This is a genomic window from Micromonospora sp. NPDC049049 (assembly GCF_040649115.1).
In the GTDB taxonomy this organism is placed as follows: domain Bacteria; phylum Actinomycetota; class Actinomycetes; order Mycobacteriales; family Micromonosporaceae; genus Micromonospora.
Genome location: NZ_JBEZEX010000003.1, coordinates 316,945 through 362,768, shown reverse-complemented (window position 1 = coordinate 362,768; position 45,824 = coordinate 316,945). Strand labels below are relative to the sequence as shown.

Sequence of the window (45,824 nt, the reverse complement as noted above, 5' to 3'; positions counted from 1 at the left end):
CTGGCTTTACAAGCACCCTGTTGAGTTCTCAAAGAACAACCACACACCGATCAAAGCACCACACTCAGTGGAACCCATCACGGGGCTTTTACCGCATCGCGCCCCGCGCTTTCAGCGCCAGGCACTTTTACTACGTTACCCGCTCGTTTCCGCTGTGTCAAACCGATATTTCGCGGTTCGTCATGCTTCATCCGGTGATGCGGATAGTCTTGCTTGCTCGAGTCCACGATGACGCACGTCGTTACCGACGTTCGTTTCTGTCGTGGGAAACCGCAGACCGGCCGATCGCCGCTTTGCGGCTCTCCGCCCGGCTCCTGCCGGCTTCGAAACTCTACCCGGTCGGCTTCGCGTTCGCAACCCCGTTTCCGGAGTGTTCCGCACCGCCCGATCCTCAGTCCCGCTCGGCGTTCCCGCCACGAGCCTGGCGCCCGTTCTCGGCCGGTTTGTCCGGCCTCCCCCGTGCAGAGAGAAAGTTACGCGGACGGCCCGGAGAAGGCAAATCAGGGTTCATCACTGGTTCGGACGAAGAGCACCCGCCGGTTCCTGGCGCCGCCGAGCTGCCAGCAACCTCGACTCCCCGGCACAGCCGAGGACGCGGGCCGCCTCGACGTGCCAGAGTGTCAATCATGGATGAGTCCGGGCACGGCACCAGGGTGTTCGCCGAGCAGGCGCTGCTCGGCCTCATCGGGCCGTTCTGGCAGGTGGTGATCGGCGCGGTCGTGCTGGTCGTGCTTGTGCTCTCGGTGGGACGGCTGGCCCGACGTGGCAGGTCCCGGATGACCACGGCGCTGCTGGTCACCGCCGCCGTCATCGCCGGGTTCGCGGTGATCGGCGTCCTGCTTGAGGGTTGAGGTTCAGAGCCGGTGGTTGGCCCGCCGCACACCTCAAAGCCTCAAAGCCGCGGTTGGCCCGCCCCACACCTCAAAGCCGAGGTTGGCCAGGCTGAGCCTCAGAGCCGGCGGTTGGCCAGGCTGGGCAGCTCGGCGCGGATCGTGTCGAGCCGCTCCAGGTCCAGGTCGACGACGGAGACCCCCGGGCCGTCCGGCACCTGGCCGATGACCGTTCCCCACGGGTCGACCACCATGCTGCGCCCGAAGCAGGTGCGACCTGGCTCGTGGTCGCCGGTCTGACCGGCCGCCGCCACGAAACACTGGTTCTCGATCGCCCTGGCCCGCAGCAGGACCTCCCAGTGGTCCCGGCCGGTGTGCATCATGAACGCTGCCGGAACCACGAGCAGCTGCGCGCCGCCATCGGACGCGAGCAGCCGGTAGAGCTCCGGGAAGCGCAGGTCGTAGCAGATCGACAGGCCGACCCGTAGCCCTTCGACGTCGACCACCACGGGTTGGGCCCCGGGCGCGACACTCGTCGACTCCCGATAGGAGACCCGACCGGGGATCTCCACGTCGTACAGGTGGATCTTGCGATAGCTCGCGGCCAGGCTGCCGGAACGGTCGAAGACCAGCGAGGTGTTCCAGGTGTGGTCCGGGTCCGGACCCGCCTCATGGAACGAACCGGCCACCACCCAGATCCCGAGCCGACTGGCGACCCCGGCGAAGAAGCTGCCGACCTCCCCGTCGACCGGCTCCGGTTCGGGCAGCCCACCGGCAGGACCCAGGTAGTCGACGTACTCCGGAAGGACGGCAAGATCCGCGCCGCCGGCCGCGGCGCGCTCCAGCAGGGCCTCGGCGGCCGCCAGATTCGCCTTACGGTCGTCCCGGGCGTTCAGCTGGCAGACGGCGACACGCATGAGCCCAGGGTACGGCTGGAGACCCGTTCACGGACAGCGCCACGGCCTGACCGGCACGGGCGGTGGTCACTGGCGAACGGCGCCGAACACGATCACGCCGGCCGCTCAGGATCGAACGGCCGGCGCGACACGGAAAGGATCAGGCGGACTTGTCTTCGCGGTCGCGCCGAGCCCGGCGCCCGGTGAACTCACGCGGCACGATGGTCGGGTTGACGTTCTCCAGGACAACCTCGCGGGTGATCAGCACGCGGGCGGCGTCGGGGTTGCTCGGCACCTCGTACATCGCGGAGAGCAGAACCTCCTCGATGATGGCCCGTAGACCACGGGCACCGGTGCCCCGGAGCATCGCCTGATCGGCGATGGCTTCCAGCGCCGGCTCGTCGAACTCGAGCTCGACACCGTCCAGCTCGAACAGACGCTGGTATTGCCGGACCAGGGCGTTTCGCGGCTCGGTGAGGATCCGAACGAGGGCGCTGCGGTCCAGGCTGCGAACGTTGGTGATGACCGGTAGCCGGCCGACGAACTCGGGGATCAACCCGAACTTGAGCATGTCTTCCGGCATGACCTGGCTGAAGATGTCGTCGGTCGACCGCTCGGAGACCGACCGGAGCCGGGCGCCGAACCCGGTGCCGCCCTGCCCGGTGCGGGACTCGATGATCTGGTCGAGGCCGGCGAACGCCCCACCACAGATGAACAGCACGTTCGTGGTGTCGATCTGGATGAACTCCTGGTGTGGGTGCTTACGGCCACCCTGCGGCGGCACGTTGGCCACCGTGCCCTCGAGCATCTTGAGCAGCGCCTGCTGCACGCCCTCACCGGAGACGTCCCGGGTGATCGACGGATTCTCCGACTTGCGGGCGATCTTGTCGACCTCGTCGATGTAGATGATGCCGGTCTCGGCGCGCTTGATGTCGTAGTCGGCGGCCTGGATCAGCTTGAGGAGGATGTTCTCCACGTCCTCGCCCACGTAGCCCGCCTCGGTCAGCGCGGTGGCGTCGGCGATGGCGAACGGGACGTTCAACATCCGGGCGAGGGTCTGCGCCAGGTGCGTCTTGCCGCACCCCGTCGGGCCGAGCAGCAGGATGTTGGACTTGGCCAGCTCGACGGCGTCACTGCCGGAGCCCGGCGCGCCAGCCGCCTCGGCCTGGATCCGCTTGTAGTGGTTGTAGACCGCTACGGCGAGCGCCTTCTTGGCCTGATCCTGACCCACGACGTAGGTGTCGAGGAACTGGCAGATCTCCATCGGCTTGGGAAGCTCTTCCCACTTCACCTCGCCGGACTCGGCCAGCTCCTCTTCGATGATCTCGTTGCAGAGATCGATGCACTCGTCGCAGATGTAGACCCCAGGGCCCGCGATGAGCTTCTTGACCTGCTTCTGCGACTTGCCGCAGAAGGAGCATTTCAGTAGGTCGCCGCCGTCACCGATCCGTGCCACCTACGTTCTCCCTGCACTCATCGGCCGGAGACCCGGCCCTGACCTGCGGACGTTGCACGCCGCCCGGTTTGGTTCGCGCCGCCAGCCCAGCCGGCGAAGCGGTACGGACCCGACGTTACCCGCTGGCGGGGCATTCTCCGACCCCCAAAACGGGTGTGTCAGAGGTCGGCCGGGAACGAAAGCCCCGGCCAACCTCTGACCCGGTACGGCTCAGCGGGCGGCGTTGGCCGCCAGCAAACCCTTCTTGCGGCTGGTCAGAATCGTGTCGACCAGCCCGTACTCCTTGGACTCCTCGGCCGTCATGATCTTGTCACGGTCGATGTCCTTGCGAACCTGCTCGATCGGGCGGTTGCAGTGGCGGGACAGCATGTCCTCCAGCTGCGTACGCATCCGCAGGATCTCCCGGGCCTGGATCTCGATGTCCGAGCCCTGCCCGTAGCCGCCCTCGGTGGCCGGCTGGTGGATGATGATCCGCGAGTTCGGCAGGGCCATCCGCTTACCCGGAGTGCCCGCCGAGAGCAGCACCGCCGCCGCGCTCGCCGCCTGCCCGAGGCAGACCGTCGAGATGTCCGGACGGACGTACTGCATGGTGTCGTAGATCGCCGTCATGGCGGTGAACGAACCGCCCGGCGAGTTGATGTACATGATGATGTCGCGGTCCGGGTCGGTGCCCTCGAGCGTCAGCAGCTGGGCCATCACGTCGTTGGCCGACGCGTCGTCCACCTGGACGCCGAGGAAGATGATCCGGTCCTCGAAGAGCTTGTTGTACGGGTTCGACTCCTTGACCCCGTACGACGTGCGCTCGACGAACGACGGCAGCACGTAGCGGTTGTGCACGGCCGCGAACTGGGGCGGCAGGCTCAGATCGGTCATCGTCAGCTCCTCAGCTCAGGGTCCCGGCGCCATCCGGAACCTGTGCGGCCCCGATGATCACCTTGTCGATGAAGCCGTAGTCCATGGCCTCCTGGGCGGTGAACCAACGGTCCCGGTCCGAGTCGGCCTCAATTTGCGACTGGCTCTGGCCGGTGTGGTGCGCGACCCGCTCCTGGAACATCCGCTTCGTGTAGAGCATCTGCTCCGCCTGGATGGCGATGTCGGACGCCGTGCCGCCCAGACCACCGGACGGCTGGTGCATCATGATCCGTGCGTGAGGCAGGGCGTACCGCTTGCCCTTGGTGCCCGCGCAGAGCAGCAGCTGACCCATCGAGGCAGCCATGCCCATCGCCACGGTCGACACGTCGTTGTCGATGAACTGCATGGTGTCGTAGATCGCCATGCCGGAGTAGACCGAGCCACCCGGCGAGTTGATCCACAGGTTGATGTCGCGGTCCGGGTCCTCCGCGGCGAGCAGCAGCAGCTGCGCGCAGATGCGGTTGGCGACCTGGTCGGTCACCTCACTGCCCAGGAAGATGATGCGTTCCTTGAGCAACCGGTTGTAGACCGAGTCGTCGAGGTTGCCAATGGAGTCGCCACCGCGCGCGTCAATCGCCCGGAGCGACTTCTTGGGGATGTGCATGTCGGTCATGGCAGCCCTTCGCTCTCCGTACCGTCTTTCCCGACACTAACCGCTGTACGGGGCGGCAGAGTCCCGGTCGGGGCAGTGTTCGCTCTCAGCGCAGCTGTGTCGGGCGTACCCGCGGCGCGGGCTTCCGGGCGTACCCGGCAGTGCTTGCTGCCCGGGCGGACCCGGGAGGGAAACGGCCGCCGTCCGCCGCTGAGCGGTGGACGGCGGCCGCACCCGACGATCAGTGGTCGTGGTTGTGCTCCGCCTCGTTGGCGGCGCGCAGCGCGTCGAGGGTGATCCCGTTGCCGGCCGAGTCCTTGATCGTGATCTTCTCCATGACGGCCGCGAGCGCCTTGCCCCGCCGCACGTCGCCGAAGACCGCGGCGGCCGCGCCGGAGCGCACCAGCTGGTCGTAGTACTGCTGCGGGGCCATCCCGGCACGCTGCGCCCGGTGCACGATCTCGTGCCCGAACTCGTCGTCGGAGACCTGAACGTCCTCCGCGTCGGCCAGCGTGTCCAGCAGGAGCTGGACCTTGACGCCCTCGGTCGCCGCCTCGGTCAGCTCGGCGTCGATCTGCTCCTCGGTCTTGTCCTCGGCCGCGAGGTACTCCTCCATCGAGGCGCCGATCCGCTCCAGCTGGTCGACCATCGCCTGCTTGCGGCTGTCGACCTCCTCGCGGACGACACCCTCCGGGGCCGGGATGTCGGCGGCCTCGACGAGCTGAGCCAGGGCCTTGTCCCGAGCGGCGTAGATCTGCTCGACCTGCTTGCCCTGGGTTACCCGGTTGCGCAGGTCGCCGCGCAGCTCCTCGATCGTGTCGAACTCGCTCGCCATCTGGGCGAACTCGTCGTTCAGCTCCGGCAGCTCCTTCTCCTTGACCGTGCGCACGGTCACCGCCACGTCGGCGTCCCGGCCGGCGAAGTCGCCGCCGACCAGCTGGGTGGTGAAGGTGGTGTCGTCACCGGCGGCGAGGCCGACCACGGCCTCGTCCAGGCCCGGCAGGAGCTGCTTGCTGCCCACCTCGTGGGAGATGTTGCTCGCCTGACCGCCCGGCACGTCCTCGCCGTCGACGGTGGCGTTCAGGTCGATCTGGACGTAGTCGCCTTCAGCGGCGGCCCGCTCGACGGTCTTGAGGGTCGCGAAACGCTCCCGCAGGTTCTTCACCTGCTCGTCGATCTCGCTCTCGTCGATCTGCAGCTCGTCGACGGTCACCTCGATGGTGCTCGCGTCCGGGATGGTGATCTCCGGGCGGACGTCGACCTCGGCCGTGAAGTTGAGCGAGTCACCGTCGTTGAACTCGGTGATCTCGACCTCCGGGCGCCCCAGCGTCTTCAGGTCGTGCTCGCGCACCGCGGCGAGGATGTTCTCCGGGATGGCCTCCTGGACCGCCTCGTTGAGGACGGTGCCCCGGCCCACCCGCTGGTCGATCACCGCGGTCGGCACCTTGCCCCGGCGGAAGCCCGGAACCTGGACCTGCGAACCGATCTCCCGGTACGCCTTCTTGAGGCTCGGCTCGAGCTCGACGAACGGCACCTCGATGGCGAGCCGCACGCGCGTCGGGCTCAGAGTCTCGACGGTGCTCTTCACAGGCGTACTCCTTGACGGATCTCAGTTGAGTCTGGGCGTGATTCAGCCCATCGAGTGTAGGCGAGCCGGCCTGACGCTCCGGCATCGCCCGGGAGCCGCACTGGGCGGCACCCGGGGCGGCCCGGCCGCGGACGACAGTCGGGGTGGCGGGATTTGAACCCACGGCCCCTCGCTCCCAAAGCGAGTGCGCTACCAAGCTGCGCCACACCCCGTGGCGACGTGCAGTCTATGCCGTCGCCACGCCTCAGTCGGTGCCGGGGCATCCCCCACCCGGACACATCACCCGAAAATTACCATTAGCCCCCACTCCCGTACCGCCAAGATCCGCACAACTTCACGGATGTGGTGGTCTCCGCGCGCGGCGAGGCCACTACATCCCGGATGTTGCGCGGATCTTGGGTCGCGGTGCCGCCGGGTCGCGGACGACGCGACGCCGCGGGGCGGTGACGCGGTTACGCGTCGGGCAACAGGATTGGGTACGCTAGGGGCGCGTCCCGTTTCGGCGGGATGCACGCGGGCGTAGCTCAATGGTAGAGCTTCAGTCTTCCAAACTGACTACGCGAGTTCGATTCTCGTCGCCCGCTCCACGCACGAAGGCCCAGGTGGCCCGCACGGGGGCGGCACCTGGGCCCACTCGGCGAGGCCGAGTCGCCGTGTCACTTCAGGTGGAACCGCTCGTCTGCCGCGAGGGCAGCCAACTGCGGCACGGAGAACGGCAGCTTCGTCAACCCCGGCCGGCTCTCGTCCAGCCGCGCGGCCTGCGCCACGAAGACCACCACGCCGTCCGGGTGCCGGTACGCCGACCACTGGTCGAGCCGATCGTCGTCGGTCGGTCGGACCACCACGCCGACCCGCATGGCGCCGACGGTCTCGACCTGGCACTCGCCCCGCATGCTCCAGAACTTCTGGGCCAGGTCGCACGGCTCGGTCGGCAGCGGGTTGCCGGCAGCGTGCACCTCGACGATCACGCGCCCGGTGCCCTCACCCTGGGCCACTGCCACCGAGGACGAATAGCTCCACACGTCGACGCCGTCCACCTTGTCCTCGAACTGCGCCTGGTGGGTCCGCAGCGTCCGCTCCTCGGCGGACTGGTTCGGCGGGTCCTCCGGCGTGCTGTAGCCGGAGGGTATGACCGAGACAGCTTCGGTGAGCAGGTGAACCCCCTGGTCGTACTTGGACCCGGCCCGCGCGGTCCGGTCCTCCTGCGGTTGCCCGTCCGGCCCGGTCGGCCACGGTTCCTTGGTGTCCGGAGAAGCCAGTGGGCCCTGGCCCGCCGGCTGGTAGACGTGGCCGTCCGGGGTGGCGACGGCCGCGAAGCCGGTGACGGCCAGCACGACAGCCGCCGAACCGAGGGACGCCAACAGCGCCCGTCGGCGGAAGTGCGTCCGCCGTGCCGCGCCGAGCGCGGCTGTCGTACTCAATGGTGGTGGCGGGGTTGTCTCCGCCATCTCGCTGCGCAGCCCCTCGCGCAACTCCTGCTCGTTCATCGCTCCCCCATCTCGATCCCGCTGTAGGTGGGTGCCAGGAGGCCGCGCAAGGTCTCGAGCCCGCGTGCCGCCTGGCTCTTCACCGTCCCCGGAGAACACTCCAGCAACGCCGCGACGTCCTCGATCGACAGGTCCTCCCAGTACCGGAGAACCAGCACGGCCCGCTGACGCGGTGCCACCCGGGCCAGCGCCTGCAGCAGCACCAGTCGGCTCTCCGGCGAGTCGGACGGGGCCACCTGCTCGGCGTCCTCGCCACCCACCCGTTCACGCCGCCACCAGCCGCGGCGGCGCTCGTCGAGGAAGGTCCGGATCAGGATCTGGCGCACATAGCTGTCGAGCACCTCGTGCCGCGAGATCCGGTTCCAGACCCGGTAGAGCTTGACGAACGTGGTCTGGACCAGGTCTTCGGCACGGTGCCAGTCGCCGCACAGCAGGTACGCGGTGCCGCGCATGGCACCGGACCTTGCCGTGAAGTACTCGGCGAACGCCTCGTCGCGATCGCTCATTCAGGCCTCCGATCCCCGTTTCGAGTTAGTCACGCGGGGTCAGGCTCAGAGGGTTGCTCCGGAACTCGCGCAGATGTCACGGGGATCAACGCCGAACGACGCCCGAGGGCTACAAGCGTGGGCAACGATCACGACGTGCGAGAACAAGCGGGACACCTCACCCGAGGCCGAACGCGCTGAGGTCCGGTCACCCTCGCCGCAGGGGCGAGGCACCGCCCTTCTTGACAGGTGTCGATCTGTGCACTGGTGTAAGGACCAGACACATCGACGTCCGTCACAGGAGGGCACATGATCGTCCGACGACGGTGGACAGCTGCCGCCACCACAGTGATCCTGTTCAGCGCAGTGTTGTCCCATCCGGCTTCCGGCGCGGCCGCACCCGCCGCCCCGGCCGCCCCGATCTCCCTGAGCGCAACCGAAACCGCAGTGGTCCGGGTTCAGCTCCGCGATCAGGCCCAGCTGGACCGGCTCGTCGCCACCGGCGCGGACCTGGCCAACCGGCCCCGGACGCGGGACGGCCGGATCATCGCCGACCTGGTGCTCAGCGGTACGCAGCTCGGCGAACTGACCGCGCAGGGCGCGACGGCCGTGCAGGTCGTGCAGCGCGCCGGGGACGGCAACCGGCACTACACCGACAGCGTCCGCGCGGCTCAGGCCCGCACCGCCGCCGGGCTGCGCGCTCCGGCCGCGGGTCAGCGGTCCACCGCCAGCGCCACTGCCGTGGACACCCTCCAGGTGCAGCAGGCGTACTGGTGGACCACGACCGGACAGACCTTCCTTCAGGCCCAGGTGGCCACCACCGCCACCGACGACCCGGACGTGGAGATCACCGTCAGTTGGCGTACGGCGGACGGTGCCACCGGCTCGTTCCCGCTGTACCGGTTCGAGGACTCCGGCGAGTACCAGTACCACTACGCGCTCCCCCAGCCGGTGCCGAGCCGGCCGGTTCAGCTGAGCGCCACCTCCAGCCTCGGCGGGGTCAGCAGGGCGATCACCCCGACGCTCTGGCCGAACGCGTCCCCGCCGCCGCTGCCGGACGGCTACCAGAAGGACTTCATCGACGCGTACCTGACGCCGGTGGACATCCAGGCGCGGATCAAGCGGCTGGCCCGCCAGTACCGGGACCTGGTGGACGTGATCGACCTGCCGAACAAGACCCAGGGATACCGACGCAACGCGGCCGGCTACCTGGGCGACACTGCGGTGGCCGCCCTGGTCGTCGAGTCGGTCCGCTTCGGCGACCAGAACATGAACGGCGTACAGGTGCGGACTGTCGACCCGGGCCGGGCGAACCGCCCACTGACCGTCGGCTACCGCGACCGCGTCCTCACCGTGTCACTGGCCACCGACACCGCGGGCAAGACGGTGAGCACCACCGACGAGGTCGCGGCGGCGATCAACGCCCGTCAGCCGGATCGGTTCCGGGCCACCGTCGAGGACGGCTCGGCGGGGCTGCCGATGCCCGTCGCCGGCCCCACCCGACTCGACGACGGCCTCCAGGGCACCGAGGTGCCGGCACGGCCGTGGACGGTGCAGGCGCTGCGCCTCGGCGTGCATCGGGACGGCTCCCGGGTCGGGGTGCTGGCGTACTCCCAGGAACACGCGCGGGAGTGGGCCACCCCGCTGGTGACGCTGGAGTTCGCCGAGCGGATGCTGGCCAACGCCCGGACCGACCCGGCCACCCGTGAGCTGCTGGAGCAGGTCGACATCTTCGTCATCCCGGTGGTCAACCCGGACGGCGCGAACTACTCGTTCAACGACTACAACTTCCAGCGCAAGAACCTGGTCAACCACTGCGAGGGATCGGCACGGGACCCGAAGTACCGCACCTCGTGGGGCGTCGACGTCAACCGCAACTACACCGTCGGGTCGTACTTCGACGGCTACGTGGGCGCCAGCGCGAACTGCCTCTCCGGCAACTACGCCGGCACGGCGGAGCTGTCCGAGGCGGAGAGCGGCAACGTCATCGCGCTCGCCCAGGACCACCCGAACATCAAGTTCGCGATGAACGTGCACTCCTACGGCGGGTACTTCATGTGGCCGCCGGGGGCGTACCGGGCCGACGGCAGGGTCACCCTGCCTCGACCGTCGATCGACGAGTCGACGCTGTTCCTCAACAGCGCCCGGCGGATCGTCGGCGCCATCGCCCAGGAGCGCGGCACCGTCACCTGGCCGTCACAGACCGGACCGGTCGCCGACGTGCTCTACTCCGCAGCCGGCAACTCGGCCGACCAGCTCTACTACGAGCTGGGCATCTTCGCCTGGGACTTCGAGGTCGGCAACGACCTGTGGAACCCGGCGACCAACCAGTGGGAGGGCGTCGGCTTCCAGCCGCCGTTCGACGAGGCGCACGGCGAATCCCAGGAGTACGCCCACGGGCTGGTGGAGATGGTCCGGGTGGCCCGCGACTACGCCGCCGCCGAGGCCGCCGCCGGCTGACCCGCGGGTCCCGTACCGCCGCCGGCAGCAGCCGGCGGCGGTACGGCCCATGACGCGACCCGCGGTGACGGACGGTAAGCCGATGGTGATCACAGACGTTGACGTGTTTTCATGTCAGCACGCCTGCGCCGACCCGGGACATCGATGACTGAGCAACCCGCACCTGATCACCTCGTTGTGGTCGACGTGTTGACGCAGGGTCTGAGCCACCTGCTACGCGACGAGGATCCGGAACTGGCCCGATGGATCGAGGAACTGGTCGCGACACTGAAGAGTCCCCGGCAGACGACGCTGACCGGCTGGAACAGCTTCCTCGACCCCGGCGCCGACTCCAGCTGACCCGCTCGGAGTTCACCCGCCTGGCCGACGGTGGGGCTGGCCCGGCTGCCGTCCGCGCTCTGCGGCGCGCGCAACGCAACCGAACGATGCTCGTCCTCAAGAGCCTCGCCGACACCGACGACGCCTTGGCGGCGTCGGCGCACCTGCTCGGCCACGCCCACCGCCTCGACCCCACCGCCGCGAACGTGCTGCTCGACCACCCGTGGCTGGCCGTCTGGGCGATCGATCGGGTCCGGCACGGCGCCACCGGCCGACCCGACTACCTTCCGTTCGCGGCGCTCGCGGCGGCCGCCCTCAGCGGACTGTCGGACGCGGCGGTGCAGGTCACGCCGCGTGCGGGCCTGGTGCCGGTGCCGGGCCTCGGGGTGCTGCGTCGACACGGTGGCAGCACGACGGTGACGCCGGCCGACCTGAACGGGCGCCGGTGGACGCCCACCCGCTGGTGGCGCTTCACCGACCATTCGGTCACCCTCGACCTCCGCGTCGACGACCTGGACCCCTACCGCGACTGTTTCGGGCTGCCGGTCGCCGCCCGGCTCTCCGCAGCGCAGGCCGCGGAGCTGGAACGGTCCGTCGGGCACGCCTGGCACCTGCTCGTCGGGTACGCCCCGACGCACGCCGCCGAGGTGGCCGCCGGGATCAGCACCTTCGTACCGTTGGCCGACGGCACCGAGCGTGGGCACAGTGTCACGCACGCCGACGCCTTCGGGGCGTTGGCCGCCGACGCCAACCTCGACCCGGTGGATCTGGCCGTGACGATGGTGCACGAGCTGCAACACAGCAAACTCAACGCTGTCCTCGGCCTGGTCCGGCTGCACGAACCCGCCGACCCGGAGCGGTACTTCGCGCCCTGGCGTCCTGACCCACGTCCGATCGGCGGGCTGCTGCACGGCACCTACGCGTTCACCGCCGTCGCCGAGGTGTGGGCCGCGCTGCGCGCCCATCCGGAGCTGACGGCCCAGGCCACCGCGCGGTTCGCTGTGGTACGCGCACAGTTGGAGCGCGCCCTGGTCGAGCTCGCCCGGGCCGGAAGTCTCACCTCGGCCGGGCGGCTCTGGGCAGATCGCCTGGCCGAACGGATCGACCGACTGGCCGCCGTGCCGGTCCCGGCGTCCGCCGACGCCGCCGGGCGGTGGGAGGTGGCAGAAGCCGAGCGCACCCGCCGACCGACGATCCCCACCGGATGAACGGCCGCCACCGGTGGGTGAGGCGTCAGGTCAGCCCGACGGTCTCGATGTCGCACTCGATGCGCCGTTGACCGCGCGCGGCGTCCACCTCCGGGTGGTCCGGCCCGAACAACGCCTCCAGCGCCGCGGCAGCCTCGTCGAGCAGCTCGCGGCCCCGAGCCTCCTCGCCCACCTCGATCAGGTCGACCGCCGCGTTGACCGCACAGTAGAGCGTGTACGGATGCCCCGACCCACGCAGGCGACGTGAATCCTCGAGGATCGCCTCGGAGAGCGCCTGCGCCTGCTCCAGCCGGTGTGACCGGACCAGGTTGATCGCCTGCGCGGAGCGCGCGCTCAGCAGGTACGGATGGGTGGGCGGCAACGATTCGCCCATCGCCTGCAAGGTGGCCGCACCCAACTCCCGCGCCTCCCGGTCGAAGTTGCGAGCCCGCAGGATCACCCCGAGATTGACAGCAGCGCAGAGCGTGACCGGATGCCGCTCCCCGAAGACGGCTCGGAAGGTGGCGTGCCCCTGGGCGGCCAGGGCGTACGCCTGGGTCGCGTCGCCCGCCGCGCGCATGGCGTTGGCGCAGGTCATGCCCGCCTCCGCGGCCAGCACGTGATCGGTCCCGAATCGGCGGGTCACCAGCCGGTAGTTGGCCGCGCCCTCGGCCACGGCGGCGTCGAGCCGCCCGGTCTTGCGCAGGCAGGCGATGTGGATGCAGGTGGCGCGCAGCACGGTGAGGTGCTCCGCGCCCAGCAGCGACCGCTGCACCGGCAGGGAGCTGTCCAGCAGTTCCAGGGCGTCGGAGTACCGGCCCAGGAGGTAGAGGTCGCGGGCCTGGGCCTCCTGCGCCAGCACCAGTGAATAGGTGCCGTCCTCCGCGGCCGCACCGGCGTGCCGCGCCACTTCGAGGTTGAGTTCGTACGCCCCTTCGAAGTCACCGCTCAGGCGAAGGTTGATCGCCATCGAGTTCATCACCCGCAGCGTGCTCGGATGCCCGTCGCCGAGCACCCGGCGGTGCACGTCGAGGTTGCGCCCGTCCAGGTCGGCCGCCGCCGCGAAGTCGCCGAGGCGCCGCAGGTCCGCGCCGACGCTGTTCGCCGCGCCCAGCGTGTACTCGTGTTCCTCACCGAGGCTCGTCCGCATCCGTTCCAGCGCTTCGAGGCCGAACGTGGCCGCGCGCGGGTCGGCGAGCAGCCGCAGGGCGTCCGCGTACCGTCGCATCGCCAGCAGGGTCAGCGGATCGCCGCTGCGCTGGCCGTCCGGACCGGGCTGGTCCCAGGCGGCCAGGATCTCCTCCGCGAAGTCCCGACAGCCTTCGAAGTCACCCAGGTTGTAGATGTAGCGCAGCTGGTCCATCGCCGTCCGGCGGGCGTCGATGTCACCGTGGATCAGACCGGCGACACGGACGTGCGGCGCGATGTCGGCATGGCGGGGCCAGGTGCTGCGGTCGTCGGGAAAGCCCGGGTTGGCGGCGGCGAGCAGCCGGCGGGCGTTCGTCAGCGGGCTGTCGTCGCCCTGCTCGGCGAGCCCTTCCCGGATGACCGCCTGCACCAGTCGGTGCACCTGTACGTGCCGGCTGGCATTGTCCGCCTTGGCGAGCCCGAGCGACGCCAGTTGCCGGATGGCCCGGGCTATGTCGTTGCGCTCCTGGAGGCTGGTGCGCAACGGTTCGTCCAACCCGGCGCGGCGCCCCTCCCAGAGCAGGCGCATCGGAACCGGGTCGGGGCTGAGGAAGGCGAGCAGCTGGATCAGCTGCGCGGCGGCCGGGTTCTGCTCGCGTACCGCGGCGAGCGCCATCGACACCACGGTCAGCACGGTGCCCCGGTACTGCCGGGGTTGCCCCTCGCCCAGCAGCTCCCGAGCGTGTTCCTTGAGGTCGACGAGGTATTCGTCGACCGACGACAGCATGGTGAGCAACCAACTGACGGCTTGTTCCAGGGCGAGTGGCAGGTCGCCGAGCTCGGCGGCGAGCCGGCGGGCGTCGTCGGGGCTGGTCGCGGGACGCCGCTTGAGCAGCAGTTCCACGCTCTCGGCTCGGGTGAACACGTCGACGTCCAGGGTCAGGGCGCTCGCCGACCAGGCCATGTTCCGTGACGTGACGAGGACGTGGCCGCGTTCGCCGACGAGGTTCGACGAGGGCATGAGCGGGGCCAACTCGTGCGGGTCGTCGGCGTTGTCGTAGACCAGCAGCCAACTGAGCGAACTCGTCGACAGCGAGTCGAGGACCGTTCGCACGGTCTGCTCCAGGCTGGCGCTCGCGGCCAGGCCGAGCCGCTCGCCGAGGGCCGCGATCGAGGTACGCAGCGCAGTGAGATCCTCCGCGGCCATCCACCAGATGAGCTGGTAACGGTCCGCGTACCGGTAGGCGAACTCGACAGCGAGCTGGGTCTTGCCGACCCCACCGACACCGCGCAGCGCCGCTTCCGGCAGCACCGAGGCCCGGTGCTGTGACGACAGCAGCTCGTCGAGCGCGACGAGCTGCTTCTCCCGGCCGGTGAAGTACAGGTTGCGCGGTGGGACGCCGCCCCGGATGAGAGTTCGGGATCGCTGGGGCGTCGTCTCCTCGATGATGATCGTCCTGCGCATGTCGGATTCAGGTTCCTCTCCACCGGCCTCGGCCGGTGCCGCCTGGTGCGGGGATCGTAGCGACGTCCAGTGCGTCTTCGCAGCCACGCGCAGATCGTCGAGGTCGGCGGTGGTGAGCCGAAGGACCGCTGCCGCCTCCCGCAACCACTGCTCGAGCGGCTTGCTGTCCGACTCGATGCCGGCGAGGACCAGGCCCGCCAGCGCCACGACGGCCGGGACCTGCCAGTCACCCACCGGTTGCCAGCCGACGGCCTCCACCAGGTCGGGCAGGTCCTCCGCTGACAGCGGATGATCCGCGACTGCCGTGACGGCGTCGGTCAGCACCTCGGGCGGGACGTCCGCGAGCAACTGCGCGAGGAGCCAGGAGAGGTGGATCTGCTGGGCGGAGGTGACCGCGCTGGCTCCCGGATGGAAGTTGGCGATGACCTGCAACAGCATCGACACGCCCCGGGGTTCCTGAGCGCAGGCGCGCACGATGCGGTAGACGTCGTACCGGACCTCGGAGTGCCGGGGCACCGACAGTCGCTTGCGCAGCTCCCCCTCGACCTCGTCGAGGTAGAGCGAACGGGTGTTCCCGTCATTGATCGAACTCATCGAGAGCAGTGCGTCGCAGATGGCCTGCACCTGGGCGCTCGGCATCCGGGGCGTCGTCACCGATTGTCCTCCGTACCCGTCAGCAGACCGAGGCTCTCGGCAAGGTCACGGAAGGCCCGCAGTGGCGTACTCGCCGGCCCTTCCGTCAACAGCAGAACGCGATAGAGAGCCGCGATCCCGTCCTCGTATTCTAAGCCCGTCCGAATCAGGCCGAACATGTCGAGACCCAACGGCCCGAATGGTCTCACCATCCGACCGATGTGCGGCGGCAGCGACTGAATGACCAATTGACGACTGTCGGGGTGCCGGAGTATTGGGATTTCCTCCAGCAGTCGGGCCAGCGCCATCTTCTGCGCGAATGAGAGCGGCGTGGGCGCCGGTCGAGGCGTCGCCCGGGTGTCGGCCGCCAGCGGGCCGAGCGGCAGCAGGGCAGGCGGCAACAGGCCGGGCGGCAGCAGGGTGCGCCACTGCCCGACGGGCGACATCCAGCCGACCAGCTGCTGGCCGACGCTCGCGCGGGCCAGCACCATGCCCACCACGGCGCCATCCGACGCGTACACCCCGGAACCGCTGAACCCCCTGTCGATTCCGGCCGTGGCAGGGGAAAGTCGGTCGAGTTGACGCCATCCGGTGCCGACGTCGACCGGACCGACGGCCCGCGCCAGCACCATGACGGACGCCGGGGTGTTGGCCGGAAAGCCCACGATCCGCACATCGAACTCGTCGTCGCCACGATCGGCCAGGGTGGCGGGGGCGGACGGCAGCGGTGTGGTGCAACGCAGGACCGCCAGGTCGCCGTCGCCGGCCGGGCCGACGCCCCGGGACCAGGTCACCTCGGCGGCGACCCGGGTGCCGGGGTGGCTCGGTGTGTCGACGAGCACCTCGGGCGGGCCGGTCCCGGTGCCGTCATCGACCACATGCCAGCAGGTCAGCACCAGGTCAGTGGTCAACTGGATGCCCGCGCCGACGACCGACGAGGACTGGCCACCGAGTATCCGCACCCGGCCGGCGAGCGACCGGGTGCCGGTCATCCGTGCTCCGCCAACGCCAACCACTCGGCCGGGGCGGCCGGAGGGCGGAGGCCGACGTTGCGCTCAGTCATGCGCGGCGTTCTCCTGCGCGTCGGGCCCGTCCTCATCCGGCGACGGCAGTGCGGGGACGGGCGAGGTCCAGATCAGCTTGACCTTGAGGTGGCCCTGTGCGCTGGTGCGAGCGACGACGGCACCAGCCTCCGCGGTGAGGGTGACGCCGATCTCGACCTCCACCTGATCGGGGCGCACCGCCACCCCGCGGACCACGCCCAGCGCCGCGTCGAGCGCGGGTTTGATGTGGGCCAGTGCCGTTTCCAGCGTCTCCCGGGCGGGGCGGATCCGGTCGAGCAGACCAACCCGTTCCAGATCGGTGCCAGCGTGTTCCTCGACGAGGAGAACGCCCTGATCAGTTTCGAAACGAAGGAGATCCGCCACGTGACAAATTCTCACCGAAAGATCGTTCGGAATTGGTGTCAGATCACTGACAGGAGTCATTGCATGCACCCTGCGCCGACACGGGACACATCCGCTTGCCATCACCACTGCCGCCTGTCAGCCTGACGCAATGCAGGACACGGCGACCTTCCAGGATCTGCTCCGAGAAGGCGTCGACGCGTCCGTGGACGGTTGGGACTTCTCCTGGTTCGACGGCCGCGCGACAGAACAGCGGCCGTCCTGGGGATATCTGAAACTCATGACAGCCCAGATGAGGGTTGCCCGCGCCGCGCTGGACATCCAGACCGGCGGCGGCGAGGTGCTCTCCGAGGTGCCGGCATTCCCCCCGTTGACAGTGGCCACCGAACACTGGCCGCCCAACCTCCAACTGGCCCGACGCGCGCTCGAACCGCGCGGCGTGCGGGTGGTCGACGTTGCCGAGGACGCTCCGCTCCCGTTTCCCGACGAGACGTTCGACCTGGTGGTGAGCCGGCATCCCAATGTCGTGCTCTGGGACGAGATCGCACGGGTGCTCACTCCCGGCGGGCGGTACCTGGCCCAGCAGATCGGCCCCGGGTCCAACCGGGAGCTGGCCCAGTTCCTCACCGGTCCCCGCGAGATCAGTGACGAACGCAGCCCGGCCCGCGCCGCCGCCGACGCGCGAGCCGCCGGCCTGGTCATCGACGAGCTGCGGCACGAGGCGCTGCCGACCACCTTCAACGACGTGGCAGCGGTGGTGCACTTCCTCCGCAAAGTCATCTGGACGGTGCCGGACTTCACCGTGGACCGTTACCGGGCCCGGCTCGCCGATCTGCACGACCACATCCGTCGCCACGGGCCGTTCGTGGCCCACGCCCAACGCATCCTGGTCCGGGCGCACAAACCCCGGCACTGAGCGAACGGCTCCACGACATCGGGATCACGCAAGCCCACGAAGGAGTACCGGTCGGACCGGCCGGCCACGGATGAACCGCGGCCGGCCGGGTAAGCAGCGACCTTGCCTGGTGGGGAGACGACCGGGTGCACGGGTGGGCGGTCCTGGACCGGCCCGCCCGTGCACGCCCGGTCAGTTCGAGGAAATCCAGTTCCAGGCCGAGACGACCCACTCGGTCTGCTGGAGCCACGCCACCCCGAGGCCGACGAGGAACACCGCCGTCGCCAGGTGCGCACCTCTGGCGCTGCGCCGGACCCGGCCCAGCTGCCGCTCCAGCACCACCCGGCCGACCAGCCGGAACAGGGCGAACAGGCCGGCAGCCACCAGCAGGCTGAGCACCAGCACCAACAGCGGGCCGCTCAGGTCACCCTGGCCGGACAGCGCCCAGATCCCCCAACACACGAACGCGAAGAGGCCTGCCGCAGCGCTCCACTCACCGCCGCGCCGCAGCTGCGCCATCCGCGAGCTGAGCGAGCGGCGGGGCACCGATCCACCGGGCCAACCGGTGCCGGTCGGCTCCTGCTCGACCACCGGGAACGGCTCCGTGCGCGGGGTGCGTCGCTCGCCCACCGGAGCGACCCCCCGGCGGAACCCGTCACGCTGCGGCGGCACCCCGACGCCGGCCTGCGGTGGCACCTCCACGGTCCGCTCCGCCCACGGCTGCGTCTGGTCTGCCATCTCGTCCTCCCCCTGACCGACGGCAACAGCACCGCCTTGATTCGAGGGTAGCCAGCCGGCAAATCGGTCGCCGACCCCGGCCGGGGCGCGCGGCCTCGCGACGGTGCAGGATCCAACCGGGCCAGGGTACGGTCGGCTGATGGGTGACCCCGACCGACGACGGCGACGGCTGCGCCACCACGCCGACACCGAAACGGCCAGACCGGGTGCGGACGGCCCGACGGTCAGCACGCCGGGCGTGCACGACGGTGACGAGCCGCCGCCGCGACGCAGGAGCACGGGCGGCGACGAGCGCGACGGTGAGCGGGGGCTGCGCGGGTTGGTCGGTTCCGGCTCGTCCCAGGTGGGACTCAGCGCCGCGCTACGGGCCCGGGACGCGGCCCGCCCCACCGACGACGACCTGGCCGAGGCGGAAGCCCGGGTGGTGGTCGTCCGGCGAAACTGGGTGCCCCGCGAGGAGCTGCCCCGCTCGCAGCGCTGAGCGCCGCACGGTCAGGGCAGGTCGGGCAGCTTCCGGGTCCGCTCGTACTCGGCCACCTGGGTGATCCGACGAGCGTGCCGCTCGTTGCCGGAGAACGGCGTGTTCAGGAACGCCTCGACGATGGCGGTCGCCTCGTCCAGCGTGTGCTGGCGGGCACCGATGGCGACCACGTTGGCGTCGTTGTGCTGGCGGGCCAGCTGAGCTGTCTCGACGCTCCAGGCCAGCGCGGCGCGGACCCCGGCGACCTTGTTCGCGGCGATCTGCTCACCGTTGCCGGAGCCACCGATGACCACTCCGAGGCCCGTCTCGTCGGCCACCACCTGGTCGCCCGTGTGCAGGCAGAACGTGGGGTAGTCGTCGTCCGGGTCGTAGCTGTGCGGGCCGACGTCGACCACGTCGTAGCCCTGCATGGCCAGGTGGCTGGCCAGGTGCACCTTCAACTCGAAACCGGCGTGATCGGATCCCAGGTAGACGCGCATACCGGGCAGTCTGTCAGGCCGCGCTCGGGGACGTCACACGGGCGGCGTCCCCGAGCCGGGTTCGTCACACGGTCGTGGGGATGACGCTCAACGCGGCAGCTCGGCGACGACCAGGCCGCCGCGCGCCTTCGGGGTGAACCAGGTGCTCTTGCGGGGCATCTTCTCCCTGGCCAGGTTGACAGCGACGAAATCCGCCACTGTCACCGGCGCGATCAGGATGGCCAACTCGGCCCGGCCGGCGTCGACCTCACCGGTGAGCCAGCTCGCCGGGTAGTCGCCGCCGACGTAGGTGATTCGCTTGTCGCCCGGGTCCAGACCGAGCGCGTCACGCAGCACCAGCCGCTCGACCAGAGCGTGGTCCAGGTTTTCCAGGCGGGCGGAGGCGGTGGCGGGAAGGCGTACCGCGTACCCCTGACCGTCGAGGCGGAGGTGCACGGTGCCGCCGGCCGCCGGGACCTCGACAGGGCCGTTGATCGGCTCGACCTCGGCGCCCGCGGCCCGCAGCCGGTCGAGCAGCTCGGCCGGAGTGGTGGTCAGCTCGCTGACCAGCCGGTTGTACGGCTGGATGGCCACCGACGCGGGGGTGGTGACCACGGCCAGGAAGCGCGGCAGCCCACCGGTCTGGGCGGCCAGGCTGCGGTGGTTGCCGTCCGCGACGACCAGGTCCCCGCCACCGGCGAGAGCCGTGAGCGTGGCCTGCTCCGGGCCGGGGCCGAGCAGCCAGATGGCGTGCGTGCGCCCCGCCTGGTCGGTGTCCGTCGCGGCGGGCGCGCCGGCCGAGTCGGTCGCCGCCGCGAGCGCGGCGTGCAGTTCGTCGCCACGACCGGTCTGGAGCAGGAGTACGGGTGAGAGCAGGTGCCCCAGCGCGTCGGCCAGCGCCACTCGCTCGCGCACCTTTGCGATGAAGACGTCCTCGTTGCGGATGACCAGGCCCGGCTCGTCTGCCCGGGTGGAGATCTGGTCGGTGTCCACCATCGCGAACAGCCCGTACGCCGGCTCCTCGCCGGGCGCGCTGATCCGGTAGAGCACCACCACCTGCTCGGCGGGGGTGTAACTGCCGTCGGCCTTGGCCTCGGCGAGGCGGGCCACCGCGTCCGGCAGCGCGTCGAGGAACGACTTGCCCAGGCTCTGCGGGGCGCGATGCGGCATTTCGATGCCGAGAGCGCTGTGCGGGTTCGACCCGATGATCGCGGTGATCTCCGCGTCGTCGGCGAACTCGTCGTAGTTCTGCGCGCCGGTGCCGCCAGTGGTGACCCAGGCCCGGGTGATCGGATGCACGACCGTCATGCCCACTGACGCTACCGGCGACGGTGTCGCCACCGACGGGGACCCGCGGTGCGTCCACCAGATGAAAGCGCCCGGAAGGGCCCGGCTGGTCAGCCGGCGCGGTCGGAGGTGCCCCGGCGGTGCCTACCCGCGCTCACCGGCCCGCCGTTGCCACGCCGACCGGTCCCGATCGGCCCGCTGTTCAGGGCGCGGCGGGGCGACGCGGGCGGCCCCGGCACGGGACGGTCGGGAGGAGGCGTCGGAACGGGCCGAGGGTTCAGCGGCGGCGTCGGCACCGGGCGCGGAGGAGCCGGCGCCGGCGGCGGAGGAGCCGGTTCGGCCGGTGCCGCCCCCGACGGCACCAGCGCCGGCGCACTGGTCGGCACCGCGTCGACTGACGACGGCAGTGGATCGACCGCCCTGGGCGGGGTGAGCCGGGAGGTCACCGGCACCCGCGCCACGCCCACCACGATGGGCGGCGCGAGGAGATCCACCAGGTGGGCGGGCAGGTCCGGGCGGACCGTCGGCCAGCGGGAGTAGTCAACGGACCAGTAATCCGCGCCGGGAGTCTCGATCACCCCCTGCCGGGTCAGCTGATCGTCACCTGACGCACGGTGCTTGGCCATCGGGATTTGCCTCCACGAACTGCGGCGTGCGGCCCTTCGGGTCGCTGCGGCGGACACCGAGGGAAACGACGCCGCCCGCCTCCCGGTGACGCCACGACCCACCGCCGACCTCGGCGGAGGACGAGAAACGCCCCCGACCGCGCGACTGACGAAGCACGGACGGGGGCGCGGTGGTCGTCGCTCAGTCGAAGATCGGGCTCTGCTCGCGGGTGCGCTTGAGCTCGTAGAAGCCCGGGGTGCCGGCGACCAGCAGCACGCCGTCCCACAGCCGGCCGGCGGCCTCCCCCTTCGGAGCCGGGGTGATCACCGGGCCGAAGAACGCGACCGGGACGCCGTCCGGGCCGGGCGCGTGCACGACGGGAGTGCCCACGTCCTGCCCGACCGGGCGCATGCCCGCCTCGTGGCTGGCCCGCAGTGCCTCGTCGTAGTCGGTGCTGTCGGCGGCCGCGGCCAGCGCCGGGTCGAGGCCGGCCTCGGTGAGGGCGGCCACGTACAGCTCTGGACCGCGCTCCTGCTTCTGCAGGTGGATCCGCGTGCCGAGCGCGGTGTAGAGCGGGCGCAGCACGTCGTTGCCGTGCAGTTGCTCGGCGGCGATGCAGACCCGCACCGGGCCCCACGCGGTCTTCAGGAACTCCTTGTAGTCCTCGGGCAGCTCGTCCCGGCCGTCGTTGAGCACGGCCAGGCTCATCACGTGGAAGCGGATGTCCACATCCCGGATCTGCTCGACCTCGAGCAGCCAGCGAGAGGTGATCCAGGCCCACGGGCAGGCCGGGTCGAACCACATGTCGGCGGTGACACGTTCGGTCACTGTGAGATCCCTTCGCGACGGGTGGCGCCGACAGGTCGGCGTCTCAGGAGAATCTTCACCCCGCAGCACATCGACCGGCACCCGAATGAGAGCGTGACCTCGGCCACCGCGGGCTGCCCGTACATGGAAGACTCGAATCGGGCCAGCCGTCACGAGCGGTAGGCGAACGGGCGCCGCCGGGCGTACGGCGACATGTGGGATGGAGACGAACAGTGCCGGGAGTGCGCAACCTGACGCAGGTCGAGGCGACCGAGCGGGCACGCCTGCTCAACGTGACGGGGTATGACATCAGTCTGGACCTGTCCAGCGCCGTGCTGGCGGCCGACGGCCGCACGTTCCGGTCGACGACCGAGGTCCGGTTCCGCTGCTCCGAACCGGGTGCGAGCACCTTCATCGAGCTGGCCGCCGAGTCGGTGCGGTCCGCGACGCTGAACGGCACGCCCGTCGACCTGTCCGACTGGTCCGCCGAGAAGGGCCTGACCCTGTCCGGGTTGGACAGCGACAACGTCCTGGTGGTCGACGCCGACTTCGGTTACTCGAACAGTGGTCAGGGTCTGCACCGGACGGTCGACCCGGTGGACGGCGAGACGTACCTCTACAGCCAGTTCGAGACGGCCGACGCCCAGCGGGTGTACGCCTGCTTCGACCAGCCCGACCTGAAGAGCGTCTACACCTGGCACGTCACAGTGCCGGCGCACTGGCGGGCGGTCTCCAACATGCCGGTGCAGCGGGAGGAGCCGGCCGGTAAGGCGCTCAAGACGCTGCACTTCACCGAGTCGCCCCGGATGAGCACCTACATCACGGCGATGTGCGCCGGGCCGTACCACGAGGTGCGCGACACGCACGACGGCATCGACCTGGGGGTCTTCTGCCGGGCGTCGATGGCCCAGTACCTGGACTCCGACGACCTGTTCCTGATCACCAAGCAGGGCTTCGACTTCTTCCACGAGAAGTTCGACGTGCGCTACCCGCTGCCGAAGTACGACCAGCTCTGGGTGCCCGACTTCAACGCCGGCGCGATGGAGAACTTCGGCTGTGTGACGCACGCCGAGTCGCACTACCTGTTCCGCTCGCAGGTCACCGACTTCGAGTACGAGCAGCGGGCCAACACGATCCTGCACGAGCTGGCCCACATGTGGTTCGGTGACCTGGTCACCATGCGCTGGTGGAACGACCTGTGGCTGAACGAGTCGTTCGCCGAGTGGGCCAGCCACTGGTGCAACACGAACGCGACCCGGTTCAGCGAGGCGTGGACGACCTTCCTGTCGATCCGGAAGAACTGGGGCTACCGGCAGGACCAGCTCTCCTCCACCCACCCGGTCTACACCGAGATGCCGGACATGGAGGCCGTCGAGGTCAACTTCGACGGCATCACCTACGCCAAGGGCGCGAGCGTGCTCAAGCAGCTCGTCGCGTACGTGGGTGAGGAGCCGTTCGTGGCCGGGCTGCGGGCCTACTTCGGCAAGCACGCCTGGGGCAACGCCACCTTCGACGACCTGCTCACCGAGCTGGAGACCGCATCCGGGCGGGAGCTGCGCAAGTTCGCCGCGCAGTGGTTGGAGACCGCGCAGGTCAACACGCTGCGTCCGGAGGTGACCATCGGGGCCGACGGCACGTACGAGCAGGTGCTGGTGCGCCAGGAGGCCCCGGCGGCGTATCCGACGCTGCGGACCCACCGGATCGGTGTGGGCCTGTACGACCTGGCCGACGGGCGGTTGGTCCGTCGGGAGCGGTACGAGGTGGACGTGAGCGGCGAGCACACGGATCTCGCCGCGCTGCGTGGCGTCCGGGCCGCCGACGTGTTGCTGCTCAACGACGACGACCTCAGCTACACCAAGCTGCGCCTCGACGAGCGCTCGATGGCGACAGTGGTGCAGCACATCGGTGGCTTCGACTCGTCGCTGGCCCGCGCGCTCTGCTGGACCGCCGCGTGGGACATGATCCGCGACGCCGAACTGTCCGCCCGCGACTACGTGGCGCTGACGCTGAGCGGGCTGCCCGCGGAGACCGACATCAACCTGGTCACCGCCACCCTGCGGCAGGCGACCACCGCGCTCACCCTGTACGCCGACCCGGCCTGGGCGCCGACCGGCTGGGCCGACCTGGCCCGTACCGCCCGCGACGCACTCGCTGCCGCCGAGCCCGGCAGCGGGTTCCAGTTGGCCTGGGCCCGTGCGTTCACCTCGGCGGTCCGCTCCGAGGAAGACCTGGCCACGCTGCGCGGTTGGCTGGACGGCACCGGCATGCCGGCCGGGCTGACCGTCGACACCGAGCTGCGCTGGTCGGTCCTCGCCGCGCTGGTGGCCAACGGTGCCGCCGGCACCGCCGAGATCGAGGCGGAGCTGAGCAGCGACCGCACGGCCAGCGGCGAGCGGGAAGCCGCGTACGCGCACGCGTTGATGCCGACGGCCGAGAACAAGGCCGCCGTGTGGGCCCTGCTCACCGGCCCGGACGCGCTGCCCAACTGGCGGCACCGGGCGCTGTTGCAGGGGTTCGCCCACCCGGCGCAGGTGGAGCTGGTAGCCCCGTACCGGGAGCGGTACTTCGCGGCGGTCGGGCAGGTGTGGGCCACCCGGGACAGCGAGCCGGCGCAGGAGTTCGCCCAGCTGGCGTACCCGACCTACCTGGTGGAGGACGACACGGTCGCGGCCACCGACGCGTGGCTGGCCGGTGACGGGCACCCCTCCCCGCTGCGTCGGCTGGTGGCCGAGGGCCGCGACGGTGTGGTGCGGGCGCTGAAGGCCCGCGCGAAGGACGCCCAGAGCGCCTGAGCATCGAATACGCGGCCCCGGGGCCGGCGTGGGTGTGACTCCGCGCCGGCCTCGGGCGTTATCGTGACAGGAGGAGGTGGACGTGATGGCACCGCCGACCTACGAGTGGCGGACACCCGCGCGCGCGTGGCGCGAGCAGGACCTATCCGACCTGCCTGAGGATGGGAACCGCTACGAGATCATCGACGGGAGCCTGCACGTGACACCGCCCCCGGGTTACGGGCATCAAGAGCTGGCGGATGAACTACGGGCCGCCCTTCGAGCGGCGGTGCCCGCTGGATGGCGGGTCATCCGGGAGGCAGGGCTTCGAATGGCCGGGGGAAACCTCATCCCCGACGTCACGGTGCTGAAGCCGACAGCCCCCGCCGACGGCACCTGGGTCGAAGCAGAGGATGTGGCGCTCGTCGTCGAGGTGGAATCACCGGGTAGCCGTCGGCATGACCGGTTCACCAAGCCAGCGCTCTACGCCGAGACCGGCATCCCCGCCTACTGGCGCGTAGAACGTGGCGATTTCGGTCCGGTGATCTACCGGTACGAGTTGGTGAAGGGGGTGCACTACAACCTGCTCGGCACGGTCGGCCCCGACGATGTAGTGCAGATCGACGAGCCGTGGCCGATGCGCCTCGATCCCTCGGCCTGGCCCCGCTGAAGCAAGCCCAGACACACCGAAGCCCGGCACGCTGCGAGCGGGCCGGGCTTCGTCGTACGAGGAAGGGCTCAGCCCTTGCCGGCGTGGCTGGCGAGCTGGTCGAGGCCGTTGATGATGCCGCCGGCCAGGTCACCGCCGCTGAACGCGCCGACCATGGAGAGCGCGGCCAGCTTGGCGTACGTGTCGGGGATGCGCTTGCGGGCGTACCGCCCGGTGATGATCTCCAGCTGGCGCTGGTTGGGCGACACGGCGATCAGCACCGACTTGTCGGGCTCGGCGAGCTGACGGTGCAGCCGCTGGGCGTGCTCACGGATCGGCTCGTCGAGACCACCGACGAAGACCGAGAAGACCAGACCGGTGCCCCTGTCGGCCAGGCGCAACGCCTCGTCGATGCGCAGCAGCTGGCGGGTCGAGAACGGCCCGTCGAGCACCTCGGGCGGATTTTCCGACCCGGCCTGCTTTTCACCAACGGTCACTTGCGCCTCCGGTTCCACCGGCCGGCGCCTCGACGCTGGCCTGCTCAAGCTTGTGGCTGGTCAGCGCGGGCGCCTGCGCCCCCGCCGTCAGCGCGGTGCCGGCCGAGTCGGCCAGCTGCTCCGGACGGCCCAGGAACCAGACCGGAGTGAAGTCGAAGGGCCGGCCCGGACGGTAGCGCTTGGCACCACCGCCACCGCCGGTGGCACCACCGTGGCTACCGGCGTACGACAGGCCGGCGATGACCAGCACCGCAGCCAACGGGATGCCGACGAAGACCAGCAACGTCTCGGTAACAGACAATCCCAACGCCCCCAGGCGGAAGAAGGACGACAGTGGAAAACCGGGTCGGATGGACGATCACTCTGCCGACCGCCCGACTCCGTCACCATTCACGTTAGCGGAGTCGACGGCCCGCCAGATTGCGGGGTGCCGATCCCATCCGTCACTACAGTTCTCCAGTTGCGCAGCGGTAGCAATGAGCCGCGCGTCGTCGCCGTACCGGCCGGTGAGCAGCACCCCGACGGGCAGTCCGTCGGTCGTGGTACCCAGTGGCAGGGATACGGAGGGATCGCCGGTGACGTTGAAGATGGCGCAGTAGGGCGAGAACCGGCGTTGCCGGTCGAAGTCGGCGGCCGGGTCCGCGTCGGCGGTGAACCAGCCGACGGGTGCCTGCGGGGTGGCCAGGGTGGGACACAGGAGCAGGTCACAACCGGCGGTGCGGCGGGCACCGAGGCGCACCTGCGCCTGCAACTCCCCGAGGGTGGCGGTCAGGGTCCCGGCGGAGATTTCCGCGCCCCGGGCCCGGAGCAGCCGGGTCAACGGCAGCAGCTCCGCCTCCCGCTGCGGTGGCACCGGGGCGAGCGCCAACACGTACCAGAGAGTCTCGAACAGCGGCCACACCGCCGGCCCGAGCGGCGGCGGCACCTCGACCACCTCGTGGCCGGCCGCCGTGAGCAGCGCGGCGGCCCGGTCCACGGCGGCCACGCAGTCGGGATGCACAGGTTCTTCGGCGAGCATCGGCGTGGTGAACCGGCCGATCCGCAGCGGGCCGGGCTCGGCCCGGCGCGCGACGGCCAGGTAACCGCCGGGCGGCGCGGGCGGCGGCAGGTACGGCTCGCCGGGGACCGGAACGGCCATGACGTCGAGCAGTGCGGCGACGTCGGTGACCGTCCGCCCGAGCGGGCCGGCGGTGGGCAGGCCGAACGCGCCGGAGCCGATCGGCCCGCCGGAAACGAGGCCCCGACTGGGCTTGTAGCCGACCAGGCCGCAGAGCGACGCCGGGATGCGCAGCGACCCACCGCCGTCGGATCCCTGGGCGACCGGGACCAGCCCGGCCGCGACCGCCGCCGCCGAGCCGCCGCTGGAACCGCCCGCCGTGTACGCCAACTGCCACGGGTTGCGGGCCGGCGGCGCGACCCGGCCCTCGGAGTAGAGCGAACAGCCCAGCTCGGAGGTGGTCGTCTTGCCCAGGCTGACCAGACCGGCGGCCTTGATGAAGCGGACCACGTCGGCGTCGACCGGCGGGACGAAGTCGACGAAGGCGGCCGAACCGAAGGTGGTGCGAACCCCGGCGGTGAGCGTCAGGTCCTTGATCGCGGTCGGCACGCCGTGCAGTGGGCCGCGCTCCTCGTGGGGCACCGCGTCGGCGGCGCGCGCGGCCTGCCGGGCGAGGTCCGGTGTGACGGTGACGAACGCGCCCACGGTGTCCCCGAGCGCCGCGACCCGGCGCAGGGAATGCTCGACCAGGTCGACGCTGGACAGCTCGCCGCGGGTGATCGCGGCGGCCTGTTCCAACGCGGTCAGGTCGTGCGGCTCGGCCATTACGCCATCCTGCCGGCAGTCGGCCCTTCGCGCAGCCGACACGCGCCGGAGACCGGAAACGGACCAACCGGATGCCCACCGCACCCTTGACGTGTCGAGCCGCGCTCAGCCGTGCAGGAAGCGCAGGGCGTTGGTGGACAGGAGCTTGTCGCGTTGGTCCTCGCTGAGGAAGTCGGCCACGTGAACCACCGCGCCGGCCGGCCGTTCACCCAGCGGGTACGGGTAGTCGCTGCCGACCAGCACCCGATCCTCTCCCAGGGTGTCGACCAGCAGCCGCAGGGCGGGCGGCGCGAAGACCACCGAGTCGACGCTGAACCGGTCGAGGTAGCTGCTGGGCGGACCGGCGGAAGCGCCCCGGACCAGGTCGCCGCGGCGGTGCCAGGCGTTGTCGGCGCGGCCGAGCCAGAACGGGAAACTGCCGCCGCCGTGCGCGAAACAGATTCGCAGCGTCTCGGGCACCCGGTCGAAGACACCGCCGAGGATCATCGCCAGCACCGACAGGTGCGTCTCGGCGGGCATCCCGGTGAGCCAGCGGGCCATCCAGCGGTCCAGTCGTGGCCCACCCGGCATGTCCCACGGGTGGACGAAGACGGGTGCTCCCACCTCGGCGCAGTGCTGGAGGAAGGTGACCACACCGGCGTCGTCCAGGTCCCGGTCGCCGACGTGGTTGCCGATCTCCACGCCCACGTGCCCGGCGGCGAGGCTGCGGTCCAGCTCGGCACAGGCGGCGTCCGGGTCCTGGAGCGGCACCTGGCAGAACGGCACCAGTCGGTCACCCCCGGCCGCGGTGACCTCCAGGGTCAGGTCGTTGAAGATCCGGGCGACCTTCACCGCCTGGTCGGCCGGACGGTCGTAGCTGAAGAAGACCGGGGTGGGCGAGACCACCTGCACGGCCACGCCGTCGGCGTCCATGTCGGCCAGTCGGCGCGACGCGTCCCAGCACTCCGCGCCGACCGGGCGGAACTCCGTCTCCCCCACCATGATCATGGCGGCGCGCTCGGAGTCGACCCGCAACCACGGCCAGTCGGACCCGCCGCACGCCGCGCCCAGGTCCGGCCAACCCTTCGGTACGACGTGCGTGTGCACGTCGACCACGCCTGCGGGCATCAGCCCTTGCCCGGGTGCAGGGTGCCGCAGTTGGCGCAGGTGCGGGCCGACTCGTCGGCGTAGAACGCCTGGAACACCGGCGGAAGATCGGCGGCGATGTCGCGGACCTGCAACTCGACCTCGTGCACCTTGTCGCCGCACTCCGGGCAGTACCACTGGAACGTCTCCAGGGTGCCCTCCTCACGGACCCGCTCGACGACCATGCCGATCGAGCCGGCCTCCGGCCGCTGCGGCGAGTGCGGGGTGTTTCGCGGCAACATCCACATCTGCCCCTCGCGCACGTGCACGGTGCGCGGCCCTTCCGGGGTGACCAGGTTGATGTGCATGTTGCCCTTGACCTGGTAGAAGAACTCCTCGTACGGGTCCACGTGGAAATCGGTGCGCTGGTTGGGCCCACCCACCACCATCACGATGAAGTCGTCCCCGCCGGGGAACATCTCCTTGTTGCCCACCGGGGGCTTCAACAGGTGCTGGTTGTCGGCGATCCAGCCCGGAAAGCTGAACGGCTCGGCGATCTCACTCACGACTGACCTCCCGAGGGAAGAAGGGCCACGGCCTGGATTTCGATCAGCAGGTGCGGGTGCGGCAACTGGTGTACCGCCACCGTCGTACGGGTCGGTCCGGAGGCGTCGAAGAACTCGGCCCACACCTCGTTGTAACCACCGAAGTCGTTCATGTTGACCAGGTACGCCGTCACCTGCACCAGGTCGGTGAGGTCCGCGCCGACCGAACGCAGCAGATCCCGCACGTTCTCGATGACGGCCCGCGTCTGCACCCGGATGTCGAGGTTGGTGGTGCCGAACCCGTCCACCTCGACGCCGGCGAAGGTGTTGTCCGCGCGCCGCGACGACGTACCGGAGACGAAGACGAAGCCACCGGCGACCTTGACGTGCGGAAAAGCCCCTCGCGGGACGGCCTTCCCGGCCACCACCCGGGCGGTCACGACGACGCCCGCAGCGAGGCAGTGCCGAGCTTCTCGACGACGGCGCGGACGTGGGCGCCGGGACGCAACGGAACAGCGGCGGTGGCGGCACCGGCCAGGAACACCCAGCCGGACTCCAGCCGCACCCCGTGCCGGCCCGCCAACCGGATGCCCTCGTCGAGCGCCCGGCGCGGATCACCGAGGATCGCCGCCGTCGAACCGACCTGCGCCACCCGCCCGTCGATCTCCAGCAGCACGCCCAGGTTGTCCAGCCCTGCCGGCACCGGCGACCACGGCCCGATCACGAAGGCGGCGGCCGAGGTGTTGTCCGCGACCACGTCGGGCAACGAGAAACGGAAGTCCGCGTACCGGGAGTCGATCAATTCGATGGCCGGGGCGACCGCGCGGACCGCCGTGGCGAAGTCGCCGACCGGCTCGCCCGGCTCGGGCAGCCGGTCCAGCAGGAACGCCACCTCCGGCTCGACCCGGGGATGGATGTACGCGGCCGGGTCCACGGCGCCGCCGTCGGGCACCCGCATCGCGTTGGTGAGTTGCCCCCAGATCACCTCGTCCACGCCGACCTGGGCCATCTTCGCCCTGCTGGTCAGCCCCATCTTCAACCCGACCAACCGCTCACCGGCGTTCAGCCGGCGTTGCAGCAGCGCGGCCTGCACGGCGTACGCGGTGTCCACGTCGAGGCCGGTCTCGGCGGCGAGTTGCGGGATGGCGGTGGCCGAGTCGGCCGCCGTGCCCAGCTTCTCGGCGATCCCGACGATGTCCACGCCGATCATGAATGCTCCTCCTTGTCGGCCAGGTCGAGGGCCACGTCCACGATCATGTCCTCCTGGCCGCCGACCATCCGGCGGCGGCCCAGCTCGACCAGGATCGACCGGACGTCCACGCCGTACTTCGCGGAGGCGCGCTCGGCGTGCCGCAGGAAGCTGGAGTAGACACCCGCGTACCCCAGGGAGAGCGTCTCCCGGTCCACCTGGACCGGCCGGTCCTGCAACGGGCGGACGATGTCGTCGGCGGCGTCCATCAGCGCGAACACGTCACAGCCGTGCTTCCAGCCGTGCAGCTCGGCGACCGCGACGAAGACCTCCAGCGGCGCGTTTCCGGCGCCCGCGCCCATGCCGGCGAGGGAGGCGTCGACGCGGACGGTCCGACCGTGCACCGCGTCGGGGCCGACCGGCCCGGACCCGGTGATCCGACCGTGCTCGACGGCGAGCACGCTGTTGGCGACCCCGAGCGACAGGTTGTGGTGCGCGTGGATGCCGATCTGCGTCTCCGGGGCGAGGACCTGCCGGTACGCGTCGACCCGCTGCGCCACGTCGGACATCAGCAGCCGACCGCCGGAGTCGGTGACGTAGACGCAGTGCGCCCCGTACGACTCCATCAGCTTGGCCTGCCCGGCCAACCCGGCCGGATCGTTCATGTGCGACATCATCAGGAACCCGGCGACGTCCATGCCGTTCTCCCGGGCCCACGAGATGTGCTGGGCGGAGATGTCCGCCTCCGTGCAGTGGGTGGCGATGCGCACGCTGGTCACCCCGAGCGCCTTCGCCGCCTTCAGGTCGGCGATGGTGCCGATCCCGGGCAGCAGAAGCGTGGTCAGCTTCGCCGTGTTCAGCACCTCGGCGGCGGCGGAGATCCATTCGGCATCGCTGGCCGCGCCGTGGCCGTAGTTGACGCTGGAACCGGCGAGCCCGTCACCGTGCGCCACCTCGATGGCGGCCACCCCGGCGGCGTCCAGCGCGGCGGCGATGGTGCGTACCTGGTCGACTGTGTACTGGTGGGCGATGGCGTGCATGCCGTCGCGCAGCGTCACGTCCTGGATGTAAAGGTCGGTCATGGCGCGGCCACCTCCGAGGAACGCAGGGCGACCAGCCGCTCCGCGGTGCGCAGCGCGGCGGAGGTCATGATGTCCAGGTTCCCGGCGTACGCGGGCAGGTAGTGCCCGGCTCCGGAGACCTCCAGGAAGACCGACACCTGAAGAGCGGTGAGCCGCCGCCCGAGCGTCGGCAGGTACGCCTCGACCCGGTCGAACTGCACGTCCTGCTTGAGCCGGTAACCGGGGACGTACTCCTGCACGGTCGCCACCATGTCCGCCACCGAGGCGGCGATCGCGTCGGTGTCCGCGTCGGCGTCCGGGCAGAGGCAGTAGACGGTGTCCCGCATCAGCAGCGGCGGGTCCGCCGGGTTCAGCACGATGATCGCCTTGCCCCGCTCGGCACCGCCCACCACCTCGATGGCGCGGGCCGTGGTCTCGGTGAACTCGTCGATGTTGGCGCGGGTTCCCGGCCCGGCGGACTTCGACGCGATCGAGGCGACGATCTCCCCGTACGCCACCGGGGTGACCCGGCGTACCGCGGCGACGATCGGCACTGTCGCCTGTCCGCCACAGGTCACCATGTTGACGTTGGGCTGGTGCAGGTGCTCGTCGAGGTTGACCGGCGGCACCACGTACGGGCCGATCGCGGCCGGGGTCAGGTCGACCACAGTCCGGCCGAGGGCTCGCAGCACCTCGTCGTGGCGTCGGTGCGCGCCGGCCGAGGTGGCGTCGAACACCAACTCGACGTCGGCGAACTCAGGCAGCGCGACGAGCCCGTCCACGCCGTCGGCGGTGGTGGCGACGCCGAGCCGACGAGCACGCGCCAGGCCGTCGGAGGCCGGGTCGATGCCTGCCATCGCCACCATGCGCAGGCTGTCGCTCAGCCGCAACACCTTGATCATCAGGTCGGTGCCGATGTTCCCGGAACCAAGCACAGCTATACCGGTGGTCACGCGGAAGTCTCCTTGCTGAAGCAGGTGCGCACCGAACCCAGCCCGGAGATCCGGGCCTCGTACGCGGCGCCCGGGGTGACCGGCACCATCGGGCCGAGCGCCCCGGAGAGCACCACGTCCCCGGCACGCAGCGGGTCACCGGCGCGGGCGAGGGTGCCAGCCAGCCACAGCAGGGCGTGCAGCGGGTTGCCCAGGCAGGCGGCGCCCGCACCCACCGACACCGGCTCGCCGGCGTGCTCCAGCACCATCCCGCACAGTCGCAGGTCCACGTCGGCGAGCCGGCGCGGCGTGGTGCCGAGCACGAAGAGCCCGCTGGAGGCGTTGTCGGCGACGGTGTCCACGATGGAGATGTCCCAGGCGGCGATCCGGGAGTCGACGATCTCGATCGCCGGCAGCACGTGGTCGACCGCGCGAATCAGGTCGACGGTGGTGAGCTGCGGGTTCGGGAGATCCTTGTCGAGCACGAACGCGATCTCCGCCTCGACCCGAGGCTGAAGCAGTCGGTCGATGGGCACCTCGACCCCGTCGCCGACCGCCATGGCGTCGGTCAGCATGCCGAAGTCCGGTTGGAACACCCCGAAGGTCTCCTGCACCGCCCGGGAGGTCAGCCCGATCTTCGCGCCGACCCGGCGTTCGCCGCGGCCCTGCCAGGCCCGCGCCTGGAGTTGCTGCACCCGGTACGCGGCCTCGACGTCGCCCTCGGGCAGCAGCCGGCCCCGAAGCGGCGCGCACGGCTTGCCGGTGCTGCGGGCGTCGGCCAGCTCCCGGTTGGCGGCCTCGATGTCAGCTTCCATGCCCGCTCCCTCGCTACGGCTCACGACAGGTCCACGCAGACGTTCGTGAGTTCGGAGTAGAAGTTCAGCGAGTGCACGCCGCCTTCGCGACCGATCCCGGACGCCTTCACCCCGCCGAACGGGGTACGCAGGTCCCGCAGGAACCAGGTGTTGACCCAGACGATGCCGGCGTCGAGCCGGGCGCCGGCCCGGTGCGCGACGCCCACGTCCCGGGTCCACACGGTCGCCGCCAGGCCGTACTCGGTGCCGTTGGCGAGGGCGTACGCCTCGTCCTCGGTGTCGAACGGCGCGACGTGCACCACCGGGCCGAAGATCTCCTCGCGGTTGGTGCGGGCGTCCGGGCCGAGCCCGGTGAGCACCGTCGGCTGCACGTACGACCCGCCGTCGCGGGTGTCGCCGAAGGTGGGCGTACCGCCGCCGGTGAGCACCTCGGCGCCCTCGGACCGGGCCAGCTCGTACGCCCCGAGCACCTTCGCCCGGTGCTGGTGGGAGATCAGCGGCATGGTGGCGGTCGCCTCATCGGTCGGCCAGCCGTACGCCAGCTCGCCCGCCCGCTTCGCCAGCCGGGCGGTGAACTCCTCGAAGACTGGCCGCTGCACGTAGATGCGCTCGGTGCAGAGACACACCTGACCGCCGTTGGTGAAGCTGGACCGCACCGAGCCGGCCACCGCGGCGTCCAGGTCGGCGTCGGCGAAGACCAGGCCGGCGTTCTTGCCGCCGAGTTCGAAGCTCACCGCCTTCACGCCATCGGCGGCGGCCCGCATGATCGCGCCGCCGGTGGCCGACTCGCCAGTGAAGGTGATCGCGTCGACGCCCGGGTGGCGGGTGAGGAACTCGCCCGCCGAGTCCGGCCCGAAGCCGTGCACCAGGTTGAACACACCGGCCGGTACGCCAGCGGCGGCCATCACCTCGGCGAGCACCGTCGCCGAGGCGGGAGTCTCCTCGCTGGGCTTGACCACGACGGCGTTGCCGCAGGCCAGCGCCGGAGCAACCTTCCAGGTGAGCAGCAGCAACGGCAGGTTCCACGGCACGATGACCGCGACCACGCCGACCGGCTTACGCAGCGCGTAGTTGAGTGCCCGACCGCCGGTCGGGGTGACGGTGGTGAACGACTCGGTGGGTGTGGTCGCCACGATCTCCGCGAACGCGCGGAAGTTCGCGGCGCCGCGCGGGATGTCCAGGGTGCGGGCCTGGGCGATGGATTTGCCGGTGTCGGCGACCTCGGCGGTGACCAGGTCGTCGAAGCGGCGCTCCAGCTCGTCGGCGACGCGGCGCAGCACCTCGGCGCGCTCGCGCTCCCCCATCCGGCCCCACGGCCCCCGCAGCGCCGCCCGGGCGGCGGCCACCGCATCGTCCACCGTCGACCGCGAAGCCTCGTCGACCTCGAAGACCTGCTCCCCGGTGACCGGGCTGGCCTTAGCGAACGTGTTCCCGCCGTCGACGAACTCACCGGCGACGAAGTTGCGCAACCGCTGCGGACCACTCGGCGCGTGGCCGGCCATCAGCCGCGGATCCCAGTTGCCGGTCATGCGCGCCTCCCTCGGCCCAGTGCCGCGCCGATCGCGCCGACAAGCAGCAGCGCGGCCCCGCCGACGACCGCCCCGAGCACCAGGTGCTGTTGGCGCACCCGGCGGCGCACCTCCGCATACGGGGTGGTGGAGAACGACACCAGCTCGTACTGGGAAACGTACCGGCCGGGCAGGGCCCGTTCCAGTGCGTGCTCGACCCGCCGTCGGGTCTGGAAGACCGGGGAGGCGACCTTGTCCCGCATCTCCACGAAGTTGGTCAGCGCCATCGTCGCGATGGCCTCGGCGTTCTCCTGCCGGCGCCGCTGGAACAGCGGCAGCGCCGCCAACCAGTCGTCGGCGCACTCGTCCAGGCAGCGGTCCAGCTCCACCACGTCCTCGAAGGCGCAGTTGGCGCCCTGGCCGTAGAACGGCACTATGGCGTGCGCCGCGTCGCCGAGCAGACCGACCTTTCCGCTGACCTGCCACGGGGTGCAGCGCACAGTCCCGAGCACGCCCACCGGGTTGTGCTGGTAGTCGTCGACCAGGTTCGGGGCAAGCGGGACCACGTCCGGGTAGTGCTCGGTGAAGTGCCGTTCGATCTCCGCCGGGCTGGTCAGCGAGGCGAAGCTGCCGGCACCGTCGTTGGGCCAGAACAGCGTGCAGGTGAAGGAGCGGTCCGGGTTCGGCAGCGCGATCATCATCGAGGTGCCGCGCGGCCAGATGTGCAGCGCGTCCTCCTCCAGGGCGAAGTCCCCACCCAACGGCGGGATCGTCAGCTCCTTGTAGCCGTAGTCGAGGAAGTCCACACTCTCGTCCAGCAGCCCGTACGCCAGCAGTTGCCCACGCACCGCGGATCCGGCGCCGTCGGCGCCCAGCACGACCGATGCCTTCGCCGCGACCGGGCCCTGCGGGGTCTCGAAGCTCAGGGCGCCGTCGGTCGGGTCGAGCCCGACCAGCCGGTGGTCGAAGACGACCCGCACGCCCGGCAGCGCGGCGGCCTCGTCGAGCAGGGCGTTGTTCAACGCGCCCCGGCTGATCGAGTTGATCGCCCGGTCGCCGGCGGCGCTGTACGACTGGAACTGCTGCTCGCCCTCGACCGGGTGGATCATCCGGCCGCGCATCGGCAGCGCGTCGGTCATCACCTGCTCGGCCAGCCCGATCCGGCGCAACGCGTCCAGACCGCGCTCGGAGAGCGCCAGGTTGATCGAGCGACCGCGTTCGGCGGTGCCGACACGAGGGTCGGAGCGGCGCTCGTAGAGGGCCACCGGGTAACCACGCCGGGCCAGGAAGCAGGCAGCCAGACAGCCGGCCAGCCCGGCACCGATGATCGCGATCTCGTCACGCCGCGCGGTCATGCTGAGCCGCCTTTCGTTCGCGACTGCGGGGCTCGCAACCCCGACTCACTCCTCGCGCTCACAGAGGTCGCCCCCACCGTCGCGGCGAGCGCCGCGGCCGCCCGCCAGCAGTCGAGGTACGTGGAATACAGCGGCACCGGGGCGAACCGCACGACGTCGGGTTCGCGGGCGTCGGCGATGACCCCGTGTTCGTACCGTAGGCGTTTGGTCAGCTCGGCGGCGCTGCCCGACCCGATGCGCACGGAGAGCTGGCAGCCTCGGCGGGCCGGGTCACGCGGGGTGACCACCCGCAGCGGCCGGCCGACGGTCACCTCGTCGAGCAGCGACTCCAGCCAGCCGGTGAGGCGCTGGCTGCGCGCGCGCAGCGCGGTCATTCCCACCGCGTCGAACAGCTCCAGCGAGGTACGCACCGGGCCCATCGCGAAGATCGGCGGGTTGGAGATCTGCCAGGCCTCCACAGTGGCCGGTGGTCGGGACACCGGCGTCATCTCGAACCGGGTGGCCGCCGCTGTGCTCCACCACCCCTCGAACCGCTGGAGGTTCTCGTCGCCGAGGTGGCGCTCGTGCACGAAGACGCCAGCGAGGGCACCCGGGCCGGAGTTCAGGTACTTGTAGGAGCACCACGCGGCGAAGTCGACGTCCCAGTCGTGCAGGGCCAGCGGCACGTTGCCGACCGCGTGGGCCAGGTCCCAACCGACAACCGCACCGGCGGCCCGGCCGGCAGCCGTGATCGCCGGGATGTCCAGCAGCTCACCGGTGAGGTAGTTGACCCCGCCGAGCAGCAGCAGCGCCACCCGGTCGCCCTCGGCGGCCATGTAGTCGGTCACGTCCTCGGTACGCAGGGCGTCCTCACCCGCGCGCGGACGCAACCGGACCACTGTGTCGTCCGGGTCCAGGCCGTGGAACCGGGCCTGGCTGCGCACCGCGTAGCTGTCCGAGGGGAAAGCGGCGTCCTCGATGACGATGCGGGTGCGCGCGCCGGCCGGTCGGTAGAAACTCACCATCAGCAGGTGCAGGTTGACAGTGAGCGAGTTCATCACCACGGCCTCCGCGGGCCGGGCGCCGACCAGTCGCGCGGCCGGCCCGGTCAACAGCTCGTGGTACGGCAGCCAGGGGCGCTCCGCCTCCATGTGCCCCTCCACGCCGAGCCGCCCCCACGCGTCCAGGTCGGCCAGGAGTTCGTCGCGGGTTGCCCGAGGTTGCAGGCCGAGCGAGTTGCCGGCCAGGTACGCCGACTCGGGGTGGTCGCCGCCGTCGGCCGGTGGCACGTGGAACAGGTGCCGGTGACCGGGGTCGGCCTCGTCACGGCGATGCGCTTGCGCTTCGCCAGCGGCGAAGCCCAGCCGCTCAGCTTCTGGGGTCGTCATTGCTTCTCGCTCTCCGGTCACATCGCGGTGCGGGCCGACCATAGCTCCGGGAAGACCACCCGGGCCATGCTGCGCTGCAACCACGCCAGGCCGGCGGAGCCGCCGCTGCCGACCTTGGCGCCCATCGTCCGCTGCACCGCCTTGACGTGGTTCCAGCGCCAGTCGCCGAATTCCTCGGCGACAGCGCTCAGCGCCTCGCCGAGCAGCCGCAGGTGATTGTCGGGGCTGGCGTCGTCGTAGATTCGCACCCAGGCCGCCTCCACCAACGGGTGCGGGTCGTGTTCGACGGCCACGTCCCGGTCGAGCAGGTCGGCGGGGAGGTCGAAGCCGCGCCGGGCCAGCAACGCGAGCACGTCGTCCCAGAGGCTCGGGGTGGTCAGCGCGGCGCTCAGCTCGGCATGAACCTCGGCCTGCCGGCGGAACGGGCGGATCAGCGTCGGGTCGCGGAGCCCGAGCAGGAACTCCAACTGCCGGTACATCGCCGACTGGAAGCCGGAGGCCTCACCGAGCAGGTTGCGGAACCGGTTGAAGTCGGCCGGGCTCATCCAGCGCAGGCCCTGCCAGGCGGCGTTGAGCCCCTCCAGGTGCAGTTTGGCTCGGCCCAGCGGGGCCAACGCCTCCCAGATCTGGTCGGCGTGGATCAGCCGCTGGGTCTCGCGCAGCTCGTGGCAGGTCAGCCCGAAGTACAGCTCCATGATCTGGCTGACCATCAGGAAGGACATCTCGCCCGGGTCGCTGCTGAGCGGGTGCTGCATCTTGTGCAGAGCGCTGGCCTGCACGTACGCGTCGTACGGCACCATGTCGGCGAACTCCAGCGTCGGTTCGCCACCGGTGCGCTCCGCTTGCGCGACACGCTGCCCAGGGGTCACCGGTCGCACCGTGGCACGGCGGTTCGGCGCCCGCCGCTCCGTCTGATCCACCATCTCTTCTCCCTCCCCCGGACTAGCCGACGTCATGATCTCGCGGTCGGATCGGCCTGCGGAATGCCGAATCAACGGCTTCCGCCGGCTTCTCCTGGCAAACCAAAGGCAACTAGGCGAAGTCGGTTCACGAAAGTAAGGTCTGAGCGTGGACGACATGGACTGGGCGCTGCTGCGCGAGTTGCAGGCCGACGCGCGGCTCTCCTTCAGCGAGTTGTCCCGGCGGGTGCACCTGTCGCCACCGTCAGTCGCGGAGCGGGTACGCCGGCTGGAGGAGGCCGGGATCATCACCGGCTACCACGCCCACGTCGACCTGAGCCGCGCCGGCCGCACCGTGGTCGCGCTGATCCGGATGTCCTGCTACGGCGCGCGGTGCATCCTGCACGACCCGGCGGTGGCTGACTGGCCGGAGATCCTGGAGATCCACCGGATCACCGGGGACGCGTGCAGCGTGCTGAAGGTGGCGGCCGGTTCGATCGGCGCGTTCGAGGGGGTCATCGACCGTCTCGCCCCGTACGGCCAACCGTCGAGCACGATGGTCCTCTCCTCCCCCCTGAACTGGCACCCCGTCACACCCCTCCCCCTCCCGCCCCCGCCCCGCTGACGCAACCCCTCCCTCCCCGCGCCCCTCCCCGCCCCCTCCACTGCGGCGATCTTGCAGTTTCTGCTGCCTTTATGTCCTTTATGCGGGCATTCGTCGGTGCAGAAAGTGCAAGATCGCGGGTTGGGGCGGTCGGGTGAGGGCGAGGGCCGGGCGGGTTTGGCTTCGGGGTGCGGGGAAAGCAGCGCGCGTGCCCAGGGGAGGGTTCCGGCGGTAGTCGCCGGTTGGGGGGAAATCATGCAGGCAGTCCGCACGATCAACCGCGCGCTCTCGTCCGCACTGACAATGGTGGGACTGGTCGGGGCGTTCGTCCTGTTGTCGGTCGCACCGGCGCGAGCCGGCGAGAACGTCTTCGTCGAGGTGACACCCAACAGCGTCCAGGCCGGCAGCCGGGTCAGCATCAAGGCGAGCTGCGACAACGACAACAACAACAGGCAGTCCAGCGTGCACTCCGACGCGTTCGGGTCCGTGACGCTGAGACCCGACAAGGGCTTCCTCACCGCGCAGGCCACTGTTCCACGCGACAAACCGGCCGATCAGTACCCGGTCGACCTGCGATGTGAAAACGGACAGACGTCGTCGACCACGCTGACCGTGCTGAACATGGCCTCACCCAGCAAGGGCCCGGCGACCGGTGGCGGTGGGATGGCCGGCGGGCGCGGCACCGGCTCACTGCTGGTGTTCGGTGGCGTGGCGTTGGTGGCCACCGCGATCGTGCTCGGGATGGCCGGCGGCCGACGTCGACCGGGAGCCGGCTCCTGAGCCGGATCACCCATGACCCGCAGATCCGCGCGTGCGCGGCCGGACCGCCGCGCCCGCCTCCGGGCCGGGCCGGCGCTACGCGCGTCCGGCCGGCTGGTGGCCCGCGTCTCCGGACGGCTGCGACGGGTCGCCGGGCAGGCCGTTTCGGCGAGCGTCACCACCACCGATCCGGCCGCCCGTCCGCTGCCGCCGCGACGTCCGGCCGGGCCGTCGTCGGCCCGCCACCGGTTCGTTACGAGCCCCGGGTTGCCGGTGCTGGCCATCGCCACGCTGATGGTGCTGATCGTGGCGATGCTCGGCGTCGAGCAGGTGACCGGGATGAGCCTGCTGCCGGATCGGCTCAGCGCCGGGCTGCGACCGCCGCCGAAGAAGTTCCCGGTGCTGCCGGCCGCCGACCCGACCAGCCTCGTCATCGACAAGATCGACGTACGGGCGCCCGTACACGACGTGGGTATCGCCCCGGACGGCACGATCGCCGTGCCGGACGCGGCCCGCGCCCAGGAGGCCGGCTGGTACGACCAGGGGCCCACCCCGGGCCAGTACGGTCCAGCCGTGATCGTCGGGCACGTCGACACCACCAGCGGGCCGGCGGTCTTCCACAAACTCCGCGAGCTGCGCTCCGGTGACGAGATCGAGGTCACCCGCACCGACCAGCGCGTGGCGGTCTTCGAGGTCAACTCGGTGGAGAAGTTCGACAAGGGCCGACTGCCGGTGGACGAGGTGTACGGCGACTTCAGCCGCCCGAGCCTCCGACTGATCACCTGCGGCGGCCAGTGGGTCGGCGGCGAGACCGGCTACGCGGACAACGTGGTGGTCTTCGCCTCGCTGGTCAAGGAGCGTTCAGGCGGTTGACCGGCGTCGACGTATTCGGCGAGCCGGGCGGCCCCGGTGAGCATGGCCCGGCCTCGCTCGGTGAGCCGTTGCCGCCACTGACGCAGCGAGGCGGCGAGCGGTTCCGCGCCGCCGGCATCGCGTACTCGACGCAGCACGCCCGCGATGTGGTCGAGCCGGTAGCCACCGCGGCGCAACAGGTGGGCCAGTTCGGCGTCCCGGACGTCGTCGGGGAGGTAGAGCCGGTAGTGGGTCACCGGATCACGTACCGGTCGCAGCACCCCGGCCCGCTCCCATTTGCGCAGCGTGGCCGCCCGCAGACCGAGCCGGTGAGCCACCACGCTGATCGGCACGGCTTTCTGGCTCTGCGGTAGGGGTCTCGTTCCGGTGAGCGTCAACACCGCCGCCTCGACCGCGTCCAGGGTTTCCCGATCGCGCTGGAGCAGCGCATGCCCCTGGTCGATGGTTCGCAGCGCCGTGTCGATCTCGCCCCGGTTGACGGCCCGCATGATGTCGCCGCTGGCCGCGTAGCCGTGGCCCGGGATCAACGCAAGGTAGGCACGCAGCGCCGTGACGTGCAGTTCGGTGAAGCGACGGTAGCCGTTCGGCGTGCGCTGGGCCGGGGGCAGGACGCCGTCTCGTTCGTAGTTGCGCACGGCCTGCGCGGAGAGACCGTGTGCACGCGCGAGGTCGACCGGTCGGCGTACCCCCGGGTTTGAAGGTTTTATGGCTGTCACCGCGCTCCGCCGCTCGTAAGTCTCAACCGCTGATTCAACGATACGGTTCATGGAATGCCACCTTTTCTCGACCTGCTGGCGGTATCCCCGGACCTGCTCGCGCTCGGCGAACCGACGCATGGTGAGTCCGCCTTCCTTCAGCTCCGCAACGAGGCCTTCCTGTCACTGGCTGAGCACGGCTACCGCTCGATCGCCGTGGAGAGCGACCGGGCGGCCGGGCTGATCGCCGACGAGTTCGTGCAGGGCGTCGCCACTGTGACACTCGACCGGGCGCTCGCCGAAGGGTTCAGCCACGGGTTCGGGGCGGCCCCGGCCAACCGGGACCTCCTGCTGCGGATGCGGGAGTGGAACGCCGGGCGGCCGGCGGCCGAGCGACTGACGTTCCACGGCTTCGACGCTCCGGTCGAGTTGGAGAGCGCCCCGAGCCCGCGCCGCCACCTCACCCAGGTCTGCCACTTCCTCGACCTGGACCGGGCCACCGAGATCGACGACCTGATCGGGGACGAGGGACGGTGGAGTGACACGGCCGCGATCTGGGAACCGGGCCGATCGGTCGGGCGCTCAACCGACGCCCAGCGACTGCGGGTGCTCGCCGACGACCTGCTGACCGAGTTGTACCTGCGGGCGCCGCAGAGGTCAGTGGGCTGGCCTGCGGCATTCGTGCACGCCACGGCCGCGGTCGCGTTGCTGCGGTACCACGCCGCGGCCGCCGCGCCGCTGGCCCAGGAGGAACGCTTCGCCCGCCTGGCTGCCGTCCGGGACGCGCTGATGGCCGAGAACCTGCTCGCGATCCGATCGGCCGAGGCACACCGCGGGCCCACGCTGGTCTTCGCGCACAACACGCACCTCCAGCGACACCCGAGCACGATGACGCTTGCCGACGTGCAGGTGGCCTGGGCCGGCGCCGGAGCGATCGTCGCGGCGCTGCTGGGCGACCGGTACGCGGTGATCGCCGGCAGCCTCGGCGCAAGCCCGACACTCGGCATCGGGCCGCCAGCCGCCGACACCTACGAGGGCCGGCTCCAGCAGGAGAGCTGTCTTCCCCGGTACCTGCCGACGTCCGACATCGAAGCGGCCGAGCAACGCACGCACGACTACCGCTACTTCCCGCTGGACCGGGCCACCATCGAACACGCCGACGTGGTCCTGCACGTCCCGACAGGCGTCGACGCGGCGATGCTCGCCGATCGGATCGTCGCGCTGCCCGGCGTCGAGCAGGTCGTGGCGAGCGAGGAGGACGGATCACCCGAGGCGGCCTGGGGCGACAGGTTCTTCCTCGTCGGCCCGGACCGCCGCCAGCCGTTCGCCACAATCGTCGAGCACGACGTGCCCGGTTTCGACGAGGCCGCACAGCTGGACCGCCCCGGTGTCTTTCGCCTCAACCTGGACCTGGGCCGGGCCGAGTTCGAGCGGCTGTTCGGCTTCCCGCCCAAGGCATTCGAGGAGCACCGGCACGAGTTCGACTTCGCCCGACTGGACACCCTCGTGCCGCACCCGGGCTACGCGCAATATGGCTTCGCGAGCATCGTCATGCCCGGCCCGCAGTTGCTGCCCGAGATCGACCGGCTACTCGCGATCGCGTACCGCCGAGCGGTCGACCGCCACCAACGCGCAGCGCGCCGGGCAGCCCAAGCCTGACCACGCCCTGCGGAATCAGGCGGCCGCCTCCGGCTCCCGCAGATCCAGCCAGTCGGCCCAGCGGGGGTCGGGAGCGCGGTGCCCGAGCACCCGCCAGGCGGTGCCCTTCGGTGCGGCCGGCAAGGCGTGTAACCGCCACCCCATCTCGGCAGGGGTCTTGTCACCCTTGGTGTGGTTGCACCGTGCGCACGCGGCGACCACGTTCTCCCAGGCGTGCCGGCCACCCCGGCTGCGCGGAAAGACGTGGTCGATGGTCTCGGCCGGACCCCGGCAGTAGGCGCACCGCCACCCGTCCCGGGCGAAGATCGCCCGCCGGGACAGCCCGACATGCGTTCGGTACGGCACCCGGACGAAGCGGGTCAGCCGGACCACTGACGGCACCGGGAGCGCGTCCCGGGCGCTGTGCAGGATGCCGTCACCATCAGCGACGCAGACCGCCTTCGCGGAGAGGACGAGGATCGCGGCGCGACGCACCGACACGACACACAGCGGCTCGTAGGTGGCGTTGAGGACCAACGCGCCGGAGCCCACCGTGGGTCGTATGTCAGGCATCGCGCTCACCCTCCCGGTTCAGCGGCTGCTGGGGACCGCCGCCGACCGGGGCCGGGCACAACGGCCCACACGGTCGACGCCGGGCCGATCACCGACGTCCGTTGCGCCAATAGTCCCTGATCGGACCCCGGATTGCACGTACTAATCCCGCATGGGGTATGAGGATCATCCGCAACCGGGCGGATCGCTGGCCCCGCCTGGGAGAACCGCCGCTGCCCCCGCCCTCCGGATCGAGAGCGGGGGCAGCGTTCTGGCATCAGCAGCAGCTACTGGCAGCCCCGGCGGTGGCCGGCTCCTTCTCGCCGGATGTGCAACAGGCGCCTTCGGCGGCCTTCTCCAACTGGTCGGAGTCGGCCTTGACGGTGTAGACCTCCCAGGGCTCGTTACCAGGGCCGCGCACCCACACCTTGTCCTGGAGGGCGTAGCAGCACTCGGTGCTGTTCTCCTCCAGGGTGATCAGACCGGAGTCGGTGAGGCGCCGGGTGGCCGCGTTGACGTCGTCGGTGCTGAACACTTCGACGCCCAGGTGGTCCATCACGGTGGGCTGGTCGGGCTCGCCTTCGAGCAGGACGAGCTTCAGCGGCGGGTTCTCGACGGCGAAGTTGGCGTAGCCGGGTCGGCGCTTGGCGGGCTCGACACCGAACAGCTTGGAATAGAAGGCGACGGAGCCTTCGAGGTCGGACACACGCAGGGCGAGCTGAACGCGGGACATGACTCTCCTTCCGGGTCTGGGGGATGCTTGTCTTGATGCTTTTCGAAGCAGGACCCACGTTGCACCCTGTTTTGAAATCTGTCAACCTAGAGGCATGTCGAAACAAGCCCTGCCGGTGGTGAACCTGGACGCTGTTGCCTGTTGCGCGCCGATCGCGGTCCGCCCCATGGACAGCAACCAGGCAGCGGTGGTCGCACCGATGTTCAAGGCCCTTGGCGACCCGGTCCGGCTGCGGCTGATGTCGATGATCGCTTCGGTGCCGGAGATGTGCGTCTGCGATCTGACCCCCGCGTTCGAACTGTCCGGGCCGACCATCTCCCATCACCTGAAGGTCTTGCGGGAGGCGGGCCTGGTCGATTCCGAGCGGCGCGGCACCTGGGTCTGGTACCGGGTCCGACCGGATGCGTTCCGGCAGCTCCGCGCGCTTCTGGACCTCTCCGACACCGCCGCGGAGGCCACCGCGTGAGCCTGCTGGCCCGTCGCGCGTCGGCGGAGTTCGTCGGTACGGCTCTGCTCGTCGCCGCTGTCGTCGGTTCCGGGATCGCCGCCGCCCGGCTCTCGCCCACCGATGTCGGGCTCCAACTCCTGGAGAACGCGATCGCCACCGCCTTGGCGCTGGGCGCGTTGATCCTGACCTTCGGGCCGGTGTCGGGCGCGCACTTCAACCCGATCGTCTCCGTCGTCGACTGGTGGCTCGGCCGTCACGCCGGCACCGGCCTGACCGCCGGTGATCTCGCCGCCTACGTCGCCGCACAGGTCTGCGGCGCGATGACCGGGACCGTTCTGGCCAATCTGATGTTCGACCTACCGGCCGTCACGTGGTCAAGTACCGACCGCATCGGCGCGAACCTGTGGCTGGCCGAGATCATCGCCACCGCCGGCCTGATCGTCCTGGTCTTCGCCCTCGCCCGCAGCGGCCGCAGCACTGCCGCTCCGGCCGCCGTGGGTGCCTACATCGGTGCCGCCTACTGGTTCACCTCGTCCACCTCATTCGCCAACCCCGCCGTCACCATCGGCCGCGCCCTCACCGACACCTTCGCCGGAATCGCCCCCACGTCCCTGCCCGGCTTCGTCGGCGCTCAGCTCGTCGGCGGCCTGGTCGCCGTCGCCGCTATCGCCGCCTGGTACCCCGACGCCGAGAACCCCGCCGACGCCGTGGTCGTACCCCACCTCACTCAGGAGACAGAAGCCCGATGACCGACAGGCCCAGCGTCCTCTTCGTCTGCGTCCACAACGCCGGCCGCTCCCAGATGGCCGCCGGCTGGCTCCGACACCTCGCCGGCGATGCCATCGAGGTCCGCTCCGCTGGCAGCGAACCCGCCGACCAGATCAACCCCGTCGCCGTCGAAGCCATGCGCGAGGTCGGCATCGACATCACCG

General features: G+C 70.6%; 46 protein-coding genes, 2 tRNA genes and 1 pseudogene (1 of these 49 running past the window's edge). 16 read left to right on the top strand and 33 right to left on the bottom strand.

Annotation, left to right across the window (positions count from 1 at the left end; all coding sequences use genetic code 11):
- The first annotated feature begins 626 nt into the window (after positions 1-626).
- Positions 627-851, top strand: a complete 225-nt coding sequence (locus tag AB0B68_RS05840) for a hypothetical protein (RefSeq protein ID WP_355010144.1) — start codon at positions 627-629, stop codon at positions 849-851.
- A gap of 98 nt (positions 852-949) precedes the next feature.
- On the opposite strand, the gene AB0B68_RS05835 is transcribed toward AB0B68_RS05840, so the two are convergent.
- The 6 genes from AB0B68_RS05835 to AB0B68_RS05810 all read right to left on the bottom strand — a co-directional run bounded on the left by AB0B68_RS05835 (position 950) and on the right by AB0B68_RS05810 (position 6,486).
- A complete protein-coding gene (locus tag AB0B68_RS05835) occupies positions 950-1,747 on the bottom strand; it encodes a carbon-nitrogen hydrolase family protein (RefSeq protein ID WP_357258027.1) in 798 nt (265 codons plus the stop codon).
- Between the two features lie 139 nt (positions 1,748-1,886).
- Entirely contained in the window at positions 1,887-3,182 is a 1,296-nt protein-coding gene (clpX, locus tag AB0B68_RS05830) for an ATP-dependent Clp protease ATP-binding subunit ClpX (protein ID WP_355010117.1), read from the bottom strand.
- A gap of 210 nt (positions 3,183-3,392) precedes the next feature.
- On the bottom strand, positions 3,393-4,055 hold the full coding sequence (locus tag AB0B68_RS05825) for an ATP-dependent Clp protease proteolytic subunit (RefSeq protein ID WP_030333536.1): 663 nt from the start codon (positions 4,053-4,055) through the stop codon (positions 3,393-3,395).
- 10 nt (positions 4,056-4,065) lie between these two features.
- Entirely contained in the window at positions 4,066-4,707 is a 642-nt protein-coding gene (locus AB0B68_RS05820; RefSeq protein WP_007464111.1) for an ATP-dependent Clp protease proteolytic subunit, read from the bottom strand.
- Between the two features lie 220 nt (positions 4,708-4,927).
- Positions 4,928-6,274: a trigger factor gene (gene tig / locus AB0B68_RS05815; protein ID WP_357206525.1), complete on the bottom strand. Its 1,347-nt coding sequence runs from the start codon at positions 6,272-6,274 to the stop codon at positions 4,928-4,930.
- A gap of 138 nt (positions 6,275-6,412) precedes the next feature.
- Positions 6,413-6,486, bottom strand: a tRNA-Pro gene (locus AB0B68_RS05810).
- A 301-nt stretch (positions 6,487-6,787) separates the two neighbouring features.
- Here AB0B68_RS05810 and AB0B68_RS05805 point away from each other — a divergent pair.
- A tRNA-Gly gene (locus AB0B68_RS05805) sits at positions 6,788-6,861 on the top strand.
- Between the two features lie 69 nt (positions 6,862-6,930).
- Here the strand turns inward: AB0B68_RS05805 and AB0B68_RS05800 are convergent.
- A complete protein-coding gene (locus AB0B68_RS05800) occupies positions 6,931-7,761 on the bottom strand; it encodes a hypothetical protein (RefSeq protein ID WP_357206527.1) in 831 nt (276 codons plus the stop codon).
- Positions 7,758-8,267, bottom strand: coding sequence for a SigE family RNA polymerase sigma factor (locus AB0B68_RS05795; protein ID WP_357258025.1), 510 nt, complete (start codon positions 8,265-8,267; stop codon positions 7,758-7,760). The genes AB0B68_RS05800 and AB0B68_RS05795 overlap by 4 nt, the downstream gene beginning before the upstream one ends.
- Before the next feature lie 288 nt (positions 8,268-8,555).
- Between AB0B68_RS05795 and AB0B68_RS05790 the strand changes: the two genes are divergently transcribed.
- From AB0B68_RS05790 to AB0B68_RS05780, 3 genes are all read left to right on the top strand, one after another.
- Positions 8,556-10,706, top strand: coding sequence for a M14 family zinc carboxypeptidase (locus AB0B68_RS05790; RefSeq protein ID WP_357258023.1), 2,151 nt, complete (start codon positions 8,556-8,558; stop codon positions 10,704-10,706).
- Positions 10,707-10,850: 144 nt separating this feature from the next.
- Positions 10,851-11,045, top strand: a complete 195-nt coding sequence (locus AB0B68_RS05785; RefSeq protein WP_357206533.1) for a hypothetical protein — start codon at positions 10,851-10,853, stop codon at positions 11,043-11,045.
- Between the two features lie 86 nt (positions 11,046-11,131).
- The gene (locus AB0B68_RS05780; protein ID WP_357258021.1) at positions 11,132-12,232 is read left to right on the top strand and encodes an HEXXH motif-containing putative peptide modification protein; all 1,101 of its coding nucleotides are present in this window, start codon (positions 11,132-11,134) and stop codon (positions 12,230-12,232) included.
- Positions 12,233-12,257: 25 nt separating this feature from the next.
- Here AB0B68_RS05780 and fxsT read toward each other — a convergent pair whose 3' ends face one another.
- The 3 genes from fxsT to AB0B68_RS05765 all read right to left on the bottom strand — a co-directional run bounded on the left by fxsT (position 12,258) and on the right by AB0B68_RS05765 (position 16,924).
- Positions 12,258-15,458: an FxSxx-COOH system tetratricopeptide repeat protein gene (fxsT, locus tag AB0B68_RS05775; protein ID WP_357258019.1), complete on the bottom strand. Its 3,201-nt coding sequence runs from the start codon at positions 15,456-15,458 to the stop codon at positions 12,258-12,260.
- Positions 15,455-16,429, bottom strand: a complete 975-nt coding sequence (locus AB0B68_RS05770; protein ID WP_357206539.1) for a trypsin-like peptidase domain-containing protein — start codon at positions 16,427-16,429, stop codon at positions 15,455-15,457. Before AB0B68_RS05770 ends, fxsT begins: the two co-directional genes overlap by 4 nt.
- A 63-nt stretch (positions 16,430-16,492) precedes the next feature.
- Positions 16,493-16,924 (bottom strand): CU044_2847 family protein, encoded by a 432-nt coding sequence (locus AB0B68_RS05765; protein ID WP_357206541.1) that lies wholly within the window; start codon positions 16,922-16,924, stop codon positions 16,493-16,495.
- Positions 16,925-16,994: 70 nt separating this feature from the next.
- Between AB0B68_RS05765 and AB0B68_RS05760 the strand changes: the two genes are divergently transcribed.
- Positions 16,995-17,759, top strand: a complete 765-nt coding sequence (locus AB0B68_RS05760; RefSeq protein WP_357206543.1) for a class I SAM-dependent methyltransferase — start codon at positions 16,995-16,997, stop codon at positions 17,757-17,759.
- Positions 17,760-17,930: 171 nt separating this feature from the next.
- Here AB0B68_RS05760 and AB0B68_RS05755 read toward each other — a convergent pair whose 3' ends face one another.
- Positions 17,931-18,476 carry a hypothetical protein gene (locus AB0B68_RS05755; RefSeq protein WP_357207208.1) on the bottom strand — a complete coding sequence of 182 codons (546 nt, stop codon included), beginning with the start codon at positions 18,474-18,476 and terminating at the stop codon, positions 17,931-17,933.
- A 139-nt stretch (positions 18,477-18,615) separates the two neighbouring features.
- Here AB0B68_RS05755 and AB0B68_RS05750 point away from each other — a divergent pair, with 139 nt between their 5' ends.
- On the top strand, positions 18,616-18,957 hold the full coding sequence (locus tag AB0B68_RS05750) for a hypothetical protein (protein ID WP_357258017.1): 342 nt from the start codon (positions 18,616-18,618) through the stop codon (positions 18,955-18,957).
- 11 nt (positions 18,958-18,968) lie between these two features.
- Here the strand turns inward: AB0B68_RS05750 and AB0B68_RS05745 are convergent, their stop codons facing one another.
- The 4 genes from AB0B68_RS05745 to AB0B68_RS05730 all read right to left on the bottom strand — a co-directional run bounded on the left by AB0B68_RS05745 (position 18,969) and on the right by AB0B68_RS05730 (position 22,136).
- Positions 18,969-19,436: a ribose-5-phosphate isomerase gene (locus tag AB0B68_RS05745; protein ID WP_357258015.1), complete on the bottom strand. Its 468-nt coding sequence runs from the start codon at positions 19,434-19,436 to the stop codon at positions 18,969-18,971.
- An 87-nt stretch (positions 19,437-19,523) separates the two neighbouring features.
- On the bottom strand, positions 19,524-20,723 hold the full coding sequence (locus AB0B68_RS05740; RefSeq protein ID WP_357258013.1) for a DUF1015 family protein: 1,200 nt from the start codon (positions 20,721-20,723) through the stop codon (positions 19,524-19,526).
- 89 nt (positions 20,724-20,812) lie between these two features.
- Positions 20,813-21,328 carry a hypothetical protein gene (locus tag AB0B68_RS05735; protein WP_357258011.1) on the bottom strand — a complete coding sequence of 172 codons (516 nt, stop codon included), beginning with the start codon at positions 21,326-21,328 and terminating at the stop codon, positions 20,813-20,815.
- Positions 21,329-21,509: 181 nt separating this feature from the next.
- Positions 21,510-22,136 (bottom strand): disulfide bond formation protein DsbA, encoded by a 627-nt coding sequence (locus AB0B68_RS05730; RefSeq protein WP_357258009.1) that lies wholly within the window; start codon positions 22,134-22,136, stop codon positions 21,510-21,512.
- Between the two features lie 221 nt (positions 22,137-22,357).
- Between AB0B68_RS05730 and pepN the strand changes: the two genes are divergently transcribed.
- Complete coding sequence (pepN, locus tag AB0B68_RS05725) at positions 22,358-24,907, top strand: aminopeptidase N (protein ID WP_357258007.1); 2,550 nt, start codon at positions 22,358-22,360, stop codon at positions 24,905-24,907.
- An 85-nt stretch (positions 24,908-24,992) separates the two neighbouring features.
- Positions 24,993-25,556, top strand: a complete 564-nt coding sequence (locus tag AB0B68_RS05720) for a Uma2 family endonuclease (protein ID WP_357258005.1) — start codon at positions 24,993-24,995, stop codon at positions 25,554-25,556.
- A gap of 68 nt (positions 25,557-25,624) precedes the next feature.
- Here the strand turns inward: AB0B68_RS05720 and AB0B68_RS05715 are convergent, their stop codons facing one another.
- The 14 genes and pseudogenes from AB0B68_RS05715 to AB0B68_RS05650 form a co-directional block, all read right to left on the bottom strand.
- Positions 25,625-26,032 (bottom strand): DUF5130 family protein, encoded by a 408-nt coding sequence (locus AB0B68_RS05715; RefSeq protein ID WP_355010142.1) that lies wholly within the window; start codon positions 26,030-26,032, stop codon positions 25,625-25,627.
- Positions 26,019-26,315 carry a hypothetical protein gene (locus AB0B68_RS05710; protein ID WP_196930456.1) on the bottom strand — a complete coding sequence of 99 codons (297 nt, stop codon included), beginning with the start codon at positions 26,313-26,315 and terminating at the stop codon, positions 26,019-26,021. The genes AB0B68_RS05715 and AB0B68_RS05710 overlap by 14 nt, the downstream gene beginning before the upstream one ends.
- 75 nt (positions 26,316-26,390) lie before the next feature.
- Positions 26,391-27,854 (bottom strand): amidase, encoded by a 1,464-nt coding sequence (locus AB0B68_RS05705; RefSeq protein ID WP_357258003.1) that lies wholly within the window; start codon positions 27,852-27,854, stop codon positions 26,391-26,393.
- A gap of 105 nt (positions 27,855-27,959) precedes the next feature.
- The gene (locus tag AB0B68_RS05700) at positions 27,960-28,961 is read right to left on the bottom strand and encodes an amidohydrolase family protein (RefSeq protein ID WP_357258001.1); all 1,002 of its coding nucleotides are present in this window, start codon (positions 28,959-28,961) and stop codon (positions 27,960-27,962) included.
- Entirely contained in the window at positions 28,961-29,485 is a 525-nt protein-coding gene (locus AB0B68_RS05695) for a 3-hydroxyanthranilate 3,4-dioxygenase (RefSeq protein WP_357205430.1), read from the bottom strand. The genes AB0B68_RS05700 and AB0B68_RS05695 overlap by 1 nt, the downstream gene beginning before the upstream one ends.
- Complete coding sequence (locus AB0B68_RS05690; RefSeq protein ID WP_238669047.1) at positions 29,482-29,904, bottom strand: RidA family protein; 423 nt, start codon at positions 29,902-29,904, stop codon at positions 29,482-29,484. Before AB0B68_RS05690 ends, AB0B68_RS05695 begins: the two co-directional genes overlap by 4 nt.
- A complete protein-coding gene (locus AB0B68_RS05685) occupies positions 29,901-30,674 on the bottom strand; it encodes a fumarylacetoacetate hydrolase family protein (RefSeq protein WP_357205426.1) in 774 nt (257 codons plus the stop codon). Before AB0B68_RS05685 ends, AB0B68_RS05690 begins: the two co-directional genes overlap by 4 nt.
- On the bottom strand, positions 30,671-31,735 hold the full coding sequence (gene dmpG, locus AB0B68_RS05680; RefSeq protein WP_357205423.1) for a 4-hydroxy-2-oxovalerate aldolase: 1,065 nt from the start codon (positions 31,733-31,735) through the stop codon (positions 30,671-30,673). The genes AB0B68_RS05685 and dmpG overlap by 4 nt, the downstream gene beginning before the upstream one ends.
- The gene (locus tag AB0B68_RS05675; RefSeq protein ID WP_355008903.1) at positions 31,732-32,667 is read right to left on the bottom strand and encodes an acetaldehyde dehydrogenase (acetylating); all 936 of its coding nucleotides are present in this window, start codon (positions 32,665-32,667) and stop codon (positions 31,732-31,734) included. Before AB0B68_RS05675 ends, dmpG begins: the two co-directional genes overlap by 4 nt.
- The gene (locus AB0B68_RS05670) at positions 32,664-33,461 is read right to left on the bottom strand and encodes a fumarylacetoacetate hydrolase family protein (RefSeq protein ID WP_357205418.1); all 798 of its coding nucleotides are present in this window, start codon (positions 33,459-33,461) and stop codon (positions 32,664-32,666) included. The genes AB0B68_RS05675 and AB0B68_RS05670 overlap by 4 nt, the downstream gene beginning before the upstream one ends.
- Positions 33,462-33,481: 20 nt before the next feature.
- Positions 33,482-34,963, bottom strand: a complete 1,482-nt coding sequence (locus AB0B68_RS05665) for a 2-hydroxymuconic semialdehyde dehydrogenase (protein ID WP_357205440.1) — start codon at positions 34,961-34,963, stop codon at positions 33,482-33,484.
- Between the two features lie 23 nt (positions 34,964-34,986).
- The gene (locus AB0B68_RS05660; RefSeq protein ID WP_357257999.1) at positions 34,987-36,324 is read right to left on the bottom strand and encodes an NAD(P)/FAD-dependent oxidoreductase; all 1,338 of its coding nucleotides are present in this window, start codon (positions 36,322-36,324) and stop codon (positions 34,987-34,989) included.
- A 74-nt stretch (positions 36,325-36,398) separates the two neighbouring features.
- Positions 36,399-37,691: pseudogene (kynU, locus tag AB0B68_RS05655) on the bottom strand (kynureninase); the annotation flags it as partial.
- Between the two features lie 17 nt (positions 37,692-37,708).
- Positions 37,709-38,611, bottom strand: a complete 903-nt coding sequence (locus AB0B68_RS05650) for a tryptophan 2,3-dioxygenase family protein (protein WP_357205438.1) — start codon at positions 38,609-38,611, stop codon at positions 37,709-37,711.
- Between the two features lie 148 nt (positions 38,612-38,759).
- On the opposite strand from AB0B68_RS05650, the gene AB0B68_RS05645 reads away from it, so the two are divergent.
- The 3 genes from AB0B68_RS05645 (at position 38,760) to AB0B68_RS05635 (ending at position 40,826) form a co-directional block, all read left to right on the top strand.
- Positions 38,760-39,215, top strand: a complete 456-nt coding sequence (locus AB0B68_RS05645; RefSeq protein ID WP_357205412.1) for an Lrp/AsnC family transcriptional regulator — start codon at positions 38,760-38,762, stop codon at positions 39,213-39,215.
- Positions 39,216-39,449: 234 nt separating this feature from the next.
- Positions 39,450-39,974: a hypothetical protein gene (locus AB0B68_RS05640; protein WP_357257997.1), complete on the top strand. Its 525-nt coding sequence runs from the start codon at positions 39,450-39,452 to the stop codon at positions 39,972-39,974.
- Positions 39,975-39,986: 12 nt separating this feature from the next.
- Positions 39,987-40,826 (top strand): class F sortase, encoded by an 840-nt coding sequence (locus tag AB0B68_RS05635; protein ID WP_357205407.1) that lies wholly within the window; start codon positions 39,987-39,989, stop codon positions 40,824-40,826.
- Here the strand turns inward: AB0B68_RS05635 and AB0B68_RS05630 are convergent.
- Complete coding sequence (locus AB0B68_RS05630; protein WP_357205404.1) at positions 40,769-41,542, bottom strand: MerR family transcriptional regulator; 774 nt, start codon at positions 41,540-41,542, stop codon at positions 40,769-40,771. The two genes, AB0B68_RS05635 and AB0B68_RS05630, sit on opposite strands and share 58 nt — an antisense overlap.
- A gap of 54 nt (positions 41,543-41,596) precedes the next feature.
- Here AB0B68_RS05630 and AB0B68_RS05625 point away from each other — a divergent pair, with 54 nt between their 5' ends.
- Entirely contained in the window at positions 41,597-43,180 is a 1,584-nt protein-coding gene (locus AB0B68_RS05625; protein ID WP_357257995.1) for a DUF6194 family protein, read from the top strand.
- A 15-nt stretch (positions 43,181-43,195) separates the two neighbouring features.
- Here the strand turns inward: AB0B68_RS05625 and AB0B68_RS05620 are convergent, their stop codons facing one another.
- Both AB0B68_RS05620 and AB0B68_RS05615 read right to left on the bottom strand, forming a co-directional pair.
- Positions 43,196-43,732 (bottom strand): HNH endonuclease, encoded by a 537-nt coding sequence (locus tag AB0B68_RS05620; protein WP_030333470.1) that lies wholly within the window; start codon positions 43,730-43,732, stop codon positions 43,196-43,198.
- Positions 43,733-43,988: 256 nt separating this feature from the next.
- The gene (locus AB0B68_RS05615; RefSeq protein WP_357257993.1) at positions 43,989-44,444 is read right to left on the bottom strand and encodes an ArsI/CadI family heavy metal resistance metalloenzyme; all 456 of its coding nucleotides are present in this window, start codon (positions 44,442-44,444) and stop codon (positions 43,989-43,991) included.
- A 94-nt stretch (positions 44,445-44,538) separates the two neighbouring features.
- Here AB0B68_RS05615 and AB0B68_RS05610 point away from each other — a divergent pair, with 94 nt between their 5' ends.
- The 3 genes in view from AB0B68_RS05610 to AB0B68_RS05600 are tightly spaced (each overlapping or abutting the next) and all read left to right on the top strand, a layout consistent with a single transcriptional unit that may run on beyond the window.
- The gene (locus AB0B68_RS05610; protein ID WP_357202316.1) at positions 44,539-44,910 is read left to right on the top strand and encodes a metalloregulator ArsR/SmtB family transcription factor; all 372 of its coding nucleotides are present in this window, start codon (positions 44,539-44,541) and stop codon (positions 44,908-44,910) included.
- Positions 44,907-45,641 (top strand): MIP/aquaporin family protein, encoded by a 735-nt coding sequence (locus AB0B68_RS05605; protein ID WP_357257991.1) that lies wholly within the window; start codon positions 44,907-44,909, stop codon positions 45,639-45,641. Before AB0B68_RS05610 ends, AB0B68_RS05605 begins: the two co-directional genes overlap by 4 nt.
- A protein-coding gene (locus AB0B68_RS05600; protein ID WP_357202322.1) for an arsenate reductase ArsC crosses the window boundary here: on the top strand, positions 45,638-45,824 show its 5' end (the start). The gene runs 221 nt beyond the window's last position; only the first 187 of its 408 coding nucleotides appear in the window; its start codon is at positions 45,638-45,640; its stop codon lies beyond the right edge, outside the window. The genes AB0B68_RS05605 and AB0B68_RS05600 overlap by 4 nt, the downstream gene beginning before the upstream one ends.

What these genes read in the sequence shown, in the direction of transcription:
- AB0B68_RS05765 (WP_357206541.1), bottom strand. Translation starts at nt 16,924, where the DNA reads ATGACTCCTGTCAGTGATCTGACACCAATTCCGAACGATCTTTCGGTG.
- AB0B68_RS05780 (WP_357258021.1), top strand. Translation starts at nt 11,132, where the DNA reads ATGCTCGTCCTCAAGAGCCTCGCCGACACCGACGACGCCTTGGCGGCG.
- AB0B68_RS05735 (WP_357258011.1), bottom strand. Translation starts at nt 21,328, where the DNA reads ATGGCCAAGCACCGTGCGTCAGGTGACGATCAGCTGACCCGGCAGGGG.
- AB0B68_RS05790 (WP_357258023.1), top strand. Translation starts at nt 8,556, where the DNA reads ATGATCGTCCGACGACGGTGGACAGCTGCCGCCACCACAGTGATCCTG.
- AB0B68_RS05770 (WP_357206539.1), bottom strand. Translation starts at nt 16,429, where the DNA reads ATGACCGGCACCCGGTCGCTCGCCGGCCGGGTGCGGATACTCGGTGGC.
- AB0B68_RS05610 (WP_357202316.1), top strand. Translation starts at nt 44,539, where the DNA reads ATGTCGAAACAAGCCCTGCCGGTGGTGAACCTGGACGCTGTTGCCTGT.
- AB0B68_RS05835 (WP_357258027.1), bottom strand. Translation starts at nt 1,747, where the DNA reads ATGCGTGTCGCCGTCTGCCAGCTGAACGCCCGGGACGACCGTAAGGCG.
- AB0B68_RS05625 (WP_357257995.1), top strand. Translation starts at nt 41,597, where the DNA reads ATGCCACCTTTTCTCGACCTGCTGGCGGTATCCCCGGACCTGCTCGCG.
- AB0B68_RS05670 (WP_357205418.1), bottom strand. Translation starts at nt 33,461, where the DNA reads ATGGAAGCTGACATCGAGGCCGCCAACCGGGAGCTGGCCGACGCCCGC.
- AB0B68_RS05640 (WP_357257997.1), top strand. Translation starts at nt 39,450, where the DNA reads ATGCAGGCAGTCCGCACGATCAACCGCGCGCTCTCGTCCGCACTGACA.
- AB0B68_RS05795 (WP_357258025.1), bottom strand. Translation starts at nt 8,267, where the DNA reads ATGAGCGATCGCGACGAGGCGTTCGCCGAGTACTTCACGGCAAGGTCC.
- AB0B68_RS05820 (WP_007464111.1), bottom strand. Translation starts at nt 4,707, where the DNA reads ATGACCGACATGCACATCCCCAAGAAGTCGCTCCGGGCGATTGACGCG.
- AB0B68_RS05700 (WP_357258001.1), bottom strand. Translation starts at nt 28,961, where the DNA reads ATGCCCGCAGGCGTGGTCGACGTGCACACGCACGTCGTACCGAAGGGT.
- AB0B68_RS05705 (WP_357258003.1), bottom strand. Translation starts at nt 27,854, where the DNA reads ATGGCCGAGCCGCACGACCTGACCGCGTTGGAACAGGCCGCCGCGATC.
- AB0B68_RS05740 (WP_357258013.1), bottom strand. Translation starts at nt 20,723, where the DNA reads ATGACGGTCGTGCATCCGATCACCCGGGCCTGGGTCACCACTGGCGGC.
- AB0B68_RS05615 (WP_357257993.1), bottom strand. Translation starts at nt 44,444, where the DNA reads ATGTCCCGCGTTCAGCTCGCCCTGCGTGTGTCCGACCTCGAAGGCTCC.
- AB0B68_RS05750 (WP_357258017.1), top strand. Translation starts at nt 18,616, where the DNA reads ATGGGTGACCCCGACCGACGACGGCGACGGCTGCGCCACCACGCCGAC.
- AB0B68_RS05620 (WP_030333470.1), bottom strand. Translation starts at nt 43,732, where the DNA reads ATGCCTGACATACGACCCACGGTGGGCTCCGGCGCGTTGGTCCTCAAC.
- AB0B68_RS05760 (WP_357206543.1), top strand. Translation starts at nt 16,995, where the DNA reads ATGCAGGACACGGCGACCTTCCAGGATCTGCTCCGAGAAGGCGTCGAC.
- AB0B68_RS05840 (WP_355010144.1), top strand. Translation starts at nt 627, where the DNA reads ATGGATGAGTCCGGGCACGGCACCAGGGTGTTCGCCGAGCAGGCGCTG.
- AB0B68_RS05745 (WP_357258015.1), bottom strand. Translation starts at nt 19,436, where the DNA reads ATGCGCGTCTACCTGGGATCCGATCACGCCGGTTTCGAGTTGAAGGTG.
- AB0B68_RS05720 (WP_357258005.1), top strand. Translation starts at nt 24,993, where the DNA reads ATGGCACCGCCGACCTACGAGTGGCGGACACCCGCGCGCGCGTGGCGC.
- AB0B68_RS05825 (WP_030333536.1), bottom strand. Translation starts at nt 4,055, where the DNA reads ATGACCGATCTGAGCCTGCCGCCCCAGTTCGCGGCCGTGCACAACCGC.
- AB0B68_RS05660 (WP_357257999.1), bottom strand. Translation starts at nt 36,324, where the DNA reads ATGACCGCGCGGCGTGACGAGATCGCGATCATCGGTGCCGGGCTGGCC.
- AB0B68_RS05785 (WP_357206533.1), top strand. Translation starts at nt 10,851, where the DNA reads ATGACTGAGCAACCCGCACCTGATCACCTCGTTGTGGTCGACGTGTTG.
- AB0B68_RS05800 (WP_357206527.1), bottom strand. Translation starts at nt 7,761, where the DNA reads ATGAACGAGCAGGAGTTGCGCGAGGGGCTGCGCAGCGAGATGGCGGAG.
- dmpG (WP_357205423.1), bottom strand. Translation starts at nt 31,735, where the DNA reads ATGACCGACCTTTACATCCAGGACGTGACGCTGCGCGACGGCATGCAC.
- AB0B68_RS05755 (WP_357207208.1), bottom strand. Translation starts at nt 18,476, where the DNA reads ATGGCAGACCAGACGCAGCCGTGGGCGGAGCGGACCGTGGAGGTGCCA.
- AB0B68_RS05665 (WP_357205440.1), bottom strand. Translation starts at nt 34,963, where the DNA reads ATGGCCGGCCACGCGCCGAGTGGTCCGCAGCGGTTGCGCAACTTCGTC.
- AB0B68_RS05635 (WP_357205407.1), top strand. Translation starts at nt 39,987, where the DNA reads ATGACCCGCAGATCCGCGCGTGCGCGGCCGGACCGCCGCGCCCGCCTC.
- AB0B68_RS05685 (WP_357205426.1), bottom strand. Translation starts at nt 30,674, where the DNA reads ATGATCGGCGTGGACATCGTCGGGATCGCCGAGAAGCTGGGCACGGCG.